The 56,453-nt window shown below is 63.1% G+C and carries 54 protein-coding genes, 5 tRNA genes and 1 riboswitch (1 of these 60 running past the window's edge); of the genes, 21 read left to right on the top strand and 38 right to left on the bottom strand.

All coding sequences use genetic code 11. The features are described 5' to 3' along the window. From rpoC to rsmD, 16 genes are all read right to left on the bottom strand, one after another. Window positions 1-944: the beginning of a DNA-directed RNA polymerase subunit beta' gene (rpoC, locus tag C2134_RS03340; protein ID WP_103317543.1), read on the bottom strand. Its footprint begins 3,247 nt before the window's first position; the window shows 944 of its 4,191 coding nt (coding positions 1-944); it begins with the start codon at window positions 942-944; its stop codon lies off the left edge, out of view. A 57-nt stretch (window positions 945-1,001) separates the two neighbouring features. Next, entirely contained in the window at window positions 1,002-5,177 is a 4,176-nt protein-coding gene (gene rpoB, locus C2134_RS03335; RefSeq protein WP_103317541.1) for a DNA-directed RNA polymerase subunit beta, read from the bottom strand. Window positions 5,178-5,331: 154 nt separating this feature from the next. After that, window positions 5,332-5,703 carry a 50S ribosomal protein L7/L12 gene (gene rplL / locus C2134_RS03330; RefSeq protein ID WP_043629984.1) on the bottom strand — a complete coding sequence of 124 codons (372 nt, stop codon included), beginning with the start codon at window positions 5,701-5,703 and terminating at the stop codon, window positions 5,332-5,334. A gap of 36 nt (window positions 5,704-5,739) precedes the next feature. Then, complete coding sequence (gene rplJ, locus C2134_RS03325) at window positions 5,740-6,234, bottom strand: 50S ribosomal protein L10 (RefSeq protein ID WP_043629983.1); 495 nt, start codon at window positions 6,232-6,234, stop codon at window positions 5,740-5,742. An 86-nt stretch (window positions 6,235-6,320) separates the two neighbouring features. After that, window positions 6,321-6,395 (bottom strand) — tRNA-Thr (locus C2134_RS03320). A gap of 181 nt (window positions 6,396-6,576) precedes the next feature. Continuing rightward, complete coding sequence (rplA, locus tag C2134_RS03315; protein WP_043629979.1) at window positions 6,577-7,272, bottom strand: 50S ribosomal protein L1; 696 nt, start codon at window positions 7,270-7,272, stop codon at window positions 6,577-6,579. A gap of 1 nt (window position 7,273) precedes the next feature. Beyond that, window positions 7,274-7,705, bottom strand: coding sequence for a 50S ribosomal protein L11 (gene rplK, locus C2134_RS03310; RefSeq protein WP_011137744.1), 432 nt, complete (start codon window positions 7,703-7,705; stop codon window positions 7,274-7,276). A gap of 100 nt (window positions 7,706-7,805) precedes the next feature. Continuing rightward, the gene (gene nusG, locus C2134_RS03305) at window positions 7,806-8,339 is read right to left on the bottom strand and encodes a transcription termination/antitermination protein NusG (RefSeq protein WP_021479133.1); all 534 of its coding nucleotides are present in this window, start codon (window positions 8,337-8,339) and stop codon (window positions 7,806-7,808) included. Next, entirely contained in the window at window positions 8,339-8,695 is a 357-nt protein-coding gene (gene secE, locus C2134_RS03300) for a preprotein translocase subunit SecE (protein WP_052247056.1), read from the bottom strand. Before secE ends, nusG begins: the two co-directional genes overlap by 1 nt. Window positions 8,696-8,759: 64 nt before the next feature. Beyond that, window positions 8,760-8,835: transfer RNA gene (locus tag C2134_RS03295), tRNA-Trp, on the bottom strand. 7 nt (window positions 8,836-8,842) lie between these two features. Next, window positions 8,843-10,033, bottom strand: coding sequence for an elongation factor Tu (tuf, locus tag C2134_RS03290; RefSeq protein WP_103317540.1), 1,191 nt, complete (start codon window positions 10,031-10,033; stop codon window positions 8,843-8,845). 40 nt (window positions 10,034-10,073) lie between these two features. Next, window positions 10,074-10,148: transfer RNA gene (locus tag C2134_RS03285), tRNA-Thr, on the bottom strand. Window positions 10,149-10,172: 24 nt separating this feature from the next. Further along, window positions 10,173-10,246, bottom strand: a tRNA-Gly gene (locus C2134_RS03280). 52 nt (window positions 10,247-10,298) lie between these two features. Next, window positions 10,299-10,383: transfer RNA gene (locus C2134_RS03275), tRNA-Tyr, on the bottom strand. 139 nt (window positions 10,384-10,522) lie between these two features. Beyond that, window positions 10,523-10,774 (bottom strand): YfhL family 4Fe-4S dicluster ferredoxin, encoded by a 252-nt coding sequence (locus C2134_RS03270; RefSeq protein ID WP_043627471.1) that lies wholly within the window; start codon window positions 10,772-10,774, stop codon window positions 10,523-10,525. A 103-nt stretch (window positions 10,775-10,877) separates the two neighbouring features. Beyond that, entirely contained in the window at window positions 10,878-11,432 is a 555-nt protein-coding gene (rsmD, locus tag C2134_RS03265; protein WP_103317537.1) for a 16S rRNA (guanine(966)-N(2))-methyltransferase RsmD, read from the bottom strand. A gap of 227 nt (window positions 11,433-11,659) precedes the next feature. Between rsmD and ftsY the strand changes: the two genes are divergently transcribed. The 4 genes from ftsY (at window position 11,660) to rpoH (ending at window position 15,395) form a co-directional block, all read left to right on the top strand. Next, window positions 11,660-12,802: a signal recognition particle-docking protein FtsY gene (ftsY, locus tag C2134_RS03260; protein WP_103317536.1), complete on the top strand. Its 1,143-nt coding sequence runs from the start codon at window positions 11,660-11,662 to the stop codon at window positions 12,800-12,802. Between the two features lie 56 nt (window positions 12,803-12,858). Beyond that, window positions 12,859-13,512, top strand: coding sequence for a cell division ATP-binding protein FtsE (gene ftsE, locus C2134_RS03255; protein WP_103317534.1), 654 nt, complete (start codon window positions 12,859-12,861; stop codon window positions 13,510-13,512). Further along, the gene (gene ftsX, locus C2134_RS03250) at window positions 13,509-14,417 is read left to right on the top strand and encodes a permease-like cell division protein FtsX (protein ID WP_103317532.1); all 909 of its coding nucleotides are present in this window, start codon (window positions 13,509-13,511) and stop codon (window positions 14,415-14,417) included. The genes ftsE and ftsX overlap by 4 nt, the downstream gene beginning before the upstream one ends. 114 nt (window positions 14,418-14,531) lie before the next feature. Beyond that, the gene (gene rpoH, locus C2134_RS03245) at window positions 14,532-15,395 is read left to right on the top strand and encodes an RNA polymerase sigma factor RpoH (protein WP_103317530.1); all 864 of its coding nucleotides are present in this window, start codon (window positions 14,532-14,534) and stop codon (window positions 15,393-15,395) included. A gap of 82 nt (window positions 15,396-15,477) precedes the next feature. Here the strand turns inward: rpoH and C2134_RS03240 are convergent, their stop codons facing one another. From C2134_RS03240 to C2134_RS21125, 4 genes are all read right to left on the bottom strand, one after another. Next, window positions 15,478-17,262: a PglL family O-oligosaccharyltransferase gene (locus C2134_RS03240; RefSeq protein ID WP_103317529.1), complete on the bottom strand. Its 1,785-nt coding sequence runs from the start codon at window positions 17,260-17,262 to the stop codon at window positions 15,478-15,480. Window positions 17,263-17,354: 92 nt separating this feature from the next. Next, window positions 17,355-18,986: a PglL family O-oligosaccharyltransferase gene (locus tag C2134_RS03235; RefSeq protein ID WP_158248685.1), complete on the bottom strand. Its 1,632-nt coding sequence runs from the start codon at window positions 18,984-18,986 to the stop codon at window positions 17,355-17,357. Between the two features lie 257 nt (window positions 18,987-19,243). Further along, window positions 19,244-19,747 carry a pilin gene (locus C2134_RS03230; RefSeq protein ID WP_103317638.1) on the bottom strand — a complete coding sequence of 168 codons (504 nt, stop codon included), beginning with the start codon at window positions 19,745-19,747 and terminating at the stop codon, window positions 19,244-19,246. A gap of 26 nt (window positions 19,748-19,773) precedes the next feature. After that, complete coding sequence (locus C2134_RS21125; protein ID WP_146042088.1) at window positions 19,774-19,977, bottom strand: hypothetical protein; 204 nt, start codon at window positions 19,975-19,977, stop codon at window positions 19,774-19,776. Window positions 19,978-20,024: 47 nt separating this feature from the next. Between C2134_RS21125 and C2134_RS03225 the strand changes: the two genes are divergently transcribed. The 4 genes from C2134_RS03225 to C2134_RS03210 all read left to right on the top strand — a co-directional run bounded on the left by C2134_RS03225 (window position 20,025) and on the right by C2134_RS03210 (window position 25,351). Next, window positions 20,025-21,374, top strand: a complete 1,350-nt coding sequence (locus tag C2134_RS03225; protein WP_103317525.1) for an adenosylmethionine--8-amino-7-oxononanoate transaminase — start codon at window positions 20,025-20,027, stop codon at window positions 21,372-21,374. A 94-nt stretch (window positions 21,375-21,468) separates the two neighbouring features. Further along, window positions 21,469-22,971, top strand: coding sequence for a cyclic-di-GMP receptor FimW-related protein (locus C2134_RS03220; RefSeq protein ID WP_103317524.1), 1,503 nt, complete (start codon window positions 21,469-21,471; stop codon window positions 22,969-22,971). A gap of 86 nt (window positions 22,972-23,057) precedes the next feature. Further along, on the top strand, window positions 23,058-24,176 hold the full coding sequence (gene proB / locus C2134_RS03215) for a glutamate 5-kinase (RefSeq protein WP_103317522.1): 1,119 nt from the start codon (window positions 23,058-23,060) through the stop codon (window positions 24,174-24,176). A 101-nt stretch (window positions 24,177-24,277) separates the two neighbouring features. Next, window positions 24,278-25,351 carry an ABC transporter substrate-binding protein gene (locus C2134_RS03210; protein WP_103317521.1) on the top strand — a complete coding sequence of 358 codons (1,074 nt, stop codon included), beginning with the start codon at window positions 24,278-24,280 and terminating at the stop codon, window positions 25,349-25,351. Between the two features lie 141 nt (window positions 25,352-25,492). On the opposite strand, the gene C2134_RS03205 is transcribed toward C2134_RS03210, so the two are convergent. Together C2134_RS03205 and ruvB are read right to left on the bottom strand one after the other, a co-directional pair. Beyond that, window positions 25,493-25,915: a hypothetical protein gene (locus tag C2134_RS03205; RefSeq protein WP_071109248.1), complete on the bottom strand. Its 423-nt coding sequence runs from the start codon at window positions 25,913-25,915 to the stop codon at window positions 25,493-25,495. 84 nt (window positions 25,916-25,999) lie between these two features. Beyond that, complete coding sequence (gene ruvB / locus C2134_RS03200; RefSeq protein WP_103317519.1) at window positions 26,000-27,037, bottom strand: Holliday junction branch migration DNA helicase RuvB; 1,038 nt, start codon at window positions 27,035-27,037, stop codon at window positions 26,000-26,002. A gap of 87 nt (window positions 27,038-27,124) precedes the next feature. Continuing rightward, a riboswitch (FMN riboswitch) is annotated at window positions 27,125-27,318 on the top strand. A 130-nt stretch (window positions 27,319-27,448) separates the two neighbouring features. Here ruvB and ribB point away from each other — a divergent pair. After that, window positions 27,449-28,081, top strand: a complete 633-nt coding sequence (gene ribB / locus C2134_RS03195; RefSeq protein ID WP_103317517.1) for a 3,4-dihydroxy-2-butanone-4-phosphate synthase — start codon at window positions 27,449-27,451, stop codon at window positions 28,079-28,081. After that, a complete protein-coding gene (locus C2134_RS03190; protein ID WP_233196342.1) occupies window positions 28,078-28,779 on the top strand; it encodes a riboflavin synthase subunit alpha in 702 nt (233 codons plus the stop codon). Before ribB ends, C2134_RS03190 begins: the two co-directional genes overlap by 4 nt. Window positions 28,780-28,831: 52 nt before the next feature. Here the strand turns inward: C2134_RS03190 and ruvA are convergent, their stop codons facing one another. From ruvA to amgK, 4 genes are all read right to left on the bottom strand, one after another. Further along, window positions 28,832-29,425 (bottom strand): Holliday junction branch migration protein RuvA, encoded by a 594-nt coding sequence (gene ruvA / locus C2134_RS03185; protein ID WP_043627498.1) that lies wholly within the window; start codon window positions 29,423-29,425, stop codon window positions 28,832-28,834. A 117-nt stretch (window positions 29,426-29,542) separates the two neighbouring features. Continuing rightward, window positions 29,543-30,073, bottom strand: a complete 531-nt coding sequence (gene ruvC, locus C2134_RS03180; protein ID WP_071109244.1) for a crossover junction endodeoxyribonuclease RuvC — start codon at window positions 30,071-30,073, stop codon at window positions 29,543-29,545. Continuing rightward, window positions 30,070-30,768 (bottom strand): N-acetylmuramate alpha-1-phosphate uridylyltransferase MurU, encoded by a 699-nt coding sequence (gene murU, locus C2134_RS03175; protein ID WP_103317514.1) that lies wholly within the window; start codon window positions 30,766-30,768, stop codon window positions 30,070-30,072. Before murU ends, ruvC begins: the two co-directional genes overlap by 4 nt. Further along, complete coding sequence (gene amgK, locus C2134_RS03170; protein ID WP_103317512.1) at window positions 30,768-31,802, bottom strand: N-acetylmuramate/N-acetylglucosamine kinase AmgK; 1,035 nt, start codon at window positions 31,800-31,802, stop codon at window positions 30,768-30,770. Before amgK ends, murU begins: the two co-directional genes overlap by 1 nt. A 266-nt stretch (window positions 31,803-32,068) precedes the next feature. Here amgK and C2134_RS03165 point away from each other — a divergent pair, with 266 nt between their 5' ends. The 3 genes from C2134_RS03165 to pdxA are packed head-to-tail and all read left to right on the top strand — an operon-like array spanning window position 32,069 to window position 36,657. Further along, entirely contained in the window at window positions 32,069-34,348 is a 2,280-nt protein-coding gene (locus C2134_RS03165; RefSeq protein ID WP_103317510.1) for an LPS-assembly protein LptD, read from the top strand. A gap of 9 nt (window positions 34,349-34,357) precedes the next feature. Next, the gene (locus C2134_RS03160) at window positions 34,358-35,674 is read left to right on the top strand and encodes a peptidylprolyl isomerase (protein ID WP_199179866.1); all 1,317 of its coding nucleotides are present in this window, start codon (window positions 34,358-34,360) and stop codon (window positions 35,672-35,674) included. Continuing rightward, window positions 35,674-36,657, top strand: a complete 984-nt coding sequence (gene pdxA, locus C2134_RS03155) for a 4-hydroxythreonine-4-phosphate dehydrogenase PdxA (protein WP_103317507.1) — start codon at window positions 35,674-35,676, stop codon at window positions 36,655-36,657. Before C2134_RS03160 ends, pdxA begins: the two co-directional genes overlap by 1 nt. 30 nt (window positions 36,658-36,687) lie before the next feature. Here the strand turns inward: pdxA and C2134_RS03150 are convergent, their stop codons facing one another. The 3 genes from C2134_RS03150 to C2134_RS03140 are packed head-to-tail and all read right to left on the bottom strand — an operon-like array spanning window position 36,688 to window position 38,651. Next, window positions 36,688-37,191: a TPM domain-containing protein gene (locus C2134_RS03150; RefSeq protein WP_103317505.1), complete on the bottom strand. Its 504-nt coding sequence runs from the start codon at window positions 37,189-37,191 to the stop codon at window positions 36,688-36,690. A 1-nt stretch (window position 37,192) separates the two neighbouring features. Continuing rightward, window positions 37,193-38,044: a TPM domain-containing protein gene (locus C2134_RS03145; RefSeq protein WP_233196341.1), complete on the bottom strand. Its 852-nt coding sequence runs from the start codon at window positions 38,042-38,044 to the stop codon at window positions 37,193-37,195. 1 nt (window position 38,045) lies between these two features. Continuing rightward, window positions 38,046-38,651, bottom strand: a complete 606-nt coding sequence (locus C2134_RS03140) for a LemA family protein (protein ID WP_103317504.1) — start codon at window positions 38,649-38,651, stop codon at window positions 38,046-38,048. Window positions 38,652-38,964: 313 nt separating this feature from the next. Between C2134_RS03140 and C2134_RS03135 the strand changes: the two genes are divergently transcribed. From C2134_RS03135 to C2134_RS03120, 4 genes are all read left to right on the top strand, one after another. Next, entirely contained in the window at window positions 38,965-42,819 is a 3,855-nt protein-coding gene (locus C2134_RS03135; RefSeq protein ID WP_103317502.1) for a DUF3683 domain-containing protein, read from the top strand. A 114-nt stretch (window positions 42,820-42,933) separates the two neighbouring features. Continuing rightward, on the top strand, window positions 42,934-44,034 hold the full coding sequence (gene dnaN / locus C2134_RS03130) for a DNA polymerase III subunit beta (RefSeq protein WP_103317501.1): 1,101 nt from the start codon (window positions 42,934-42,936) through the stop codon (window positions 44,032-44,034). Between the two features lie 23 nt (window positions 44,035-44,057). Next, window positions 44,058-45,029, top strand: coding sequence for a D-2-hydroxyacid dehydrogenase family protein (locus C2134_RS03125; RefSeq protein WP_103317499.1), 972 nt, complete (start codon window positions 44,058-44,060; stop codon window positions 45,027-45,029). Between the two features lie 52 nt (window positions 45,030-45,081). After that, entirely contained in the window at window positions 45,082-45,606 is a 525-nt protein-coding gene (locus C2134_RS03120) for a cysteine hydrolase family protein (RefSeq protein WP_103317497.1), read from the top strand. A gap of 60 nt (window positions 45,607-45,666) precedes the next feature. On the opposite strand, the gene C2134_RS03115 is transcribed toward C2134_RS03120, so the two are convergent. From C2134_RS03115 to paeA, 3 genes are all read right to left on the bottom strand, one after another. After that, complete coding sequence (locus C2134_RS03115) at window positions 45,667-47,274, bottom strand: glycosyl hydrolase family 18 protein (protein ID WP_103317495.1); 1,608 nt, start codon at window positions 47,272-47,274, stop codon at window positions 45,667-45,669. Between the two features lie 236 nt (window positions 47,275-47,510). Next, the gene (locus C2134_RS03110; RefSeq protein WP_103317494.1) at window positions 47,511-47,753 is read right to left on the bottom strand and encodes an acid-shock protein; all 243 of its coding nucleotides are present in this window, start codon (window positions 47,751-47,753) and stop codon (window positions 47,511-47,513) included. A gap of 131 nt (window positions 47,754-47,884) precedes the next feature. Continuing rightward, complete coding sequence (paeA, locus tag C2134_RS03105) at window positions 47,885-49,201, bottom strand: polyamine export protein PaeA (RefSeq protein WP_103317492.1); 1,317 nt, start codon at window positions 49,199-49,201, stop codon at window positions 47,885-47,887. Between the two features lie 247 nt (window positions 49,202-49,448). Between paeA and C2134_RS03100 the strand changes: the two genes are divergently transcribed. Then, the gene (locus C2134_RS03100) at window positions 49,449-49,847 is read left to right on the top strand and encodes an HIT family protein (RefSeq protein WP_103317490.1); all 399 of its coding nucleotides are present in this window, start codon (window positions 49,449-49,451) and stop codon (window positions 49,845-49,847) included. A 7-nt stretch (window positions 49,848-49,854) separates the two neighbouring features. On the opposite strand, the gene C2134_RS03095 is transcribed toward C2134_RS03100, so the two are convergent. Next, window positions 49,855-51,504, bottom strand: a complete 1,650-nt coding sequence (locus tag C2134_RS03095; RefSeq protein WP_158248684.1) for a methyl-accepting chemotaxis protein — start codon at window positions 51,502-51,504, stop codon at window positions 49,855-49,857. 179 nt (window positions 51,505-51,683) lie between these two features. On the opposite strand from C2134_RS03095, the gene C2134_RS03090 reads away from it, so the two are divergent. Further along, a complete protein-coding gene (locus tag C2134_RS03090; RefSeq protein WP_103317486.1) occupies window positions 51,684-52,523 on the top strand; it encodes a sulfurtransferase in 840 nt (279 codons plus the stop codon). Between the two features lie 20 nt (window positions 52,524-52,543). On the opposite strand, the gene C2134_RS03085 is transcribed toward C2134_RS03090, so the two are convergent. Both C2134_RS03085 and C2134_RS03080 read right to left on the bottom strand, forming a co-directional pair. Next, entirely contained in the window at window positions 52,544-53,140 is a 597-nt protein-coding gene (locus tag C2134_RS03085; protein WP_103317484.1) for an alpha/beta hydrolase, read from the bottom strand. Next, complete coding sequence (locus C2134_RS03080) at window positions 53,140-53,916, bottom strand: exodeoxyribonuclease III (RefSeq protein ID WP_103317483.1); 777 nt, start codon at window positions 53,914-53,916, stop codon at window positions 53,140-53,142. The genes C2134_RS03085 and C2134_RS03080 overlap by 1 nt, the downstream gene beginning before the upstream one ends. 65 nt (window positions 53,917-53,981) lie before the next feature. Here C2134_RS03080 and pyrE point away from each other — a divergent pair, with 65 nt between their 5' ends. After that, window positions 53,982-54,626 (top strand): orotate phosphoribosyltransferase, encoded by a 645-nt coding sequence (gene pyrE / locus C2134_RS03075; protein WP_071108630.1) that lies wholly within the window; start codon window positions 53,982-53,984, stop codon window positions 54,624-54,626. Continuing rightward, complete coding sequence (locus C2134_RS03070) at window positions 54,626-55,213, top strand: DUF4124 domain-containing protein (RefSeq protein ID WP_103317481.1); 588 nt, start codon at window positions 54,626-54,628, stop codon at window positions 55,211-55,213. The genes pyrE and C2134_RS03070 overlap by 1 nt, the downstream gene beginning before the upstream one ends. A 26-nt stretch (window positions 55,214-55,239) precedes the next feature. Here C2134_RS03070 and C2134_RS03065 read toward each other — a convergent pair whose 3' ends face one another. The 3 genes from C2134_RS03065 to C2134_RS21805 all read right to left on the bottom strand — a co-directional run. Then, window positions 55,240-55,569: a hypothetical protein gene (locus tag C2134_RS03065; RefSeq protein WP_103317479.1), complete on the bottom strand. Its 330-nt coding sequence runs from the start codon at window positions 55,567-55,569 to the stop codon at window positions 55,240-55,242. Window positions 55,570-55,734: 165 nt separating this feature from the next. Further along, window positions 55,735-56,115 (bottom strand): YbaN family protein, encoded by a 381-nt coding sequence (locus C2134_RS03060; RefSeq protein ID WP_071108633.1) that lies wholly within the window; start codon window positions 56,113-56,115, stop codon window positions 55,735-55,737. Beyond that, on the bottom strand, window positions 56,112-56,453 hold a 342-nt coding region (locus tag C2134_RS21805; RefSeq protein ID WP_199179865.1), incomplete at its 5' end, for a biliverdin-producing heme oxygenase. The genes C2134_RS21805 and C2134_RS03060, both read right to left, overlap by 4 nt.

The following is a 56,453-nucleotide window of genomic DNA, read 5'->3' as shown; positions in this document are numbered from 1 at the left end:
GCCTTGCCGCGACGACCGTTGTCCAGCAGCGAGTCAACCGATTCCTGCAACATGCGCTTTTCGTTGCGCACGATGATGTCCGGCGCGCGCAGTTCCAGCAGACGCTTCAGACGGTTGTTACGGTTGATGACGCGGCGGTACAGGTCGTTCAGGTCGGAGGTCGCGAAACGACCGCCGTCCAGCGGCACCAGCGGACGCAGCTCCGGCGGCAGCACCGGCAGCACTTCCAGGATCATCCATTCCGGCTTCATGCCGGAACGTTGGAAGGCCTCCAGCACTTTCAGGCGCTTGGCGATCTTCTTGATCTTGGTGTCGGAGTTGGTGGCTTCCAGCTCGCGGCGCAGGTTCTCGATCTCGCTGTCCAGGTCCAGCTTCTTCAGCAGTTCCTTCACCGCCTCGGCGCCCATCATGGCGACGAACTCTTCACCGTACTGGTCTTCCTTGTCCAGGAAGTCCTCTTCGGTCAACAGCTGGCGGTACTGCAGCGGAGTCATGCCCGGATCGGTCACGACGAACGCTTCGAAGTACAGCACGCGTTCGATGTCGCGCAGCGTCATGTCCAGCACCATGCCCAGACGCGACGGCAGCGACTTCAGGAACCAGATGTGCGCGGTCGGGCTGGCCAGCTCGATGTGGCCCATGCGCTCGCGGCGCACTTTGGACAGCGTGACTTCCACGCCGCACTTCTCGCAGATGACGCCGCGATGCTTCAGGCGCTTGTACTTGCCGCACAAGCATTCGTAGTCCTTCACCGGTCCGAAGATGCGGGCGCAGAACAGGCCGTCGCGTTCCGGCTTGAAGGTACGATAGTTGATGGTTTCCGGCTTTTTGACTTCGCCATAAGACCAGGAACGGATCTTGTCAGGCGAGGCGATGCCGATCTTAATCGCATCAAACTCTTCTTCTTGCGTGACTTGCTTAAAGAGGTCGAGCAGAGCTTTCATTGCGTCTCCAGTCAGGGGACAGGCGCGGCGTCAATCTTGCCGCGCCCATGGACCCAATCAATAACGTTCCAGGTCGATATCCAGGCCGAGCGAACGGATTTCCTTCACCAGCACGTTGAAGGATTCCGGCATGCCGGCATCGATCTTGTGCTCGCCCTTGACGATGTTTTCGTAGACCTTAGTACGACCGGTCACATCGTCAGACTTCACCGTCAGCATTTCCTGCAGGGTGTAGGCGGCGCCATAGGCTTCCAGCGCCCACACTTCCATCTCACCGAAACGCTGGCCGCCGAACTGGGCCTTACCGCCCAGCGGCTGCTGGGTCACCAGCGAGTACGGGCCGGTGGAACGGGCGTGCATCTTGTCGTCGACCAAGTGGTGCAGCTTCAGGTAGTGCATCACGCCTACGGTGACCTTGCGGTCGAAGGCTTCGCCGGAGCGGCCGTCGAACAGGGTCATCTGGGTCTTGGACTCGTTGAACTCCATCTTTTCGGTCAGTTCGTCGCCATCCGGGTAAGCCAGATCCAGCATGTGCTTGATCTCGGCCTCCTTGGCGCCGTCGAATACCGGCGTGGCGAAGGTCATGCCCTTGCGCAGGTTCTGCGCCAGTTGCAGCACTTCGTCGTCGCTCAGGCTGGCGATCTGCTCCGGCTTGCCGGTTTCGTTGTAGATGCGCTCCAGGTAGCCGCGGATTTCGGCAGCCGACTGCTGCTGCTTCAGCATGCGGTCGATGCGCTCGCCGATGCCCTTGGCGGCCCAACCCAGGTGCACTTCCAGAATCTGACCGATGTTCATACGCGACGGTACGCCCAGCGGGTTCAGCACGATGTCCACCGGACGGCCGTCGCCCATGTACGGCATGTCTTCCACCGGCAGAATGCGCGATACCACACCCTTGTTACCGTGGCGGCCGGCCATCTTGTCGCCGGCCTGCAGGCGGCGCTTCACGGCCAGGTAAACCTTGACCATCTTCTGCACGCCCGGCGGCAGCTCGTCGCCCTGGGTCAGCTTGCGCTTCTTGTCTTCGAACTTGAGGTCGAATTCTTCGCGCTTCTGCGCCAGGCTTTCCTTGATCAGTTCCAACTGCTTGGCGATGTCTTCATCGCTCATGCGGATGTCGAACCAATCATGCTTGGTCGGCAGACCGGCCAGGTATTCCTGGTCGATCACGGTGCCCTTGGCCAGACGCTTCGGACCGCCGTTGGCGACCTTGCCGACGATCAGACGCTCGATACGGCTGAAGGCGTCGTTGTCGAAAATCCGCAGCTGGTCGTTCAGGTCCAGACGATAGCGCTTCAGTTCCGCGTCGATGATGGACTGGGCGCGCTTGTCGCGCTCGATGCCTTCGCGGGTGAACACCTGCACGTCGATCACGGTGCCCACGGTGCCGGTCGGCACGCGCAAGCTCGTGTCCTTCACGTCGGAAGCCTTCTCGCCGAAGATCGCGCGCAGCAGTTTTTCTTCCGGGGTCAGCTGGGTTTCGCCCTTAGGCGTGACCTTGCCCACCAGCACGTCGCCCGCCTCAACTTCCGCACCGATATATACGATGCCGGACTCATCCAGACGGCCTGCCATGCGTTCGGACAGGTTCGGGATGTCGCGGGTGATTTCTTCCGGTCCCAGCTTGGTGTCGCGGGCAACCACGGACAGTTCTTCGATGTGGATCGAGGTGTAGCGGTCTTCTGCAACCAGCTTTTCCGAGATCAGGATCGAGTCTTCGTAGTTGTAGCCGTTCCACGGCATGAAGGCGATGGTCATGTTCTGACCCAGCGCCAGCTCGCCCAGGTCGGTGGAGGCGCCGTCGGCCACCACGTCGCCGCGCGCGATGTGGTCGCCCACCTTCACGATCGGACGCTGGTTGATGTTGGTGTTCTGGTTGGAACGGGTGAACTTGGTCAGGTTGTAGATGTCCACGCCCACTTCGCCAGCGGTCGCTTCTTCATCATTGACGCGGACCACCACGCGGCCGGCGTCGACGTAATCCACCACGCCGCCGCGACGGGCGACTACGGTGGTGCCGGAGTCAACCGCCACGGAACGCTCGATGCCGGTGCCGACATACGCTTTTTCCGGACGCAGGCACGGTACGGCCTGACGTTGCATGTTGGCGCCCATCAAGGCACGGTTCGCGTCGTCATGCTCCAGGAACGGAATCAGCGAGGCGGCAACGGACACCACCTGGCCGGTGGCCACGTCCATGTACTGCACGCGATCCGGCGTCGCCAGAATGGTTTCGCCCTTCTCGCGGCAGGTCACCAGCTCGTCGACCAGGCGGCCTTCGCCATCCAGCTCGGCGTTGGCCTGAGCAATGACGTAGCGGCCTTCCTCGATCGCGGACAGGTAATCGATCTCGTTGGTGACCTTGCCGTCCACGACCTTGCGGTACGGGGTTTCCAGGAAGCCGAACTCGTTGGTGCGGGCGTAGACCGACAGTGAGTTGATCAGACCGATGTTCGGACCTTCCGGCGTTTCGATCGGGCACACGCGACCATAGTGGGTCGGATGCACGTCGCGCACTTCAAAGCCTGCGCGTTCGCGGGTCAGACCGCCCGGACCCAGGGCCGATACGCGGCGCTTGTGGGTGATTTCCGACAGCGGGTTGGTCTGGTCCATGAACTGGGACAGCTGCGAGGAACCAAAGAATTCCTTGATCGCGGCCGACACCGGCTTGGCGTTGATCAGGTCGTGCGGCATCAGGTTGTCGGACTCGGCCTGATTCAGGCGTTCCTTCACCGCGCGCTCGACGCGCACCAGACCGGCGCGGAACTGGTTCTCGGCCAGTTCGCCCACGGAACGCACGCGACGGTTGCCCAGGTGATCGATGTCGTCCACTTCGCCGCGGCCGTTGCGCAGTTCGGTCAAGATGGCGATCACGGACACGATGTCTTCCGTCGACAGCGTGCCTTCGGTCACATCGCGGCGCGAAGCGAACTTCTCGCCGATCAGGGTCTTGAACCACTCCGGCGTCTTGTCGTCGAACTTGTACTGGTAGGTGCGCGAGCTGAACTTCATGCGGCCCACGCGCGACAGATCGTAGGTTTCGTCGCTGAAGAACAGGCGCTGGAACAGCGCTTCCACCGCGTCTTCGGTCGGCGGTTCGCCCGGACGCATCATGCGGTAGATCGCGACGCGAGCCTGGGTCTGGTCCTGGATGTCGTCGGTGCGCAGGGTTTGCGAGATGTACGCGCCCTGGTCCAGATCGTTGGTGAACAGCACCTCGACCTGATCCACTTCGGCCAGCGCCAGCTTGGCCAGCACTTCCTCGGTCACTTCTTCGTTGGCGCGGGCGATCACTTCGCCGGTGTTCTGGTTCACCACGTTGACGGCCAGCACTTTGCCCAGCAGCGCGTCGGCCGGCACTTCGATGCGGTCCAGCTCGGCGGTCTGGATGTCGCGGATGTGCTTGGCGGTGATGCGCTTATCCTTGGCGACGATCAGCTTGCCATCGGCGGCCACGATGTCGAACTTGGCCACTTCGCCCTTCAAACGTTCCGGCACCACGCGCATGAATACGCCGGTCTTGGTCAGGTAGAAGGTGTCGAAGCTGTAGAACTCGGACAGGATCTCTTCGTTGGTGTAGCCCAGCGCCTTCAGCAGGATGGTCACCGGCATCTTGCGGCGACGGTCGATACGGAAGTACAGCAGATCCTTCGGGTCAAACTCGAAGTCCAGCCAGGAGCCGCGGTAAGGGATCACGCGAGCCGAGAACAGCAGCTTGCCGGACGAGTGCGTCTTGCCGCGGTCGTGCTCGAAGAACACGCCCGGGGAGCGGTGCAGCTGGGAGACGATCACGCGCTCGGTGCCGTTGATGATGAAGGAGCCATTGGCGGTCATGAGCGGAATCTCGCCCATGTACACCTCGTTCTCACGCACTTCCTTCACGACCGGCTTGGACGATTCCTTGTCGAAAATCGTCAGGCGGATGCGCGCGCGCAGAGGCGCGGCGAACGTGATGCCGCGCAGTTGGCATTCCTGTACGTCAAACGGCGGCTCGCCCAGAATATAGTGGGCAAAGTCGAGACGCGCATAGCCGTTGTGGCTGACGATCGGAAAGATCGACTTGAACGCAGCCTGAAGACCCACATCCTTGCGCTCATCCAGCGACACACCCAGCTGGAGAAATTCGGTGTAGGAATCAATCTGGGTCGCCAACAGGAAGGGGACGTCGAGAACACTGGCACGTTTCGCAAAGCTCTTACGAATACGTTTCTTCTCAGTAAACGAATAACTCATAGAGTCTCCATCGAGGTGGGTGGCGCAAGAAACCAAAAGTCAGCAGCCACGCCAAGTATATTGCTGGCTTTTACCTTCTTCGTTTCCGCCAACTACAAGCGCAATAAGGCTGGCGGATTTCTCCGCCAGCCTCACCTTCTTTTTTCAAAGAAGATTATTTGATTTCAGCCTTGGCACCGGCTTCGGTCAGTTGCTTAACGATGTCTTCGGCTTCAGCCTTGGCAACGCCTTCCTTCACGGACTTCGGAGCGCCGTCAACCAGGTCCTTGGCTTCTTTCAGGCCCAGACCGGTGATTGCACGGACAACCTTGATCACGCCAACCTTGTTGTCGCCAGCGGCGGACAGGATAACGTCAAACTCGGTCTTCTCTTCAGCAGCAGCAGCGCCACCAGCGGCCGGGCCGGCAACGGCTACGGCAGCGGCGGAAACGCCGAACTTCTCTTCGAACGCCTTAACCAGGTCGTTCAGTTCCATCACGGTCAGACCAGCAACGGCCTCGAGGATGTCTTCTTTGGTGATTGCCATGTGAAAATCTCCTGAATTCTATAAGAATCAAATAAGTTAAGCGGCTTCGGCTTGCTTCTCGGCCAATGCAGCCAGCGCGCGGGCGAAGCCAGCGACCGGAGCCTGCATAACGTAGAGAAGCTTGGACAGCAGTTCTTCGCGGCTCGGGATGGACGCCAGCTCAGCAACCTGAGCAGCGTTCAGTACCTTGCCATCGTAGGAACCGGCCTTGACGATGATCTTGTCGTCAGCCTTGGCAAATTGATGCAGCACCTTGGCAGCAGCAACCGGGTCGGCAGAAACGGCGTAAACCAGCGGACCGACCATTTGGTCAGCCAGGCCAGCAAACGGAGTGCCTTCCACAGCGCGACGCACCAGCGTGTTCTTCAGAACGCGCAGGTAAACGCCGTTCTCGCGCGCCTGAGCGCGGAGTTTGGTCATGCTGCTAACCTCGATGCCCCGATATTCAGCGATAACGAGGGTCTGAGCTTCTGCCAGTTGGGCAGATACTTCAGCGACTACCGCCTTTTTATCTTCGATATTGAGACTCAAGGTCTACCTCCTAGACTGAAATGAGACGAAAGGATTTTCGCCTCGCTTTGCAGCGGCGACCTGTATCAGGAGACATCAAAAAGAACTGGTGCTCATGGGCGGAATTGAACCGCCGACCTCTCCCTTACCAAGGGAGTGCTCTACCCCTGAGCTACATGAGCCTTGAACTTAAGAAGCCTGTTTCGGGTACACCATCTGCGTAGGATGCGGATTTCCGTACCGGCCAATCTGCTATTAAGCCTTGCGGCACCTACGGTCTTTGACAATCTGGCAGGCAAGCCTGCCAGCCCAAAGCCTTTAACCAGGCGGCTTTCGCCGCCCGATCATGCTCCGGCAACGCGATTAGGCGCTGACGGTAGCGGTATCTACGCGAGCGCCGATGCCCATGGTGCTGGAAACGGCGATCTTTTTCAGATACACGCCCTTGGAAGCTGCCGGCTTGGCTTTCACCAGGGCATCAACCAGAGCGGAGAAGTTTTCACGCAGAGCTTCAGCTTCGAAGGAAGCGCGGCCGATGGTGGCGTGAATGATACCAGCCTTGTCGGTACGGTACTGCACCTGACCGGCCTTGGCGTTCTTCACAGCTTCGGCGACGTTCGGGGTAACCGTGCCAACCTTCGGGTTCGGCATCAGGCCACGCGGACCCAGGATCTGGCCCAGCTGACCCACAACGCGCATCGCGTCCGGGGAAGCGATCACCACGTCGAAGTCCAGGTTGCCGGCCTTCACTTGCTCGGCCAGGTCTTCAAAACCGACCACTTCAGCGCCGGCAGCCTTGGCGGCTTCGGCGTTGGCGCCTTGAGCAAATACGGCAACGCGTACGGACTTGCCAGTGCCGCGCGGCAGAACCACGGAACCACGAACCACTTGGTCGGATTTACGCGGATCCACGCCCAGATTCACGGAGATGTCGATCGACTCGTCGAACTTGGCGGTGGCGGCAGCCTTAACCAGGGCGATAGCTTCGTCAACAGCGTACAGCTTGTTGCGATCAACGGTAGCCTTCAGCGCTTGCATGCGCTTGGAGATCTTAGCCATGTTATACGCCCTCCACTTCCAGACCCATCGAACGGGCGGAGCCGGCGATGGTGCGAACAGCGGCGTCCAGATCAGCAGCGGTCAGATCCGCTTGCTTGGTCTTGGCGATTTCTTCCAGCTGAGCGCGGGTCACTTTACCAACCTTGTCCACATGCGCCTTGGCGGAGCCGGACTTGATGCCAGCAGCCTTCTTCAGCAGGAAGGTCGCCGGCGGCGTCTTCATGGTGAAGGTGAAGGACTTGTCTGCGTAAGCGGTGATCACAACCGGAATCGGCATGCCCGGCTCCATGCCCTGAGTTTGAGCATTGAACGCCTTGCAGAATTCCATGATGTTCAGACCGCGCTGACCCAGTGCCGGACCGATCGGAGGCGACGGGTTGGCCTTGCCAGCGGGCACTTGCAGCTTGATATAGCCGACAATTTTCTTTGCCACGATTAAAGCTCCTAAAATGGGTATAGCGCGAAGAGGACTTCGCTCCCCGGACGAAAGCGCAACATCTTACACGCTTTCAAAAATCTTGCCAAGCGAAATATTACAGCTTTTCGACCTGACCGAACTCCAGCTCAACCGGCGTGTCGCGGCCGAAGATCTGCACCGACACGCGCAACTTGTTGCGCTCGTAATTGACTTCATCCACCGAACCGTTGAAGTCATTGAACGGACCATCGATGACGCGCACGCGCTCACCGACTTCGAACAAGACTTTCGGCTTCGGCTTTTCCACGCCCTCTTGCATCTGCTGCATGATGGCTTCGACTTCCTTCTTGGAAATCGGCGCCGGGCGGTTGGCCGTGCCGCCGACAAAACCGGTCACCTTGGGCGTACTCTTGACCAAGTGCCAGGTATCGTCGGTCATTTCCATTTCCACCAGCACGTAGCCAGGGAAGAACTTGCGCTCGGTGATGGACTTGCGGCCGTTCTTGACGTCCACAACCTCTTCCACCGGCACCAAAATCTGACCAAATTGGTCTGCGATGTCGGAACGCTCGATACGTTCACGCAGCGCCTTTTGCACGCTTTTCTCAAAACCCGAATAAGCGTGTACCACATACCAGCGCTTTGCCATTATCTACCTCGACCGAGAATCACATCGTAAAACAGCCAGGACAGGCTGGAGTCCACCAGCCACATGAAGAGCGCCAGCACCGCGACGAATACAAACACCATCAGCGTTACCTGAGTCGCCTCCTTGCGCGTCGGCCATACCACCTTACGAGCCTCGACAATCGACTCGTTGGCATAGACCACCAGCCCCTTGCCAGGAGCAGACGTCCATACTACGCCAGCAGCCAGCAAAATAGATACGATGAACGCCAGCGCGCGCAGCAGCCCCTGCCCTTCCGGAATCAGGTAAAAGCCGACGATGCCGGCAACAACTACAAGACCAGCTACGTACAACTTGATCTTATCTTGCATTTCCATGTCGAATCTTCTCTCGCATATGCGACAAAAGACCAACCGGCGCAGAGCGCCGGCTGGTCTTAATTGGCAGGCCAGGAGGGTCTCGAACCCCCAACCCTCGGTTTTGGAGACCGATACTCTACCAATTGAGCTACTGGCCTATAAACCTTACTTCAGAATCTTGGCAACCACGCCGGCGCCGACGGTACGGCCGCCTTCGCGGATAGCGAAGCGCAGACCTTCTTCCATGGCGATCGGTGCGATCAGTTCAACGGAGATTTCCACGTTGTCGCCCGGCATTACCATTTCCACGCCTTCAGCCAGCTTGATCGCGCCGGTCACGTCGGTCGTACGGAAGTAGAACTGCGGACGGTAGTTCGCGAAGAACGGGGTGTGACGGCCACCTTCGTCCTTGGACAGCACGTACACGGAAGCTTGGAACTCGGTGTGCGGGGTGATGGAACCCGGCTTGGCCAGAACCTGGCCGCGCTCGACGTCTTCACGCTTGGTGCCGCGCAGCAGCACGCCCACGTTATCGCCGGCTTGACCTTGGTCCAGCAGCTTGCGGAACATTTCCACGCCGGTGCAGGTGGTCTTGGCGGTAGCCTTCAGACCCACGATTTCCAGCTCTTCGCCAACCTTCACGATACCGCGCTCAACGCGACCGGTCACCACGGTGCCGCGGCCGGAGATCGAGAACACGTCTTCGATCGGCAGCAGGAACGGCTTGTCGATGGCGCGTTCCGGAGTCGGGATGTAGGAGTCCAGAGCAGCAGCCAGACGGAAGATGGACGGTTCGCCCATTTCGGATTGGTCGCCTTCCAGCGCCAGACGCGCGGAACCGATCACGATCGGAGTGTCGTCGCCCGGGAAGTCGTAGGAAGACAGCAGATCGCGCACTTCCATTTCCACCAGTTCCAGCAGCTCGGCATCGTCAACCAGGTCAGCCTTGTTCAGGTAAACGATGATGTACGGCACGCCAACCTGACGGGACAGCAGGATGTGTTCACGGGTTTGCGGCATCGGACCATCAGCGGCCGAGCAAACCAGGATCGCGCCGTCCATCTGGGCAGCACCGGTAATCATGTTCTTAACGTAGTCAGCGTGACCCGGGCAGTCTACGTGAGCGTAGTGGCGCGCTTCGGTTTCGTATTCAACGTGCGCGGTATTGATGGTAATACCACGAGCCTTCTCTTCCGGCGCACTGTCGATCTGGGAGTAATCCTTAGCTTCGCCACCGAACTTCTTGGACAGAATGGTGGTGATAGCGGCGGTCAGAGTGGTTTTACCATGGTCAACGTGACCGATGGTGCCGACGTTTACGTGCGGTTTGGTCCGCTCGAACTTTTCCTTAGCCATGGCAAATTTCCTGAATACGAAACAAGCTAAATTTAAACGGTGGTGCCCATGGGCAGAATTGAACTGCCGACCTCTCCCTTACCAAGGGAGTGCTCTACCCCTGAGCTACATGGGCCCTAAACAGGCTATATCAAACGCTTGGAGCGGGTGAAGGGAATCGAACCCTCGTCGTAAGCTTGGAAGGCTTCTGCTCTACCATTGAGCTACACCCGCCTGGCTTCACAACTAGACAGCGATGCTTCACTGCCAAGCGCTTTTCTAAATCTGGTGGAGGGAGAAGGATTCGAACCTTCGAAGGCAGAGCCGTCAGATTTACAGTCTGATCCCTTTGACCGCTCGGGAATCCCTCCTGAAAGAGACCCGAATATTATAGATGGCCTTGCAGGCCGTCAACACCTTTTGCGAAAAAAATTACAGTTTCCGGCCTGAAAATAAAAAACGCCCCATCCAGGATGGGGCATCTTCTTTTTAATCAATCACTTGCCAAAATCAAGCCTGGCCGGAAATTTTCAGATACTTCTGGTACAGCTCATCCTTGGTCTCCGGATGCGACGGATCCAGCGGGATGCAATCGACCGGACAGACCTGCTGGCACTGCGGCTCATCGTAGTGGCCGACGCACTGGGTGCACAGATTGGGGTCGATCTGGTAGATCTCCTCGCCTTGCGAGATCGCGTTATTGGGGCACTCCGGCTCACAGACGTCGCAGTTGATGCATTCGTCGGTAATGATCAAAGACATAGTAATTTCCTCAAGTATTCCACATCGTGAATTCTGTCACCCACCGCCGCCAGTCGCAAGGGCGCGCTGGTTATATCGTTAGACGGGCGCGGGACTGAAGGCGCTAGGCCGAGGCCAGCCCCAGCAGGCCGTACTGCACCATGCCGGCCTTGTCGCGCTTGAGCAGCGTCAGCCCTTCCGGCAGCGCGTCCGGCCATTGACGGGCCTCGACGTACGCCACGCCGTCTTCGGACAGGCACTGCGCCAAGAGCGGCAGCACCTGCTGCAATAAATCGGAGTCGTACGGCGGATCGACGAAAATCACGTCGAAGCGCTCGCGACAGTTCTTCAAATACAGCAGCGCGTCGCCGCTCATCACTTCCAACGCGCCAGCCTGCAGCAACTGCCGGTTCGCCTGCAGCGATTCGCACACTTGCCGCGACTTTTCCACCATCACCACGCGCCGCGCCGCGCGCGATGCGGCTTCAAAGCCCAGCGCGCCGCTGCCGGCGAACAAGTCCAGGCAGTTTTTTCCATACAAATCCTGGCCCAACCAGTTGAACAGCGTCTCGCGGACGCGATCCGGCGTCGGCCGCAGTCCGGCCGCATCGGGAAAAGGCAACATGCGGCGTCGGTACTCGCCGCCAATGATTCGGACCTTGTTACGTGACTGACTCATGACTCTCGTCTTTTTGAAACAAGGGCAGGAGTTTAACCCGATCAGCACTTTAGCGCCTCTTTCACGCTGCTTTGCCGGCAAATCTGTCGCGTGTCCGACGAAATTCCAGCCTATTCCTTATATATGTTTTGCGTGAATCGCTTCGATCCCGTGCGTGCAAGCCTGTACGAGAAGCCGTTTGAGGATACAATTTAGCCATTTATCGCTTTTCCCTGGTTCATTTACGCATGTTCAGCTTCTTCAAGAAAAAGCCCAAGCCGGCGGAAACGCCGCAAATCGAGACCCCGGCCCAGCCAACGGCCGCTATCGAAGACGTAGCGCCCGCCATCCCGCAGCCCGCGGCGGAAACGCCGGCGCCGGCCGTCGCAGCGCCCGCCCCCGTCGAGACTGCCGCCCCGGCAGCCGAAGAGGTAGCAGTCAGCGCCCCGTCCCAGCCGGCGGAGGAAGCCGTGCCGCTGAAGAAAATGAGCTGGACCGAACGCCTGAAAGCCGGCCTGTCCAAAACCCGCGACAAGCTGGGCAAGCAGCTGGCCGGCCTGTTCGGCGGCGGCAAGATCGACGAGGAGCTGTACGAAGACCTGGAAACGGTGCTGCTGACTGCCGACATGGGCATGGATGCCACCGTCCATCTACTGAAGGATGTGCGCGCGCGCGTGTCGCTGAAGGGCCTGAAGGACGCATCGGAACTGAAGGGCGCGCTGAAGGATTCGCTGCAGGACCTGATCGGCCCGCTGCAGGTGCCACTGAACGTGGAAGGCAAGAAGCCGTTCGTGATCATGATGACCGGCGTCAACGGCGCCGGCAAGACCACTTCCATCGGCAAGCTGGCCAAGTATTATCAAAGCCAAGGCAAGAGCGTGCTGCTGGCCGCAGGCGACACCTTCCGCGCCGCCGCGCGGGAACAGCTGATCGCCTGGGGCGAGCGCAACAACGTGACGGTGATCGCGCAACAGGGCGGCGACTCGGCCGCGGTATGCTACGACGCGATTCAAGCCGCCATGGCACGCGGCATCGACATCGTGCTGGCCGACACCGCCGGCCGCCTGCCGACGCAGCTGCACCTGATGGAAGAGATCAAGAAGGTGAAGCGCGTGATCCAGAAAGCGCTGCCGGACGCGCCCCATGAGGTGGTGCTGGTGCTGGACGCCAATATCGGCCAGAACACGGTCAACCAGGTCAAGGCCTTCGACGATGCGCTGGGCCTGACCGGCCTGATCCTGACCAAGCTGGACGGCACGGCCAAGGGCGGCGTGATCGCCGCCATCGCCAAGCAGCGGCCGATTCCGCTGCGCTTCATCGGCGTGGGCGAGAGCATAGACGACCTGCGGCCGTTCAATAGCCGCGACTACATTGACGCGCTGTTCGAATAACATAAATGCGGCCGCGGATGCAGCCGCCTTTCTCAGCCAACAAGCGGGAAACCTCAATGATACAGTTCGACCAGGTCACCAAGCGTTACCCTGGTGGCAACGAAGCCCTGAAGAACCTGTCGTTCACCATCGAAACCGGCGAAATGGTGTTTCTGGCCGGCCACTCTGGCGCCGGCAAATCCACCCTGCTCAAGCTGATCGCCGGCATCGAGCGCGCCACCAGCGGCGGCGTGCTGGTCAATGGCCAGAACCTGTCCAAGCTGCGCGGCAGCCAGCTGCCGTATGTGCGCCAGCATCTGGGCATGGTTTTCCAGGACCACAAAATCCTGTTCGACCGCAGTGTGTTCGACAATGTGATGCTGCCGCTGGACATCATAGGCTTTGACCGCCGCGACGCCGCCAAGCGCGTGCGCGCCGCGCTGGACAAGGTGGGCCTGCTGAGCAAGGAAAAATCCATGCCGATCCGCCTGTCCGGCGGCGAGCAGCAACGGCTGTGCATCGCCCGCGCCGTGGTGCACCGCCCCAGCATCCTGCTGGCGGACGAGCCCTCCGCCAACCTGGACCGCGCCTACGCGCTGGACATCATGGAATTGTTCAAATCCTTCCACCAGGTGGGCGTGACGGTATTGATCTCCGCCCACGATGAAACGCTGATGGAAGACTACGGCCGCCGCATCATCCGCCTGAGGGAAGGACAGTTCGCCGCATGAAACACTTTCTCTATCTGAACTGGCAAAGCGCCAAGCTGGCGCTGATCAAAATCCTGCGCCAGCCGTTCGGCAGCATGCTGACGCTGTTGATGCTGGCCTTGGCGCTGGCCCTGCCCTTGTCGCTGTACCTGGCCGTCAGCAGCGTGCAGGATTGGGTGGGCCGCCTGACTGCCACGCCGCAGATCACCCTGTTCATGGAGCTGTCGGCCGAGGAGGCGGACATCGCCGCCGTGCAAACCACGCTGGCTCACCACCCCAAGGTGAAAAGCTTCACTTTCGTCAGCAAGGGCAAGGCATTGCAAGATCTGGAGCAGCGCAACGGCCTGTCCGGCCTGTCCGATGGACTGGAAGGCAACCCGCTGCCCGACGCCTTCGTGGTGACGCCCAAGACGCTGGAGCCGCGCGAAATGGAAATGCTGCAGAAGGAGCTGTCCGGCCTGCCGATGGTGGAAACGGCGCAGTTCGACGCCCATTGGGCCAAACGGCTGTACGGCATGGTGGAGATGGGCCAGAAGCTGACCGCCTTCCTCGCCGCGGCGCTGGGCCTGGCGCTGGTGCTGGTGACGCATAACGCGATCCGCATGCAGATTCTGGCGCGGCAGGATGAAATCGAAGTGTCCAAGCTGATTGGCGCCACGGATAGCTTTATCCGGCGTCCCTTCATGTACCATGCGCTGTGGCAAGGGGTGCTGGCCGCCCTGCTGGCCTGGGGCCTGTCGTGCTGGCTGTCGTCGATGGCCAATCCGTCGATCCGCGAATTCGCCATGCTGTACGGCGAACGGGTGGAACTGCGCGTCCTGACGCCGCTGGAGCTGGCGGCCCTGATCGGCATCTCCGCGCTGCTGGCGATGCTGGGCGCGCGGCTGGCCGCGGACCACCATCTGCGCAAGGTCGAACCCAAATAAACAAAATGGCTATCGAGCCGATTGTTAAAAATCATTGACTCGGGAACCTTTCCTTGCTAGCACTCTCAATACTCGAGTGCTAACATAGCACTACCCAAGGAGGTAGCCATCGCAATGAACACAACATTTGCCCTTCCCGTCCCGTCGACCAGCGGCAGCCTGGAACAATACATCCAGGCGGTCAACAGCGTGCCGATGCTGACGCAGGAGCAGGAAACCGAGCTCGCAACCCGTTTCCAGCAGGAAAACGATCTGGAAGCGGCGCGGCAAATGGTGCTGTCGCACCTGCGCGTGGTGGTGTCCGTCGCTCGCGGCTATGCCGGCTACGGCCTGCCGCAAGCCGATCTGATCCAGGAAGGCAATATCGGCCTGATGAAGGCGGTCAAGCGCTTTGAACCGGGCCGCGGCGTGCGCCTGTTCTCGTTCGCCATCCACTGGATCAAGGCCGAGATCCACGAATTCATCCTGCGCAACTGGCGTCTGGTGCGCATCGCCACCACCAAGCCGCAGCGCAAGCTGTTCTTCAACCTGCGCAGCATGAAGAGCGGTTTCTCCGCCCTGTCCGAACAGGAAGCGAAATCCATTGCCGCCGATCTCGGCGTCAAGCCCGAGGAAGTGCGCGAGATGGAAATCCGCATGAACGGCCAGGACGTCTCGCTGATCGGCGATTCCGACGACGACGACAGCTACGCGCCGATCGACTGGCTGGCGGACAGCCACAGCGAGCCGACGCGCGCGCTGGAACGCCGCGCCTTCGATCATCTGCAGTCCGAAGGCCTGGAATACGCGCTGTCCACGCTGGACGCGCGCAGCCGCCGCATCGTCGAAGCGCGCTGGTTGACCGACGACAGCGGCTCCACGCTGCACGAGCTGGCGGCGGAATTCGGCGTATCCGCCGAACGCATCCGCCAGATCGAAGCCAAGGCGCTGACCAAAATGAAAACCGCGCTGAGTGAAGGCGTGGTGCTGGACAACTAAGCCGCGCTCACCGCCCGAAAAAAAGCCGCTCGAACCATCGAGCGGCTTTTTATTTGCCCGCCATCCGGCGGGCGCATGCCTATCACTCCTGCAAGGTGCGGAACTTGGCCGGCAACTTGTCGTAGGCTTCGCGGCTGATCTTGCGCAGCGGCTCCCATTCTGGGTTGGCGTCGCCCAGCGTCTCGATGAACTGGCCGGCGTAAGTGGGGAAGGACGCCAGCGTGGTGCGCAGCGTCTGCTCCGCCTTGGCCCTCTGGCCCGCCAGAATCTCCATCTGCGCGCGCTTTAGCATCACGTCCGGATACGGGCGGAAGGCGGTCAGCCTGTCCTCCAGCGCCAGCTTCTGCTTCAGATTGTCGCGGGTGATCGGCAAATAATCGTCCAGCGTGTACAGGGCGTGATAGGCGAACAGGGGTTTGGTTTCGATAATCTCGATCAGCCGCTCGCTGCGCTTGGCATCCTTTTGCGCGTTGCCGGTGGGCGTATACAGATTGACCAGCTCCCAGAACATCGGCGTGGTGCTGATGGACAACCAACCCACCCACACCAGCGCGCCCAAGAGCGGCAAGCGCAACCAGGGCGACGGCAGCTTCTCGTCGCGCGGCGCCATGGCGACGAAGATCACCAGCATCGCCAGGAAGTAGAAGTACCACAGCGGGTACTCCAGCATGCTATGGGTCAAGGTCACCGCCACGCAGCCCAAGGCCAGCACGCCCTCCGGCGTCGCCGCGCGGCGGAAGAACGGCAGCACCACCCACAGGAAGCCGCCCACCACCAGCGCCGTGGCCGGGCCGCCCATTTCCGCCAACAGCTGCATCACCAGATTATGCGCGTTGGTGAACAAGCCGCTGTTGTAGCCGGCCGCGGCGAACTGCGGCAGCGGCTGCAAGCGCACGCTCTCCGCAGCGTATTGCGACCAACCCACGCCCCACAGCGGATGCGCCTGGAAAGTCAGCCAGGCCTTGTGCATCTCGGCGAAGCGGCGCGCGCCCATATCGTCGCCATTGGCCGCCAGCCGCGCCACGCCGGAAGCGTTTTCCACGTCGGTGTGGGTCAGCAGGGAGATCAAATGATTGAACAGCGGCAAGGCGAACTGCGCGGCGACGATCACCACGCTGGTCAGCCACATCGCCGTCATCAGCCGGCCCAGCGCTTCATCGCGGTTGCGCCAGTACCACAGGCCCGCCAGCGCCGACATCGCCACCAGATACAGCAGGATGGAACGCGAGCCGGCCCAAGCCAGCATCAGCGACATCCACAGCACCAGCGCGATCAGCCAGTTGCGGCCCAGACGGCCCACGGCAAACAGATAGACGCCGGACACCACCGACCACATCAGGTAATGGGCATACTGGTTGCGCTGGCCGATATGGCCGAAGATATTGCTGGTGGGGTGGGAGCTGTCATAGAACAGGCCCAGCACCGGGGCCAGCCCGCTCACCTGTGCCGTCCCGATCAGCGACTGCACCAGCCCACCCACGATGATGGCGCGGGCCAGCCATATCGCAAATTCCCGCTCGCCGAACGCGCCGCGCAGCGACGCCGTCACCGAGGCCAGCAAGGCCAGCGACAACCAACCCAGCGCAGTGACGTAGCTCATGCCGGGGAACAATAGATGGACGAATTGCGGCTGCAGCGCCCACACCGCCGCCAGCAGCAGACACCACCAGCTGGCGCGCGGCACCGCGTCGAACAAGCGGCCGGATGGCATGAGCAACACGCCGGCAGCCAGCAGCAGCCAGATCACATTGATTTCGCCGAACCATTGCGGCAGCGGCACAAAGTGCACGCGCGAGGCGAACGGCACGATGGCGATCAAGCCCAGCGCCAGCAGCGCCAGGCGCTCGGATAGTTTCTGAAAAGTCATGGCAGACCAGAGGTTGGAAACAGCGGAGCCGGCAGCATACCGCATGCGCCGGCTCCATTGAACACGCCATATGTTTCGGGCTGTTACAAGGCTCAGAAGATAGGCTGGCGCGTCACCGGGGAGGCGACAGTCATCACGGCGGCGAGGCGGCCGGCGTCAGTGGCGCCGCCCTGCGCCGCGCCGGCTTTCACCGCCTTGGAGGCCAGCGCCTGCAATGGCTGCAATTCCGGCTGGCGGTAACGCGCCAGCTCATGCTGGAACACCGGCGTGTAATCCGGGTAATTGGCAATCGCCATCGTCAGCGCCTGCTTGGCCGGCTCGGCCTGGCCATTCAAGGCGCGCAGGATGGACAGCTTGATCAGCACGGTCGGAAACGGCTGGTAGCGCGCCACGCGCTCCGCGAGTTCCAGTTGCAAATCGCGCATGATGCCGTCCGGCTGCAAATAGTTGACCATGCCCAAATCCGCTTCCCAGCTCCACAACGGATTGCGCGACAACTCGGACAGTTTCAGCGAGCGCTTGGCATTGTCCAAACTGGCCTGCAAGGTATTCTCGTTGCGCGGCGTGAAATTCTGGATCAGCTGCCAATAAGGCTGGATGCCAGTCGCCACGTAGGCCAGTGCCAGCACACCGGCGCTCACGCCAAGAACCTGTCGGAAGCGCCCGCTCAATTGCACCGTCCACCCCTTGGCAGGGCTCAGCGTACAAATGATCACCAGCATCAGCAGGAAGGGCAGATACCACAACGGGTATTCAAACATCGAATGCCCCAGCAACATCATGGCGATGCTGATCAGCAGCAGATTGTCCGCCGTCTGCTCGCCGCGCCGGAAATACGGCAGCAAGCAATACAGCAAACCACCCACCACAAGCAAAGTCCCAACCAGACCGGTTTCCGCCAGCAGCTGGAAAATCAGATTATGGCAATGGGTAAACAGCCAGCTCTCCGGCACCTTGGGCCAACCGCCGTACGCCTCCAGCCAAGCGGAATGCCAGGCATAGCCGCCCAGCCCCACGCCAAGCCACGGATGCTGCGTGAACACCTCCCAGGCCTTGCTCCATTCGATGCGGCGGCGCGCGCCGAAACCAGCGTCCAGCAAGCGGTCGGAACCGCTCTGCACATGGATGGGCAAGCCGATGGCGTGCAAAACGCTATCAATCTGCTGGTTGAATATCTGGATCACGGCGAGGGCCAGCACCGACCAAGCCAAGGCGCGGGCCATGCGCGCCACCGTCTCGTCCTGCGGCACGCGTCGATGCCAGAACCAGGCCAGCAAGGCCAGGCCCAAGCCGTACGCCAGCGGCAGCCGCGCGCCGGTCCAGCTCATCAGCAGCGCCAGCACCAGCACCGCGCTGCCCGTCGCCACTCGCCCCATGCGGCCCGTAGCGTACAGGTAGGCGGCGGAAACGGCTCCCCAACCCAAAAACTGCGCCAGCTGGTTGCGCTGGCCGAAGTTCCCCATCACATCGCTAGCGCCTGGGTTGAACAACACCCAGCCATGGGTCTGCGGCGCCAGCCCCAACGCTTGAACAAAGCCCAGCATGGCCTGCAGCAAGGCCGTTGCCAGAATCAGCGACGCCAAGCAGGCTATCAGCCTATCGCGCTGCGCCTTATCGTTCTGCCCCAGACTTAGACTGAACACGCCACACAGGAACAGCGCCAGCGCAGAAAAAGGCAGGCTGTACTGGAGGCGAGGCAGTTGCAACAGACTGAAAAGCAGCAAAAAAACAAATGCCGGCGGACAATTCGAGGTTTTGCCACTTTCGGACTGAAACGACATCACCAGCGCACTCATGCCAGCAAGGCCCAAACAAACTGCTGTAGTCACCCAATCGCCCGCTGGTTGGAAATGCCAAGGACTGAAAAACGGCAATACGACTAATGCCGCAAGCAACCAGTAAGGCAACGCTTTAAACATAGGAAGCCTTAAATTAAAACGGTCAGCAAAGCTGACCGTTTTCCAATTATATTAAATTAATCTTAGCGACACTCAGCAGGAACCAGGCTGGAATCCAAGGTACCGACGACAGAGCCAACCTTTGCGGTGGTACTCTTAGAAGCACACTGCCAAACAATGTTACTAGACGGCGGAGTGAAAGAAGTTGTGCTATCAGGCAATGCCGTAGCAGCACCGCCACTCGCGACAGTATACGGAATCAGAACCAGCGTATTGGCATTCGACGCCGCAACGTTGGCCTGATACGTAATGGTAATAACCCCAGTTGTATCCGTAATACCAACGGTGGAAACATTCTTAGTTGCCGTCGGAGCATTCCAACCATTGGAATATTTTGCCCCACTCGCCGCATTCTCAGCCACAGCAAGTTTAGCAGTGTCTGCCAGCGTCAAACCTTCTGTTACGCGTGCGCGCACGGTGTAGTTCTGATAAGCGGGGATGGCTACCGCCGCCAGAATACCGATAATCGCCACCACAATCATCAGCTCGATCAGGGTGAAACCCTGCTGGATTTGTCTTCTCTTCATGTTGAACTCCATGGTCTAGTCAAGCTTTAGCCTGGCAAGGCGCCACGCAATCCGCGCGGCTTGCCCGCCTCTTCTTCAAAAAAACGGACGCGTGCTGCGCGTCTTCTTTCTCTGTCAAACAATACAGCAGGAAGCATGCCACCCTGCTTCGCCGTGATTTTACGCTGCGCGCATGACAGTTGATCGGCCGCCAGACGGCATAAACTGACGTTTTTCGTCACATCGGCCATTGTGCCGCCCTGTGTTAGGATCGACCATCACCCCACAGGAGGCCCCCATGAGCAACCAAGCCTGGCTGGAACGCAGCCGCGCCGCCGTATGGCACCCGTGCACGCAGATGAAGCGCCACGAAAGCCTGCCCATCGTCCCCATCGCCAGCGCGGAGGGCGCGTGGCTGACCGATTTTGACGGCAAGCGCTATCTGGACGGCGTCAGCTCGTGGTGGGTCAATCTGTTCGGCCACGGCCATCCGCGCATCAAGCAGGCGATACGCGAGCAATTGGACAGCCTGGAGCACGTGATGCTGGCCGGCTTCACCCACCGCCCGGTGGTGGAGTTGTCGGAGCGGCTGGCCGCGCTGTCCGGCCTAGGCCATGCTTTTTATGGCTCCGACGGCGCCAGCGCGACGGAAATCGCGCTGAAGATGAGCTTCCATTATTGGAAAAACAGCGGCCAGCCGCAAAAAACGCGCTTCGTCAGCCTGGAAAACAGCTACCACGGCGAAACCGTCGGCGCGCTGGCGGTGACCGATGTGCCGATTTTCTCGTCCACCTACGCCGATCTGCTGAAACCCAGCCTGCGCGCGCCCTCTCCGGATGCCCGTCAAGCCGCGCCCGGCGAGTCGGCTGCCGACATGGCTCGCCGCGCCGCCCAATCGCTGGGCAATCTGCTGGCCAAACGCAGCCATGAGATCGCCGCCGTCATTGTGGAGCCGCTGGTGCAAGGCGCGGCCGGGATGGCGATGTACGATCCGGTCTATCTGACGGAACTGCGCCAGCTGTGCGATCAATACCAGGTGCACCTGATCGCCGACGAGATCGCCGTCGGCTTCGGCCGCACCGGCAGCTTCTTCGCCTGCCAGCAGGCCGGCATCACGCCGGACTTCCTGTGCCTGTCCAAGGGCATCACCGGCGGCTTTTTGCCGCTGTCCTGCGTGCTGACGCGGGACGATATCTACCAAGCCTTTTACCACGACGACGTGGCGCGCGGCTTTTTGCACTCGCACAGCTATACCGGCAACGCGCTGGCCTGCGCGGCGGCGCTGGCGGTGCTGGATATTTTCGAGGACGAAAATGTCCTGGAAACCAACCGCATCCAGGCGGAGGACTTTACCCGCCGCATGCGGCCGCTGCGCCAGCGGCCGGATGTTCGCCATTTCCGCCAGCGCGGCATGATCTGGGCCTTCGACGTGGATACTTCGCGCGCGGACTTTGCATTAGCCTATTTTTCGGCCATGCTGAAACGCGGATGCCTGTTGCGGCCCATCGGCAAGACGGTCTACTTCATGCCGCCGTACACGCTGCGCAGCGAAGAAATGCAGTGGCTGGTCAATGCCAGCCTGGAGGCGCTGGACGAGGTGCAGGCCGGCGATGCCCGCACGGAGGGCGATGCCACCGCTCTGCCATGAAATCCTTGCCGCGGCCATGCAATACCAATAGCATACCGCATCCCGATACCGGAGCCTGGTTTGGATGCTGTGGCTTGCCTTGCCAAAGAGGAATATGGACCCGCAACTCGTCGACACCCAGCCAGCCAGCGTGGAAGCCTGGCTGGAGCGGCTGCCTTACACCGACTTGCTGGAATGCGGCCGTCTGTTGGCGCAGGCGCTATACCACCTGGGCCGCACGCCGCTGGAGCCGATGCTGCGCTACAAGCTGCTGATGCTGTACCTGAAGGCGCTGGACCGTTATTACCCGCTGCTGGAAGGCGAAACCCAGCACAGCGACATCTTGTCCTCGCCCAAGAGCCGCCAGTTGGCGGTGGTGGGCGTCAAGCTGTTTTCCAATCTGTTCATCGGCTTCAAACAGGCGCTGCAGGACAAGCTGGCCCGCCCCAGCCTGCTGGAGCGCGAACAGCCCAAAGTGGAACTGCTGCTGTATACCATGATGGCGGGGCGGCAGTGCCTGAACATCTATCAGCAATACTATTGCCCGCTGCCGGACGGCTTCTGGCTGGAGTGCCATCAGCTGTATGCGATCGCGCGGGAAAAGGGCTGGCAAGACCGCTCGCTGGCCAACGACGACACCCTGGGCGACATCTACCGACAGATCCTGCTGCTGGGGCTGACCGCCACCAATCGCTTGTCGCCTGCCGAAATGCAGCTGGCCCGGCAACTGGTTTACAGCCTGGCCAAGCAGGTGACGCTGCTGCCGGTGGGCGAACTGGACGAAAACCGTCACGGCTACCTGTTGGACCCGCAGGAAGACGCGCCGCCGCGCTACCTGCTGGCCAGCGCCGCCGCGCTGCCGCACGCCTGCTACTTGTTGGAAATGGCGGGCGCCTTGGCCAGCATGCGCCGCAGCCTGGAGCAGTTGCAGAAAGCCGGCGCTACGGCCTCCGGCGGGCAGGTCAACGAAGAAATCCACGTACTGACCCAACTCAGCGAAGCCTGGCAACGTCCGCGGCGGCGCAAACACAGCCGCGAATCCTCACAGGGCGTGGTGGAAGTCATCGCCGGCACCGCCCAGATCTGGCACCGCGTCAATGGCGGCAGCTGGCAATTGCCCGGCGCCGGCGCGACCGAAGAAACCTCGCGCTTGCGCCCCCCGCCGCTACCTTGCCTGATGACCATCGTCAACCACAGCGACAGCGGCTATCTGCTGCGCGGCGTGCCGCGCGAACAACCGCTGCGCGCCGGCGAAATCCTGCTGATCAACCCGCCGGACCAGCCAGAGGCCGCTCGCTTATGCGCCGTGCGCTGGGTGCTGATGCAGCCGACCGGCAAGGAAATCGAATGCGGCGTGGAGATTCTCTGCCCCGCGCCTGCGCCTGCCCTGGTCATGCCCAGCATCACCTACCACGGCGACACGTATCAGCGCTGCCTGCTGCTGCCGCCGCACGGCAACCATCCAGAGCTGCTGGAAATGGTGGGGCGGCCGTTCAGCCAGTTGCGCGAGTTCCGGCTGCGCGCCGCCGACGGCGAGCGTTTGATCCGCGCAAGCAAGCTGCATCAGCAATCGCCGTATTTCCAGCTGATGGAATATCGCCCCAGCGAGCTGTTTTGACTTGGCTCAAGCCTCGCTCAAGCCCAGCCCTTTTTCGGGTACACTGAGCTCTCTATAATCATTTGCTTTAATAGAGAGGTCTGTCGATGCATTCGGTGATTCACGCTTCCGACCGTATCGTGGTCAAGGTCGGCTCCAGCCTGGTGACCAACGACGGCAAGGGCCTGGACCTGTCCGCTCTGGCGCGCTGGGCCGCCGAAATCGCCGAACTGAAACGCCGCGGCAAGCAGGTGGTGCTGGTTTCCAGCGGCGCCATAGCCGAAGGCTGCCAGCGGCTGGGCTGGACCGTGCGGCCCAAGGGCGTGCACGAACTGCAGGCCGCCGCCGCCGTCGGCCAGATGGGCCTGTGCCAGGCCTACGAGAGCGCCTTCCGCGCCTTTGGCCTGCAGACGGCGCAGATTCTGCTGACCCACGAAGACCTGGCGGACCGCACCCGCTATCTGAACGCCCGCTCCACGCTGGTGAGCCTGCTGAATCTCAATGTGGTGCCCATCATCAATGAGAACGACACCGTGGTCACCAGCGAAATCCGCTTTGGCGACAACGACACGCTGGGCGCGCTGGTGACCAACCTGATCGAGGCCGATGCGCTGGTGATCCTGACCGACCAGCAGGGCCTGTTCAGCGCCGATCCGCGCAAGCACCCGGACGCCGAGTTCATCCACGAGGCCGAGGCCGGCGATCCCCGGCTGGAAGAAATGGCCGGCGGCACCGGCTCCAGCGTCGGCACCGGCGGCATGATCACCAAGATCCTGGCCGCCAAGCGCGCCGCGCGCAGCGGCGCAGCCACCGTGATCGCCTGCGGCCGCGAGCCGCATGTGCTGTCGCGGCTGGCCGACGGCGAAGCCATCGGCACCCAGCTGGTCGCCGCCACCAACCGCATGGCGGCGCGCAAGCAATGGCTGGCCGATCACCTGAAACTGGCCGGCCGCCTGCTGCTGGACGACGGCGCCGCCCGCGCCATCCGCGAACGCGGCACCAGCCTGCTGCCGGTGGGCGTCAGCGCGGTGGAGGGCGACTTCCTGCGCGGCGAGGCGGTGGCGTGCGTCGATGCGGAAGGAAACGAAGTGGCGCGCGGCCTGGTCAACTACAGTTCGGACGAGGCGCGCCAGATCATGCGCAAGGGCACCCGCGAGATCGAAGCCGCGCTCGGCTACATCGTCGAGCCGGAATTGATACACCGCGACAATATGGTGGCCTTGTAAGCACACCGCGCCCTCCCCGCCGCGGGAGGCGCTAGGTTTTCCCGACCCCTGCCAGTGTCTGGCCGGGGTTTCATTTTTCGCTATCACAAGGATGACATGGTATGAACAAGCTGGCTCTTTCGGCGCTGATGACACTAGCCTGGGGTTCGGCATCCGCCGCGGATGTGCTGCACATCTACAACTGGAACAACGCGTTGTCAGCGGACACCGCCAAGCGTTTCGAGCAATCCTGCAACTGCAAGCTGGTGCAGGACTACTACGGCGACAATGAGGAAATGCTGGCCAAGCTGGCCGCCGGCGCCAAGGGCTACGATATGGTGTTCCCCACCGCCTTCGCCGTAAACACGCTGCTCAAGCAGGGCAAATTGCAGCCCCTGGACAAGAGCAAACTGCCCAACTGGAAAAACCTGAACAGCGGCTATCTGGCCCTGAACCAGCCATTTGACCCAGGCAACCGCTACGCCGCGCCCACGGTGGTGTCGCTGACGCTGCTGGGCTATAACGCCACCCAGCTGAAGAAGGCCGGCGTGGCCGACAAGGCGAACAGCTGGGCGCTGGTCTTCGATCCGGCCGTGCTGGCCAAGATCAAGGGCAAGGTGACGGTGCTGGACAGCCAGCGCGAGCTGATGGCCGCCGCGCTGATGTATCTGGGTAAGGACGCCAACTCCACCAATCCGGCGGACTGGAAGGCCGCGGCGGAAGTGATCCGCCAGGCCAAGCCGTACTGGGCTGCGTTCAACAACCAGAGCTACATCAAAGAGCTGACGGTCGGCAATATCTGGGTGGCGCTGGGCTATTCCAACGACCTGTTCCAGGCGCAGCAGGACGCGAAGAACGCCAAGCGGCCGTTCGAGCTGGCCTACCAGCCGCAGAAGGAAGGCAATGTGCTGGCCATCGACAATATGACCATCCTGAAGGACGCGCCGCGTCCGGACCTGGCGCACAAGTTCATCAACTTCATGCTGGATGGCAAGAACGCCTCGGAAATCTCCAACCAGATCGGCGCCACCAATCCGGTCAAGGCGGCCGAAGCCTTCTTCAAGCCGCAGATCAAGGCCAATCGGGTGATCATGCTGGAGCCGGCCAAGGGCAAGTACGTGGCGCTGAAAGATCTGGACGTGAAGTCCCGCCGCGAGCTGAACCGCTTGTGGTCGCAGATCAAGATCGGCCGCTAAGCCCGCGCTTATGAAACAACCCCGTCCATGGACGGGGTTGTTTTTCCAGCGCCTTATCGCCCATGAAGGCTGCGGGCTTCCGACGTCACAACCAAACACGCCTGACGGGAACGCAGCGTTCCCTGACAGGCTTGCGGCAGCTCACTCCATCTCGTGGGGACGACGGCCTTCCGCTTCCTGGCGGCGGAACTCGACCGCCCGCATGATCACATAGGCCAGCATCGCGAACAGGAAGAACAACAGCACCACCCAGGCGATGGAGCGCAGCGTTTCAATGCCGGCGGTGTACAGTTCCAGCATCCAGCGCTGGCCGCTCAGCTCCAACTGAGTGCTGCCCTTGCCCGGCGCCGGTGCCAGGTAGCGCTCCAGCGACCACGGCCGCACGCCGCCGGAAATACCGCTGACGACAATGGCGAAGAACACATACTTGCGCCAGGCATCGGCCAGCTCCTGGCCCAAGGTGCGGCCCAGAATCTTGGCCACGGCCGGGTCGAAGAAGCGGGCGGCGGCGACAGCGGCCACAACCACCACGATCAGGATGGTGGCGAACAACACGTAGAACATGATCTCTCGCTTACGGTGCAAATAAATTCATTGTACGCGATTCGCATGCCCGCCACCGGCATCCGCGTTTGCCGTGGCGCAAACTCAGGCGTCCTTGACCGGCAGACCAAAGTGCAGATAGGCCTGGGCCGTCGCCATGCGGCCGCGCGGCGTGCGCTGCAGGTAACCCTGCTGGATCAGGAATGGTTCGATCACGTCTTCTATGGTGTCGGTGGATTCGCCTATCGCCGCGGCGACATTGTCCAGCCCCACCGGCCCGCCGCCAAACTTTTCCAGGATGGCCGACAGCAGCTTGCGGTCCATCACGTCCAGGCCGGCCGGGTCCACGTCCAGCATGGCCAGCGCGGCGTCCGCCACGGCCGCCGTCACCACGCCGTCGGCCTTCACCTCGGCGTAGTCGCGCACGCGGCGCAGCAGGCGGTTGGCGATGCGCGGCGTGCCGCGCGAGCGCTTGGCCACTTCGAACGCGCCGTCGTCGGACAGGGTGACGTTGAGCAGACCGGCCGAACGGCTGACGATGCGCGTCAGCTCGTCAGCGGTGTAAAACTCCAGCCGGGCGACAATGCCGAAACGGTCGCGCAGCGGATTGGTCAGCATGCCGGCGCGGGTGGTCGCCCCAACCAGCGTGAACGGCGGCAGGTCCAGCTTCACCGAGCGCGCCGCCGGCCCCTCGCCTATCATGATGTCGATCTGGTAATCCTCCAGCGCCGGGTAGAGGATTTCCTCCACCACCGGCGACAGGCGGTGGATTTCGTCGATGAACAGCACATCGTGCGGCTCAAGGTTAGTCAGCAATGCCGCCAGATCGCCGGCGCGCTCCAGCACCGGGCCGGACGTCTGGCGCAGGTTGACGCCCATCTCCCGCGCCACGATGTGCGCCAGCGTGGTCTTGCCGAGGCCAGGCGGGCCGAACAACAGCACGTGGTCCAGCGCCTCGCCGCGCTTCTTCGCCGCCTCGATGAAGATTTCCAGTTGCTCGCGGGCCTTCTTCTGGCCGACGTACTCGTCCAGCAGCTTGGGCCGCAGCGCGCGCTCCAGCGCCTCTTCCTGATCGGAGGCGCGTTGCGGGGTAACGATGCGGCGCTCCGGCGCGGCGCCGAACAGCTTGTCGGTTTCTATCATCGGGGACTCTTGGTGGCGGATTCTTGCTGCCGACATTCTAACACCGCGCTATACTCGCCGCTGGCCGCGCGACACGCGGCCAAAAGCTAACGTCTTCGGGGCGGGGTGCAATTCCCCACCGGCGGTATGGCGCACGATGCGCCGAGCCCGCGAGCGCCTTTGCCTCACGGCAAAGGGTCAGCAGATCTGGTAAGGCCTATTGGCGATCTTTCCCCAGGAAAGCCCGGCAATAGGCGCAACTCCAGAGCCGACGGTCATAGTCCGGATGAAAGAAGACGACGCCAGCCCCACCCGCGCCCGCGGGCGGAGCCCTGTGTCGTATCCGCGCGTTTATCGCGCCGGATAGCCATGCGCTATCCGCTTCACGCCCAAGAGACGTGTTTCTCAATCTTGTTTTTGAGGACCGTTTCCATGAACGCCAACACCGATATCCTGTCCCTGCGCGTCCAAACCGCGCTGTCCGCCCTGCGCCAAGGCCTGCCGGTCATCGTCGCCGACGACGCCGACCGCGAGAACGAGGCCGACTTGATCCTGGCCGCCGATGCCCTCACCGTGCCGGAAATGGCCAGGCTGATCCGCGACTGCAGCGGCATCGTCTGCCTGTGCCTCACCCCGGAGCATGCCGAGCGTCTGCAACTGCCGCCGATGGCGGCGCAGAACGGCAGCCGTTACGGCACCAACTTCACCGTCGCCATCGAGGCGGCCGAGGGCGTGACCACCGGCGTCTCCGCCGCCGACCGCGTCACCACGATACGCGCCGCCATCGCGCCGGACGCCAAGCCCAGCGATCTGGTGCGCCCAGGCCACGTCTATCCCATCGTCGCCCGCGCCGGCGGCGTGCGCGAGCGGCGCGGCCATACCGAGGCCTCGGTGGAGCTGGCGCGGCTGGCTGGTTTCAGCCCGGCCGGCGTGCTGTGCGAGTTGATGAACCCGGACGGCAGCATGATGCGCGGCCAGCAAGTGCAGGACTACGCCGAACGCCACGGCCTGCCGCAGCTGTCCGTCGCCGAACTGGCCGAATGGCTGCAACGCAATCAGGCATGAAAGGACGGACCATGTTCAGCGGCATCACCCAAAGCATCGCCCGCGTCATCGCCATCCAGGACGGCGACGGCAGCCGGCGGCTCACGCTGGCCTTCGCGCCTGGTTTCTGCCAGGGGCTGCGGCAGGGCGCCAGCATCGCCGTCAATGGCGCCTGCCTCACTGTGGCCGCGCCGCCCCGCCAAGACAACGCCGAGTTCGACCTGATCTTGCCGACGCTGATCACCAGCACGCTGGCCAGTTGCCGGGTGGGCGACGCGGTGAACGTCGAGCGGGCGCTGGCCGATGGCGCGGAAAACGGCGGCCACGCGCTGTCCGGCCATGTCGATTACCAGGCCAAGGTCGAGCAGACGCGCCGCCACGGCGACAACCTGTGCCTGCGGCTGACGGTGCCGGCGGGCGCCTTGCGCTACCTGTTCGCCAAGGGCTATGCGGCGCTGGACGGCATCAGCCTGACCATCGCCGCCATCGACAAGCGCGAGGGCTGGTTCGAAGTGTGGCTGATTCCGGAAACCCGCCGCGCCACCACGCTGGGCGAGAAAAAGCCGGGAGACCGGCTCAATCTGGAAATCGAGCGGCACACGCAGGTGCTGGTGGATTCGACGCGCGAAGCACTGGAGGAAAAACTGAGCGCGCTGATGGAGCTGCTGGGGCCGCAGTCGGCTCACGCCGGCCGGCCCGTCCTGGCGCTGCCGGCCTAAACGACGGCAACAAAAAGGGCGGCCTGAGCCGCCCTTTTTTGATTCGTCCGCCTCAACCCTTCATCAAACTCTTCAGCGCCAGCCGCACGCCTTCGCTGACGGTGACGTCGGCAGGCAGGCTCTTGGTCGCGGCCGACGCTTCCTTGTCGTTGTAGCCCAAGGCCAGCAGCGCGTTGACGATGTCGCTTTTCTCATCCGGGGTGGCGGCGAACGGCAGGCCGCCCGGCACCGTCAGGTTGCCGCCGGTGGCCAGCTTGCCGCGCAGCTCCAGCACCAGCCGCTCAGCCGTTTTCTTGCCGATGCCCGGCACCGACGACAAACGCTTGATGTCTTCGCTGGCCACCGCGATGGCCAGCTCGTCGGCGGTCATGCCGGAAAGGATGGCCAGCGCGATCTTGGCGCCGATGCCGCTCACCTTGATCAACTGGCGAAAAGTCTGCCGCTCTTCCTTGCTGGCGAAGCCGAACAGCAAGTGGGCGTCCTCGCGCACCACCAGATGGGTGAACAGCGTGGTGTTCTGCCCCAAGGCGGGCAGTTGGTAGAAAGTGGTCATCGGCACATCGACTTCGTAGCCGACGCCGCCCACATCCACCACCACCTGCGGCGGCTGTTTCTCTATCAATTTGCCCGTCAGGCGTCCGATCATGATGATTCTTTCTTGTGTATTCGTTGTGATTCAACGGTAGAGAGGATGCCCCAAAGGGGCGATCCGCCATTCTGGGCAGAGACTCGGCGAAACGCCCGGCACGGACGGGCTTCCGCCCTACACCAGCCGCCCGCCTCGCACTTTGAGGCCGCGCCGCGCCAGCTGGCCGATGGCGCCGCCGCTATGGTTGGCGTGGGTCAGCGCCACCGCCAGCGCATCAGCCGCGTCGGCCTGCGGCGTGCCGGACAGGTTCAGCATGCGCACCACCATATACTGCACCTGCTCCTTAGGCGCCTTGCCCTGGCCGACGACGGATTGCTTGACCTGCAACGCGGTGTATTCCGCCACCGGCAGATCCTTCAACACCAGCGCCGTCATGCAGGCGCCGCGCGCCTGGCCCAGCATCAGCGTGGCGGCTGGGTTGACGTTGACGAACACCTGCTCCAGCGCCGCCTCGGTCGGCTGATAAGTGGCGATCACCTGATGGATGCCATCGACGATCACTTTGACCCGCTCGGCCAGGCTGGCGCCTTGCGGCGTGCGGATGGCGCCGGAAGCGACGTAATGGCGCTGATTGCCGACCACGTCTATCACGCCGAAGCCGCAAATACGGCTGCCGGGATCGATGCCGAGGATGCGCCGGCTCATGCCGTCCAGCCGGCGGCGATGCGGTCGGCCTCGGCCAGCCGCTCCGGCGTGCCGACATCCAGCCACAGGCCCTGCTGCACTTGGCCGCTGACTTTGCCCTGCTCCATCGCCGCCAGCAACCACGGCAGCAAGGGGCTGGAGACGCGCGGCGGCACCTCGCGGAAGAAAGCCGGATGGTAGGCGGCCAGGCCGCAGAAGGTATACGGCGTGTCGCCGTCTCCGCAAGCCGCGACGCTGCCGTCGCTGCGCAACGTCAAGTCGCGCCCGGTCTTGTAGCCGGCCTTCGGCGTCAATACCAAATGCGCCAGGGCAGACTCTCCATCCAGACTGGCGGAGGCCGTCAGCAATCGCGCGAGCGGGAAGTCGCACAACACATCGCCATTCAGCACCAGGAAAGGCTTATCGCCCAGCAAGGGCAAGGCGGTGGCAATGCCGCCGGCGGTTTCCAAGGCCTGGTCTTCCGGCGAATAGGCAATCGACACGCCAAAGCGCGAACCATCGCCGAGCGCTTCTTCTATCTGCTCGCCCAGCCAGGCATGGTTGATCACCAGCTCGCTCACGCCGGCGCGGGCCAGCCGTTCGATATGCCACTGGATCAGCGGCTTGCCGCCAGCCATCAGCAGCGGCTTGGGCGTATGGTCGGTCAAGGGCCGCATCCGTTCGCCGCGGCCGGCCGCCAGTATCATCGCCCGCATCAGTTGCCTTTCACGCCCAGCACCGGGTAGCTGGACTGCAGCTCCTCGTCCGTGGCGTCGCGGCCCACCAGTTCCACCAGCAAATGGTAGAACGGCGCCAGTTCGGCGTAGCGGCGCGTGGTCCGCTTCAGATACTTGATGAAGCGCGGGATTTCGGCGCGGTATTTGTCCTTGCCGTCGCGGTGATAGAGGCGGGAGAAGATGCCGGCGACTTTCAGATGGCGCTGCACGCCCATCCACTCGAAAGCGCGGTAGAAATCATCAAAGGCATCCGGCACCGGCAGGCCGGCGGCGCGCGCCCTCTCCCAGTAGCGGATGGCCAGATCGAGCACGAATTCCTCTTCCCACTCGATGAAAGCGTCGCGTAATAGCGACACTGCGTCGTAACTGATCGGGCCGTACACCGCATCCTGGAAATCCAGCACGCCGGGGGCGCCGGCAGTCAGCATCAGATTGCGCACGATGAAGTCGCGGTGGACATAGACCTTAGCTTGCGCCAGCAACGCCGGCAGCAAAGCCTTGACGCCGGCGTCCCACAATTGGCGCTGCTTGAAGTTCAGCGGCTTGCCGAGCTCCTTGGCGCAGAACCACTCCGGGAACAGATTCAGTTCGCGCGTCAGCAGCGCCTCGTCGTATTCCGGCAACACACCCGGCTGGCTGGCTTTCTGAATCTCCACCAGCGTATCCAGCGCCTCCTCCAGCAGATGGCGGTGCACCAGCGGGCGCTCGTCATGCTGCAGCGCGGCGAGATAAGTCACCTTGCCCAGATCCTCCATCACGATGAAGCCCTGCTCGCGGTCGCGCAGGTCTATCCTGGGCACCTTGACCATGGAGAAGATGTCCCGAACCTGAACGTAGGCGTCGGTGCCGATATGCTCCGGCGGCGCGTCCATCACGATGCGGGTGGCGCCGTCCGGCCAGATCGCGCGGAAATAGCGGCGAAAGTCGGCGTCGGCGGCGGCGAATTCAACTTGGATGACGTCGCCAGGATATTGCTGCGCCAGCCATTTCTTGAGCTGTTCCAGTCTTTGCATGTCGCTTTGTCGTGGTGCTGATAGAATTGAGCGATTTTATACTGCCCATGGGGGCCTGTTAACGCTAATTTAGACCCAGCGCAACGCTGAAAAGCCGCGCAATGCAAGGCGGAGGATGCGGCGCTTGGTGATTCCAAGCGCGAATCCGACAACGCGACAGCGGGCGGCTTAGCAGAGTTGCCCTTCGCGCGCTGCATCCGGCAATGTCCGGCCGCTGTGTCAAAATTAGCGTCAACAGGCCCCGGCCCCACGATATGGCTTTGTGCATGCCCATACAAAAACCGACTCCGCTGGCGCTGGCCCTGGCCGCCGCCTTTGCCCTGAACACCCAAGCGGCGCGCGCCGAAGACGATGCGCCCATTGCCGTACCGAACCCGCCCGCGCAACAAGGCCAGACCAAGGTCGTCGCAGACAATATCGATGGCGAAACCGATGTGGTGCTGCACGCCAAAGGCAATGTCGTGGCGACGCGCGACGACCAGAAACTGGAGTCCGACTGGCTGGACTACTACCAGGCCAAGAGCCTCGCCAAGGCGGGCGACCGTTTCCGGCTGACCCGCAGCGGGGACGTGATCACCGGCACCACGCTGGACTACAACGTCAACGACTATACCGGCACGGGCATGAATCCGGTGTTCACGATGTCGAAGCAAAGCCCTGCGGCGGCGAAGCCGCAGGCCACGACGCCGCCAGTGTCGACTGTCTCAAGCGGCCCCAAACCGGTCACCATGCGCGGCGACGGCAGCCAGATCGACTTCCAGGGGCAGAACCAATACCGCGTCTACGGCAGCCGCATGACTACCTGCGATCCAGGCGACGACGCCTGGTATCTGCACGCGGCCAGCACTGACCTCGACTACAACAGCGGCGTCGGCGTGGCGCGCAACGCCTGGATGCAGTTCTACGGCGTGCCGATTCTGTATTCACCGTGGATAGACTTCCCGCTCAACAGCAACCGCAAGTCCGGCTTCCTGACGCCCACCTTCAAAACCGGCACCGCCGGCACCGAGTTCTCGCTGCCGTACTATTGGAATATCGCGCCTAATTACGACGCGACCATCACGCCGCACATCAACACCAAGCACGGCAATATGCTGGCCGGCGAGTTCCGCTATCTGGAGCCTAACTACAGCGGCACCATCTATACCGAGCAATTGCCCAATGACAAGGTCACCAATACAGCCCGCAACGCCTGGAGCGTCAACCACTCGCAGAACCTGGGTCATGGGCTGACATTTGGCCTCAGTTACAACTCAGTATCTGACCGCACTTACTTCAGCGACTTCGGCGACCAGGTGGCCATCGCCTCCAACGTCAACCTGAACCAGGAGGCGACGCTGAGCTATGGCATGGGATGGACCGGCGGCTCCGGCAATGCCACCTTGCGCGTGCAGCATTACCAGAACCTGACGCTCAATCCGGTTCCGACCGACATCCCCTATGCGCGGATGCCGCAGTTAACGTTCAACGCCAGCCAAAGCCTGCCTGCCGGCTTCAGCGCCAATCTGATGACCGATCTGACGCGTTTCGATCATCCCAGCCTGCAGACCGGCGACCGCTTCGTCGCCTACCCCAGCGTCAGCTGGAGCTTCGACCGCAGCTGGGGCTTCATCCGTCCCAAGCTGGGCGTCAATTTCACCGAGTACAACCTCAACGCGTTCCCGAACCAGCAACAAGGCACGCGGACGCGGACGCTGCCGATCTTCAGCACCGACGCCGGCCTGTACTTCGACCGCGATACCGAATTCATGGGCAAGGACCACTTGATGACGCTGGAACCCCGGCTGTTCTACGTCAACATCCCAAACAAGTATCAGGATGACCTGCCTAATTTCGACACCACGGTTAACGACCTGAACTTCGCCCAGCTGTTCACGGAAAACCGTTTCTCCGGCTACGACCGCATCAATGGCGCCAACCAGGTCACCACCGCGCTGACCAGCCGCTTCATCGACCAGACCAACGGCCTGGAACGCCTGCGCCTCGCCATCGGCAAGCGCTTCTACCTGTCGGACGACATCACGCAAAACGTCAACCAACCCAGCTCCGACCTCTTGCTCAGCGCCGCCGGCGATCTGACCCGTTCCTGGCGTTTCGACAGCAGCTACCAATACAATCAGCAGCTCGGCACAACCGAGCGCTACAATGTCCAGCTGCGCTATAGCCCGGAAGCCGGCAAGGTAGCCAGCGTGCGCTGGCGCTATGGCCGCTACGAGCAGCTGGACAACTCCGCCACCTACGGTCCGCTGCGTCAGGTGGACGTTGCCGCGCAATGGCCGATCGCCCGCCGCTGGTACGCCATCGGCCGCTACAATTACTCGCTGATCACACGCAAGCCTATTGAGCAGCTGGCCGGCTTCGAGTACAACGATGGCTGCTGGTCGGCGAGATTGTTCAGCCAACGCTTCGTCACCGATCCACAGACCACCAAGAATTCGCTGTTCTTCCAATTGGAACTGAGGGGACTGGGCGCCTTGGGCAGCGGCGGCGTGCAGGACACGCTGCGCCTGGCCATCCCCGGTTACACCAAGACTAACGAGCAATAAAGCCTGACCATGAAAAAGACTCTGCTTGCCCTGTTGATCGCCTGCGCCGCGCAAACCGCGCCGGCCGCCCCCGCCGCCTCCGCTTCGGCGCCCGTCGCGCCGCTGCCGGTCCGCGAAGTCGACCGCATCGTCGCCGTGGTCAACAAGAATGTGATTACCTGGCAGGAACTGCAGGCCCGCGTCAACGAGGCGATCAAACAGCTGGAGGCGCAAAAAGTGACGCCGCCGGCTCGCGATGTGCTGCAGCACCAGTTGCTGGAGCAGATGATCACCGAGGAAGTGCAACTGCAGTACGCCGCCAGCGGCGGCCTGCGCATCGAAGAATCCGCCATCGACCAGGCGATCGCCAACCTGGCCAAACAAAACAAGCTGACCGAAGCCGGCCTGAAGGCCCAACTGGCCCGCGACGGCATCACCATGGACCGGCTGCGCAGCGATATCCGCCGCGAGCTGACCATTTCCCGCTTGCGCGACAGCGAAGTCGCTTCCCGCGTTTCCGTCAGCGACAGCGAAGTGGAACAGGTACTGAAGAGCGCGCAGAGCGCCAACCGCACCGAATACCATCTGGCCAGCCTCCTGGTCAGCGTGCCGGAACGCGCCGACGCCAAGCAGATCGACCAGTTGTCGCAGAAAGTGCATAAAGCCCAGGCCGAGCTGAATGCCGGCCAGCCTTTCGCCAAGGTTTCTGCCGCCTATTCCGACGCCCCCAATGCGCTGAAGGGCGGCGATATGGGTTGGCGTCCCGCCACCTCGCTGCCGCTGGAGTTCGTGCAAATGCTGGAGCAACTGAAGCCGGGCGGCTACACCGACGTGATCCGCACCCAGCAAGGCTTCTTCATCTTCCAATTGCAGGACAAGCGCAGCGGCGGCACGCCGATGCTGGTCGAGCAATACCATGCGCGCCACATCCTGATCCGCACCAACGAGGCCGTGTCCGAATCCGACGCCAAGGCCCGCATCGACCAAGTGCGCGACCGCATCCTGCGCGGCGCCAAGTTCGCCGACATGGCCAAGCTGTACTCCGAAGACGGCAGCAACGCCAAGGGCGGCGACCTGGGTTGGGTCAATCTGGGCGATTTGGTGCCGGAATTCGAGAAGGCGATGGTGGCCCTGCCGATCGGCCAAGTATCCGAACCGGTCCGTTCGCCGTTCGGCTGGCACTTGATCCTGGTCGAAGGCAAGCGCAATCAGGACGTGTCCAGCGACCACGAAAAGATGGCGGTCAAACAGCAAATCCGCGCCCGCAAGATGGAACAGGCCTACGCCGACTGGGTGCGCCAGCTGCGCGACTCCGCCTTCGTCGAAGAACACCTGGACGACAAGTGATGAACCGCCCCGTGCTGGCCATCACCGCCGGAGAACCGGCCGGCATCGGGCCGGACCTGACGCTGCGGCTGCCTGAACTGGCGCCGCGCAGCCGCTGCGTGGTGGTGGCGGACCGGGGCCTGCTGGCCGAACGCGCGGCGCAGCTGGGGCTAGCGATCACGCTGGTCGACTACCGCCGCGATCAGCCGGCTCCGGCCGGCGCGCTGGAAGTCTTGCATGTGCCGCTGGCTGCGCCGTCGACGCCCGGCCAGCTGGATCCGACCAATGGCCGCTATGTGCTGGATACGCTGGATGCGGCGATAGACGGCTGCATGACTGGCGAGTTCGCCGCCATGGTCACCGCGCCGGTGCATAAGGGCGTGATCAACGATGCCGGCGTGCCATTCACCGGGCATACCGAATACCTGGCCGAACGCACCGGCGCCAAAAAAGTGGTGATGATGCTGGCCGGCGGCGGCATGCGCGTGGCGCTGGCCACCACGCACCTGCCCTTGCGCGACGTCGCCGACGCCATCACCGCGCTGTTGCTGGACGAAGTCATCCGCATCCTGCATGCCGATCTGGTGGGCAAATTCGGCATCGCCGCGCCGCGCATCCTGGTCGCGGGCCTGAACCCGCACGCCGGAGAAGGCGGGCATATGGGGCGAGAGGAAATCGACATCATCGAACCGGCCCTGGCCAAGCTGCGCGCCGAAGGCATGCATCTGATCGGCCCGCTGCCGGCCGACACGCTGTTCAACCCGGACAAGCTCGCCAATGCTGACGCGGTGCTGGCCATGTACCACGACCAGGGCCTGCCGGTGCTGAAGCACGCCAGCTTCGGCGCCGGTATCAATATCACGCTGGGCCTGCCCATCATCCGCACCTCGGTCGATCACGGCACGGCGCTGGACCTGGCCGGCAGCGGCCGCGCCCATCCGGGCAGCCTGGTCGAGGCGGTGCAGCTGGCGGAACAGCTGGCCATACACTCCCGCCGCGGCTAGGTACTCGTAGCCAGCGAAGATCGCCAGGGATCAGCGCACAATCACCTGATCCGGCAGCTCATTGACGAAGGGTTCGCCGCGGCGCGGCGCATGCTGGGTCAGCAGCGCGTGTATGCGCTTCAGCCCCAGCTCCAGCCCCGCCACATGATCGCGCGCCGCAAACGCTTGCTGCATCGCCGCGCAGATGTCGGCCCAATCCTGCGCCGGCACCCGGCGATTGATGCCGCGGTCGGCGATGATCTCGATCCGCCGCTCCGCCAGCAGAAGATAGACCAGCACGCCGGTGTTCTCCTCGGTATCCCACACCCGCAGCTCGCCGAACCACTGCAGCGCCCGCTGCCGCGCGCTCATGCCGCGCCAGGCGGCCCGCCAGTCCAGCGCAGACTCCACCACGAAGCGCAGCTGCCCGCAGTGCGCCTGCTCGGATTCGGCGATATGCCGCTCCAGCCTGGCCAGCTGCCGGGCCGGAAACTGCCGGCGCGCCTGCCAGCCGGTGCTGCTCAGGTGGCGCCAAACGCGTTGCCATCGATTCATTTCACCAGTCTCCCGAAGCCCCGCCGCCACCAAAATCGCCGCCGCCGCCGGACCAGCCGCTGCCGCCATCGCCGGAACGTCCGCCGCCTCCGCCGCCGCCCCAATTGCCCCAACTAGCCAGGGACAGGCCATGTTCGCCCAGCACCAGGCACAAGCCTGCCGCCACCACGCCGATCAACAAGGCGGTCACGGTGGCGGCGCCCAGCAATAGGGAAGCGGCCACGCTGAGGCAGCCCATGATGAAGCTGCCGATCAAGCGGCCAAACAGCCGGCCGGCCACGCCGGAACCGACCAGCAGGAAAAACGCCAGCAGCGGCCAGCTGTCCGCCCAGCCGTCGCCTTGCGCGGCCTGCCGCTTGGGTTCCGGCAGTTTTTCGCCGTCGATCAGGCCCTCGATCTGCGTCGCAGCAGCCTGGATGCCCTGCAAGCGCAGGCCTTGCTTGAACAAAGGCCGCAAGGTGTCCTGCAGGATGCGCTTGGCGTAGATGTCCGGAATCGCGCCCTCCAGCCCGCGCCCCACCAAAAGCTGAGTCTTGTGAGTATCGGCCACGATCAGCAGCAGCACGCCGTCGTCCACGCCCTTGCGCCCCAGCTTCCAGCTCTCCATCACTCGCGTGCCGTAATCAAACGGCGTTTCCGGCTCGACCGACGGCACGATCAGCACCGCCAGCTGGCTGCCCTTGCGCTGGTGAAAGTCCAGCAGCTGCTTTTCCAGCTGGCCGCGCTCGTCATCCGTCAGAAAAGCCGCCTGGTCGATCACCGGCGAGGTGGGCGGCGGCACCGCCAGCTCGGCGCGGGCCGCGCCCGCCATTAGGCACAACGCGAGCCACAGCCAGGCCCATGCGCGGCTCATCTCACTTGCCTTGCTGGTCGAAGTTCACCTGCGGCGGCGCGGAGATCGCCTTCTCGTTCTCCACGGTGAAGTTGGGGCGGGTCTTCAGGCTGAACATCATCGCCGTCAGATTGTTGGGGAAGCTGCGCACGGTGACGTTATAAACCTGCACCGCGTCGATATAGCGCTTGCGGGCCAGCGCGATGCGGTTTTCCGTGCCTTCCAGTTGCGCCTGCAGATCGCGGAACGACTGGTCCGCCTTCAGCTGCGGGTAGTTCTCCGACACCACCAACAGGCGTGACAGCGCCGAGCCCAGCTGATTCTGCGCGGCGGTGAACTGCTTCAGCTTGTTTTCGTCCGTGGCGGATGCCGCGTCCATCTGGATGCTGCCGACACGGGCGCGCGCCTCGGTCACCTGAGTCAGCACATCCTTCTCGTGCGTGGCGTAACCCTGTACCGTCTTCACCAGATTGGGAATCAGGTCGGCGCGGCGCTGGTACTGGTTCAGCACCTCGGACCAGGCGGCGTTGGCCGCCTCATCCTGAGACTGCATCGCGTTATAGCCGCAACCGCTCAGCGAAGCCGCCAGGGTAAACACCAGCAACAGTTTCTTCCACATCCTCGCCATCCTTTCCATATCGCAATTATCCACAAGGGCAAACATCCCAAAGCCATAGCTTACCGAAAAACAGAGCCATGCCGGTAATCGGAAAAACTCATAGACATGCCAGAGCGCAGCATAAAATGACGTCAAGCCAATCCATGCTCCATCATTTAGACGCCGTGACTTTTTGGGCGCTCCAGCCATGCACCCGCCTCATGGGTGCCGGCAATCTCTTGATCTAAAGAGGAAAAATCCCTATTCAACTCATGTTTTTCGCATCGCAGCAATTAGGCTAAACTGGCAGGCATTCCTCTAATAAAATCCAGCTTGCGGACAAATGACAGCCATCACCAGCGAACAGCGATTGCGGGAAATCCCGTATAACTATACTTCCTACTCCGACCGCGAAATCGTGATTCGCCTCTTGGGCGAACCAATGTGGAAACTGCTGGACGATCTGCGCGGCCAGCGCAAGACCGGCCGCTCCGCGCGGATGCTGTTCGAAGTGCTGGGCGATATCTGGGTGGTGGACCGCAATCCGTATCTGGTGGACGACCTGCTGGACAATCCCAAGCGGCTGTCCGCGCTGGTGGAGGCGATGCGCCATCGGCTGACGGAGATCGAGAAACGCCGCGACGGCAATGATAAAGTCCAGCTGATGATCGCCGCCGCGCGCGAGGCGGTGGATGACTTCGAACGCCAGTTCGAGCAAACCCGCGAGCTGCGCGCCCGCGTGCTGAAGAAGCTGACCCGGCTGACCCGCCGCGACAACATTCTGTTCGACGGCCTGTCGCGTGTCGCCCACGTCACCGACGCCACCGACTGGCGCGTCGAATACCCGTTCGTGGTGCTGAGCCCAGACAGCGAAGCGGAAATGGCGCCGCTGGTGCGCGCCTGCATCGAGCTGGGCCTGACCATCATTCCGCGCGGCGGCGGCACCGGCTATACCGGCGGCGCGGTGCCGCTGGACCGCATGAGCGCGGTGATCAATACCGAAAAACTGGACCGCCACTTGGGCGTCGAGCACATCGAACTGCCCGGCCTCTCGGGCAAGCGCGCCACCATTTCCTGCGGCGCCGGCGTGGTCACCGCCCGCGTGTCCGAAGCGGCCTCCGCCGCCGGACTGGTGTTCGCGGTAGACCCGACCTCGGCCGAAGCCTCCTGTATCGGCGGCAATATCGCCATGAACGCCGGCGGCAAGAAGGCCGTGCTGTGGGGCACCACGCTGGACAATCTGGCCAGCTGGAAAATGGTGGACCCGGACGGCCGCTGGCAGCTGGTGGAGCGCATCGGCCACAACTACGGCAAAATCCACGATGTAGAAGAAGCGCGCTTCCGCGTCTCGCGCCTGGCCGACGATGGCCAGACCGTGGAAAGCAGCCGCGAGCTGATCATTCCCGGCAGCGCCTTCCGCAAGGTGGGCCTGGGCAAGGACGTCACCGACAAATTCCTGGCCGGCCTGCCCGGCGTGCAGAAGGAAGGCTGCGACGGCATCATCACCAGCGCGCGCTTCGTGCTGCACAAAATGCCCAAGCACACGCGCACCGTGTGCCTGGAGTTCTTCGGCACCGTGGCAGAGGCCACGCCGGCCATCGTCGAGATCACCGACCTGTTCAAGCCCGGCGGCGCCTGTCTGGCCGCCGGCGTGCAGCTGGCAGGCCTGGAGCACCTGGACTGGCGCTATGTGCGCGCGGTCGGCTACGCCACCAAGGCCAAGAGCAAGGGCCGGCCCAAGATGGTGCTGATCGCCGACATCGTCTCCGACGACGAGAACGCCGCCGCCGAGGCCGCCAGCCAGGTGGTGCGCATCGCCAACGCCCGCCACGGCGAGGGCTTCATCGCGGTGACGCCGGAGGCGCGCAAGACCTTCTGGCTGGACCGCAGCCGCACCGCCGCCATCGCCAAGCACACCAACGCCTTCAAGATCAACGAAGACGTGGTGATCCCGCTGCCGCGCCTCGGCGATTACAGCGACGGCATCGAACGCATCAACATCGAGCTGTCCATCGCCAACAAGATCGAACTGTTGGACACCCTGACCGAGTACTTCCACGGCCGGCTGCCGGTGGACAAGATGGACACCAACCTGCCGTCGGAAGAGCTGATCGGCGACCGGCGCGCCGCCGCGCTGTCGCTGTTGGCCGTCAACCGAGACCGCTGGCAATGGCTGCTGGACCACATGGACGCGCCGTTCCATGAATACGCCAGCCGCTGGCCCGACGCGCCGCGGGAAGACGCCGCCGAGCAGCCGGACACGGTATTCCACGCGCTGCGCGACTTCATCCTGCGCGTCAGCTGGAAGCGCGAGGTGCTGGCCGAACTGGAACAGATCTTCTCCGGCACTGCCGCCGCCGGCATCCGCGCCGCCATCCGCGAGCTGCAGCAGCACGTGTTGCGCGGCCGGGTGTTCGTGGCGCTGCACATGCACGCCGGCGACGGCAATGTGCACACCAACCTGCCGGTCAACTCCGACAACTACCGCATGCTGCAAACGGCCCACCACGCGGTGGAACGCATCATGGCGCTGGCGCGCCGGCTGGGCGGCGTGATCTCCGGCGAACACGGCATCGGCATCACCAAGCTGGAATTCCTGACCGAGGACGAAATCTCCCCGTTCCGTACCTACAAACAGCAAGTGGACCCGAACGGCCACTTCAACCGCGACAAGCTGCTGCCGGGCGCGGACCTGCGTCTGGCCTACACGCCGTCGTTCTCCCTGCTCGGCGCCGAATCGCTGATCCTGGAGCAGTCCGACATCGGCGACATCAACAACTCGATCAAGGACTGCCTGCGCTGCGGCAAGTGCAAGCCGGTGTGCTCCACCCATGTGCCGCGCGCCAACCTCTTGTACAGCCCGCGCAACAAGATCCTCGGCGTCGGCCTGCTGACCGAGGCCTTCCTGTACGAGGAGCAGACCCGCCGCGGCGTGTCGCTAAAGCATTTCGAGGAATTGTCCGACGTGGCCGACCACTGCACGGTGTGCCACCGCTGCGTCAAGCCCTGTCCGGTCAAGATCGACTTCGGCGACGTGTCGGTGGCGATGCGCAACTTCCTGCGCAAGTCCGGCAAGAAGAAGTTCAATCCCGGCACCGCGCTGGGCATGGCCTTCCTCACCGCCAAGGACCCGGCCACGGTCAAGACCATACGCGCCGGCCTGGTCGGCGTCGGCTACCTGGCGCAGCGGCTGGGCAACCAGCTCGGCAAGCGGCTGGGGTTGATCGGCGGCCAAAAGAAGCAGCCGCCGTCCACCGTCGGCCCGGCGCCGATCAAGCAGCAAGTCATCCACTTCATCAACCGGCCGATGCCGGGCGGCCTGCCCAAGAAAACCGCCCGCGCGCTGCTGGACGTGGAAGATCCGCACATCGTGCCGGTCATCCGCAACCCCAAGGCCGCGGAAGACGCCGAGGCGGTGTTCTACTTCCCCGGCTGCGGCTCGGAGCGGCTGTTCAGCCAGGTGGGCCTCGCCACCCAGGCCATGCTGTGGCACGTCGGCGCGCAGACGGTGCTGCCGCCGGGCTATCTGTGCTGCGGCTACCCGCAAACCAGCGCCGGCTACCAGGACAAGGGCGACGCCATCACCACCGAAAACCGCGTGCTGTTCCACCGCGTGGCCAACACGCTTAACTACCTGGACATCAAGACCGTGGTGGTCAGTTGCGGCACCTGCTTCGACCAGCTGGCGCACTATCGCTTCGAGGACATCTTCCCCGGCTGCCGCGTTATCGACATCCACGAATACCTGATGGAGAAAGGCGTGAAGCTGGACGGCATCGAAGGCCAGCAATATCTGTATCACGACCCGTGCCACACCCCGATGAAGACCCACCAGCCGCTGAAGGTGGTCAATGAGCTGATGGGCGGCGGCGTGCCGCTGTCCGACCGCTGCTGCGGCGAGGCCGGCACCTTCGCCGCCAGCCGGCCGGACATCGCCACCCAGGTGCGCGCGCGCAAGGAAGAAGAAATACGCGGCAATCTGCAGGCGCTGACGGGCGGCGACGCGCCGGCCAAACCGGTGAAAATCCTGACTTCCTGCCCATCCTGCCTGCAGGGTCTGTCGCGCTACAACGACGATACCGGCACCGAAGCCGACTACATCGTGGTGGAAATCGCCCGTCACATCCTGGGCGAAAACTGGCTGCCGGAATACGTCGCGCGCGCGCGCGACGGCGGCATCGAGCGGGTGCTTTTATAAGCGCCAGCCCCGGCCGATCCATGCCCAGTTCTGGCCGGGGCCCGCTCAACGCCAGCACATCAGCATAGTACGTCGTGATAAAATGGCGGATTGAACTGCCGTGGAAATCCGACCATGCTGCTGCGCACCGACCGCGATACCCTGCTCTCGCCGCTGGCCACTGTCTGCGGCGTGGTGGAGCGCCGCCACACCCTGCCCATCCTGTCCCACGCCCTGCTGCAAGCCGACGGCGAAGCGCTCGCCTTCACCGCCAGCGATCTGGACATCCAGGTGGAAAGCCGGCGCGAAGCGCCTGCCGAACAAACCTTCCGGCTATGCGTGCCGGCGCGCAAGCTGTTGGACATCCTGCGCGCGCTGCCCGCCGGGTGCGAGCTGCAGCTGAAACAGCAGGGCAGCCAATTGCTGCTGCAGGCCGCCGGCAGCCGCTTCCAGCTGCAAACCCTGCCGGCCGAAGACTTCCCCTTGCTGGCGGCCGACGACGACGCCACAAGCGACCTGGCGCTGAGCCAAGGCGAGCTGAAGCGCAAGCTTGGCCAAATCCTCTATGCCATGGCCGACCACGACATCCGGCCCTACCTGAACGCGCTATTGCTGCAACTCGATGGCGAGGCGCTGCGGCTGATCGCCTCCGACGGCATCCGCTTGGCCTTGCAGCGCTACCCGCTGCCGCACGCCCAGGCGCCGCGGCAAATGCTGCTGCCGCGCAAGGCCGCGCTGGAGCTGGCCAAACTGCTGACGGACCAGGACGAGGCGATCACGCTGGCACTGGGCGCGCGCCAGCTCGACTGCCGGCTGGGCGACACGCGGCTGCGCTGCAAGCTGGTGGATGCCCGCGCGCCGGATTACCTGCGCCTATTGCCGGACAACCATGACTGCGAACTGACGCTGCCGCGCCTGAGCCTGCTGCAAGCCGTGCAGCGGGTGGCGGTGCTGGCGCACGCCAAGATCCGCCAACTGGAGCTGGCGGTCCGCCCCGGACAGCTGGCGCTGCGCTGCCGCAACGCGGAGCGCGAAGAGGCGGAAGAGATTCTGCCCGCCGACTGGCAGGGCGAGCCGCTGGACGCCAGCTTCAATCTGCAATACCTGCTGGACGTGCTGAGCCATCTTCCCGCCGAGCATCTGCGCTTCGGCCTCGGCGCCGGCCAGCGCGGCTTGCTCGTCACCAACCCAGATGATCCGCACTTCCTGTATCTGGCGATGCCGCTGCGCGGTTGAACGACTATCTTACGGAGAACCCCATGCCCGCCATCCAACTGCTGATTCCCGACGACTACCAGCACATCGGCCCGCAACTGGCCGAACTGCAGCAAGACCCCGCCTATGCCTGCCGCAGCCTGGGCGACCTGTCCCGCGCGCCCGACGCCGGCGAAGCCCTGGCGCAGGCCGAGGCGCTGCTGCTGATCCGCGAGCGTACGGTAGTCGACGAGGCCCTGCTGGCGCGCATGCCGCGGCTGCGCCTGGTCAGCCAGACCGGCAAGCTGGCGCGCAATATCGATGTGGAAGCCTGCAGCCGCGCCGGGGTGGCCGTGGTGGAAGGCAGCGGTTCGCCGTATGCGCCGGCCGAACTGGCCTGGCTGCTGATCATGGCTGCCCGCCGCCGGCTCTCGGAAAATATCGACAGCTTGCGCCAAGGCCAGTGGCAAGGCCCGGTTGGCCAGTCGGTGCGCGGCCAGACCCTGGGCATCCTGGGCTTGGGCAAGATAGGCAAACTGGTGGCCGGCTACGGCCAGGCCTTCGGCATGCGGATCCTGGTCTGGGGCAGCGAGCGCGCCCGCGAAGAAGCGCAGGCGCTGGGTTATCAGGCCGCGGCCAGCCGCGAAGCCTTCTTCGCCGAGGCCGATGTGATCAGCCTGCACCAGCGCCTAGTGGCGGCGACAAGCGGCAATATCACGCTGGACGACCTGATGCGGATGAAAACCGACGCGCTGCTGGTCAATATCAGCCGCGCCGAGTTGATCGCGCAGGGGGCGCTGGAGACGGCGCTGGACGCCGGCCGGCCCGGCTTCGCCGCGCTGGACGTCTTCGAGCAGGAACCGGTTTATGACACGGCCCACCCGCTGCTGCGCCGGCCCAATGTGCTGTGCACGCCGCACCTCGGTTACGCCGAAGCGGCCAGCTACCGTCAGTATCTGGAGATCGCCTATCGCAACGCGGTGCGTTTTTTCCAGGGCGATACCAGCCATGTGCTGAACCCGGAAGCTTTGATCTGACAATCCATCGGCTGGCCGCTGTCAGCCGGCCGCATTCCACCAGGAGAAACCTGTGTCCGATACCGCCCTGCTGATCATCGATGTCCAAGTCGGCGTCGTCGAAGGCGAGTTGCGCGCCGCCCGTCTCGATTCGGTGCTAGACCATCTCAACCTCGCCCTCGCCAAGGCCCGCCAGCGCGGCATGCCGGTGATCTTCGTCCAGCATGAGGAAGACGATCTGCCGCATGGCTCGGCCGCTTGGCAGCTGCATCCCAAGCTGGCGCGGCAAGACGGCGACCTGCTCGTATTCAAGCGTTACGGCGACAGCTTCTGCGAAACCGATCTGGCGCAGCTGCTGCAAGCTCATGGCGTCAGCAAGCTGTGGATAAGCGGCGCCGCCACCGATTTCTGCGTAGACAGCACGCTGCGCAACGCGGTGTCGCGCGGCTACCAGGTCACCGTCATCGGCGACGCCCACACCACGGTCAGCGCCTTCGCGCTCAGCGGCGAGCAGGTGATAGACCACTTCAACGCCGCATGGAGTGCCACCAGCGCCACGCCGCAACCGCTGCGGGTACTGCCGGCGGCCGAGCTGTGAATCCGGGCAGGCCATGAAAAACGGCGGAGCAAGCCCCGCCGTTTTCTCATCCGCGCCCGCTTACTTCTTCACCGCCTTGGCTTTCGCCGCGGCAGCGGCCGCCGCGCGGCGCTTGGCGGCGGTGGCGGCGTCCTGCCGCACCTCGGCGCTGGTCTTCAGCAACGTCGCCTGCGCGTCGTCGCCGTCCAGCGACCAGCTGAACACGCCGCCCAGCTGTTGCGAGCGCACGTAGTCGAGCTTGCCGCGGATGGTGGCCGGATCGTCATAGCTCCAGAACTCGTTGCCGTCGTAAGTCCACAGCTGCTTGGCCACCGGGCTGACAAATTGCTTGGCGCTGCGGTTCACCAGTACGCGGTAGTCCTCGATGCCCTGTTCATACGTGCCCTTGGCCGGACCGGTGGCCACCTGATACAGGCCATCGCCCTTAGCTCCCGCCGCCACGCCAGCCCAGCCGCGGCCGTAGAACGGCAGGCCGACGTTGATCTTGGCGCGCGGCACGCCGGCCGTGACCAGCGTTTGCACCGCGTCGTCGACGGTGTAATAGACCTGATCGCCAGTCACCGGCGCGGCCGGATCGCGGTACAGATTGGACTGGAAGTTGGTTGGACCCTTGGCTTCCCAGCCGCCGTGGAAGTCGTAGGTCATCACGTTGAGCCAGTCCAGATAGGCGCTGTACTTGGCCGGTTCGGTATTGCGGATCTTGTCGACGCCGGAGCCGATGGCCGCGGTCAGGTAGTAGCGGCGTTTGTTCTGGGTGGACAGCGCATTCAGCTGGTTGCGGAATTCAGCCAGCAGCAAGGTGAAGTTCTGCCTGTCGTTCGGGTCCACGCTATTAGTCGGCAAGCCGCCGCCGCCCGGATATTCCCAGTCGATGTCGAATCCGTCGAACACGCCCAGCGCCGCGCCGGCGCCGCCGGCATCCTGGTCCTTGGGCAGGTTGCCCTTGATGTAGAGGTCGATGCACGAGCTGACCAAGGTCTTGCGGGCGGCGTCGGTGGCGGCGAATTGGCCGAAGTTCTTCGACCACGTCCAACCGCCCAGCGAGATCAGCACCTTCAATTGCGGATTGGCCAGCTTCAGCTTGCGCAGCTGGTTGAAGTTGCCGCGCAGCGGATCGTTCCAGTTGTCGCCCTTGCCGTCCACCGACTCGTTGGCGGCGAAGGCGCGCTGATAGTCGGCCCAGGCATCGCCGCCATCGCCATTGCCGTTCTCGGCGCGGGTCACCATGCCGCACTGGCCGTTGGCGTAGACGTTGCCGAAGGCGTAGTTCAGGAAGGTCAACTGCTTGTCGCCGCCGGCCTTCACCAGATTGAACACCTTGTAGTTTCGATCGTAGATGCCCCATTGGGTGAAGTAGGAGCCGACATTGCGGCCCACGGTCGGCGTGGGTTCCGGCGGCACGCCGCTGCTGGGCTGGCCTGGATCTGCCGGCGAACACTCGCTGGCCGGGCGCTCCTGCCAGGCGCCCCATTGGCTGCTGCCCGGCTGCTCGCCCTGGGTCCACCAGCTGGCGCGCCAGGTCTTGCCGCTGAAAGTAGCGTAATCGCCGGCGTTGTAAACCTGGGAACTGCTCCACGGCGAGCAGCTGGGCGCGGCCCAAACCGCCTGGGTCAGCGCGAAGGCGGCGCCGATGGCCAGCAGCGTGCGCGACAAGGGGAAATGCAGCATGGTGGTTCTCCTCGATTCGATGATGATGCGGCGCATGCGGCGCCCTGACCCTGCAAACCCGATGATGAATGCATCATGTGGTATTACATTGGTATCAGAATCGAAAGTTCCACTGCAGAATACAAGGAGAAAATTAACTACCTGTCATTTAGGTCAGCTGGTCTGGAGTAGAAGCCAGGCAACAAAAAAGGAGGCTTGCGCCTCCTTTTTGCTGTTATCGAGATGGACCCGACCGTTTAGCCCGCCTTTTTAGCGTGGTGCGGCTTCTTGTGATGCTTGTGGTGGTGGTGCTTTTTCGCCGCTTGGGCCTTTTGCGCGGCCGGAGCGGAGCTGGCCTTCTTGGCATGCTTCTTGTGATGATGCTTGTGGTGCGCAGGCGCGGCAGCCTTGGCGGCCGGAGCGGAAGCGTCCGCGGCGTAGGTGGCGACGGAGGTCAGGCCCAGGGTAGCGGCCAACAGGAGGGCGGTCAGTTTTTTCATGGTCAGTCTCCCGAATCCAGGTAGGGGATTGTTGTCTGGAGCGCCACTCGGCGCATCCTTGAACTCATCTTAGGCAGGCCGCCCTATTCCGTCTGTGAGTCCCATGTAAGCGGGTGTAACCAATCGTAATATCAGCGCGCGGATTCGATCTCGGCCACCGCCGGCGGTATCCGCGTCACCAGCAGCTGGTCGATGCGGTAATTGTCGATGTCCACCACTTCAAACTTGTAGCCTTCAAACTCCACGTTGTCGGTGCGTTTGGGAATCTTGCGCAGCATGTACATCATGAAGCCGGCGATGGTTTCGTAATTCTCATCATCCGGAAACGCCTCGATATCCAGCGCCCGCAGCACGTCCTCCACCGGCGTGGCGCCGTCCACCAGCCAGGAGCGCTCATCGCGCTTGACGATCTGCTCCTCCTGGAACTGGCTGACCAGGTCGCCCATCACCGTGCTCATCACATCGTTGAGGGTGATCACCCCCACCACCAGAGCGTATTCATTCATCACCACCGCGAAGTCCTCGCGCGAGGCCTTGAAGCGCTCCAGCAGCTCAGACAGGGTCAGCGAATCCGGAATGATCAGCACATTGCGTATCGTCAGCTCGCGCTTCATCGACAGGCTTTGCTGGTTGATCAGCCGCATCAGGATGTCCTTGGAATCGACATAGCCGATCACCGAGTCGATCACGCCGTCGCACACCAGAAACTTGGTATGCGGATGTTCGGCGATCTTCTGTTTGATGCTGGCTTCATCTTCATGCAGCGTGAAGTAGATGATGCTTTCGCGCGCGGTCATCGATGACGGCACGGTGCGGCTTTCCAGCTCGAACACGTTTTCGATCAAGTGGTGCTCGCGCTGTTGCAGCACGCCCGCCTCGGCGCCGGCATCCATCATCGCCACGATATCGGCCGAGGTGAGATCATCCGGCCGGCCGGTGGGCACGCCGAACAGGCGGAAAAACACATTGGCCAGGCCGTTGAACAGCCACACCAGCGGGCTGCACACCCGCACACAGAACAGCATGGGCCGCACTACCAACAGCGCGATGCGCTCCGGCGCCACCATGCCCAGGCGCTTGGGCATCAGGTCGGCAAACAGCACGAACAAGGAAGTGACGGTGACGAAGGACAGGATGAAGCTCAGATGCTCCACCCACGGCGCCGGCGACACCAGATGCAGCATGGCGGAGAAATACGGCGTGAAGGCCGCCTCGCCTAGGATACCGGCCAGGATGGCCACGGCGTTCAGGCCGATCTGCACCACGGTGAAAAAGTGCCCCGGCTGTTCCTGCAGCTCCAGCACCCGCTCGGCGCTGGCATTGCCCTCTTCCGCCAGCTGGCGCAGCTTGATCTTGCGCGCGGCGGCCAGAGAGATTTCCGACACCGAGAAAAAGGCACTGGCCGCAATCAGCAGGCCGATGACAAAAAGACTATTGGCAAAACTCACATTGATTCCCGACTGTTTATGATTCTGGAACGCCTGTCGGCGCTTGGCGCCGTCGACCCAACCCGATCCCTCGCCGCCCAGCCATCATGATGGTACGGCTGGCGCGGACGCGCCTTGACGCAGATGCGCTGCCGGGCCGGATTGAGCGCTGCAACGCCGACGCTGTCAGTATAACAGACCGCCATGACTGCCCCATTGCGCATAGCGGGGGTAGAATCGACGCCACGATAGCAACAGGAAACGCATCATGGATTGTGAATTGTGTCAGGCTCCCGCCGGAGAGCTGCTGTTCGAAGACGCCTGGCTACGGGTGCTGCTGGTCGACGAACCCGGCTATCCAGGCTTCTGCCGCGTGATCTGGCGCGGCCATGTCGCCGAAATGACCGACCTCCCGCCCGATCAGCGCCAGCATCTGATGGATTGGGTCTACCGCACCGAGACGGCGCTGCGCCAGGTGATGCGGCCGGCCAAGATCAACCTGGCCAGCCTGGGCAATATGGTGCCGCATCTGCACTGGCATGTGATTCCGCGCTTTGCCGACGACGCCCACTTCCCCAGCCCGATCTGGGCCGCGCCGCGCCGTGCCGGCGCCGATCACGGCCTGCCGCAGCTGGCCGCGCAGTTGCGCGCCGCCCTGGCCGGCTGATGCCCGCTCAGGCGGTGCGGAAGCGGCTGATCGCCTGATCCAGGCCATGCGCCAGCTGCGACAGTTGCTGCGCCATTTCGGACGAGGACTCGACTGACTGGCCGTTTTCCACGCCCATGCTGGCGATGCGCTCCACGTTCTTGGCCGCATCGTTGCTGGCGGTGCTCTGCTCGCGCATCGCGCCGGCGATCTCGCTGGTTTTTTCCAGCAGCCCCGACGACAGCTCGCGTATCTGCGCCAATTTCTCGCTGACCTGCTCGCTCAGCGTCACGCCGCTCCCCACCCGCTTGGCGGCCTCGCGCATGCTGGTGACGGCGGTGGTGGTGTCGCCCTGCACCGCCTGGATCTTGGACGAAATCTCGCCGGTGGCCTGAGCGGTGCGCTCGGCCAGCTTGCGCACTTCGTCCGCCACCACCGCGAAGCCGCGGCCCATTTCGCCGGCGCGCGCGGCCTCAATCGCAGCGTTCAGCGCCAGGAGATTGGTCTGTTCGGCGATGTCGTGGATCACCTCTACGATATTGCCGATCTCGTCGGAACGCTGGTTCAGCGAGTTGATCACCGTCTCCGACTCGCCTATCACCCGGGCGATTTCCTGCATTTCCCTGGCGGCATCGCCCGCCACCTGGCTGCCGCTGACCGCTTCCTGCATGCTGCTGCGCGCCTCGCTGGCCATTTCCACCGCGTGCTCAGCCACCAGATTGATGCTGACCGTCATCTGCTCCACCGCGGCGGCGGTAGACGATGAGGCGTCGGTCTGCTGCCGCGACGCCTCGGCGATGCGCTGCGATACCTGCGACAGCGAGGCCGCCGTCGAATTGACTTGGTTGGAATCTTGCCGGGTGCGGTCGATGAAGGCGCGCAGATTGCCCAGCAGTTGCGCCAGCGCGCGGCCGGTTTCGCTGACCTCGTCGCGGCCATGCTGCTCTATCTTCACCGTCAGATCGTTGTGTTCGGCCGCAAAGCGCATCCGCTCCTGCATGGAGTCCAGCGGTTTGGTGATGGAGCGGGCGATCACCCAAGCCAATGCCGCGCCGCCCAGCAGCACCGCCAGCAGCAGCGTCAACAGGAAAGCGGCGGCGCGCTCCATCGCCGCCACCATGGCGTCTTCGGATTCTTTCGCGGTGTTGTCCGCCAGCTCCCGCAGCTTGATCAGCGTGTCCCGCGCCGCGTAGAGCTTGGGCTTGAAGGGAATGATATTGGCGTCGGCGACATTGGCCGCGGTGATTTCACCCTTTTCTATCTTCTGGTACAGCCCAGCCATGCCCTGGGCGTAGCCATCCAGACCGGACAGCACGCCATCGAACTCCGCCTGATGATCGCCGGCCATCGCCATGGCCTTGGCTTCGCCCACCTGATCGCGCAGCTTGGCGATGCTCTTGTCCAGGGCTTGCTTATTGGTCTGGATGCTCTGATCGGTGTTCGCCGGGTTGCCTATGCTGATGAAGATATTCTTCTCATCCTGGCGAATCTGCATCATGGTGCGCTGCATGCGGTCCAACTGGTGGCGGAAGGCGATCTTTTCGTTGACCAGCACCTTCAGCTCCGCCTCTAGATTATTCATCGTCCACCAGGTGCCGCCGCCCAGCACAAACATGGCGAGCAGCAAGCTGCACGCCAACAGCAGAATGCGCTGGCCAATAGTCAAAGTATTAAACATGTCCATCCCCAATACTGGATTGTTTTGATTGGCCGTCCCTAAACATGGCGACAGCCTGTCATCTCAGCTTACTCTGCCAATTAAACAATCGAAATGAAGAATGTTAATGTTTTAGCACACTTGCCAGGATTCACATCCTGCCATTAGCCTGAACGTCCAACGATTACGCTGAAGACGCCATGTACACCACGCTGATCACGCCGGAACAACTGTCTAGCCTGCCGCCTGCCGAGGTGGTCGTGCTGGATTGCCGCTTCCAGCTGGACAATCCCGACTACGGCCCCGCCGCCTACGAACAAGGGCATCTGCCCGGCGCCCACTACCTGCATCTGGACTACCATCTGTCCTCCAGCAAGAACGGCCGCAACGGCCGCCATCCCTTGCCGGATGGCCAGCGGCTGGCGGTGGATCTGGGCGCGATAGGGGTGGATGCGGCTACGCAAGTGGTAGCCTACGACGACGGTTCCAGCCAATACGCCGCGCGCGCCTGGTGGCTGCTGCGCTGGCTGGGCCATGACAAGGCGGCGGTGCTGGATGGGGGCCTGAAAGCTTGGCTAGCCGCCGGCCTGCCGCTGGATCAAGCGCCGCCGGCCCGCCGCTCGCGCCGCTTCGCCATCCGGCCGTCGCTGGCGGCAACCGTCGATGTCGACGCCGTGCTGGCCAATCTGCAAACACAGGCCTTCACCGTGGTGGACGCTCGCAGCAATGAGCGCTTCCACGGCATAGGCGAGACGATAGACCCGGTGGCCGGCCACATACCGGGCGCGGCCAACCGCTTCTTCATGAATAATCTGGACGCCGAACAGCGCTACAAGCCGGCCGCGCAATTGCGCGCGGAATGGGAGGCGCTGCTGGGCCAAGGTTTCGACCCCGCCGCCATCGTCCACCAATGCGGTTCCGGCGTCACCGCCTGCCAGAACCTGCTGTCGATGGAGATCGCCGGTTTTTCCGGCAGCCGGCTCTATCCCGGATCGTGGAGCGAATGGTGCAGCGACCCGGCGCGGCCGGTGGCGCGCTGACAAGCGGCGCGCCCGTCGCGTCAAGCCAGAATCAAGCGCTGCAGCAGGCGCTGTCCGGCCGCCCAGCTGCCCAGGCCGGCGTGGCTGCCCATATGGCCGGCCATGCCGCCGTCGATGAACTCCGCGCCCCACAGCGCGGCCATCCGCCGCGCTTCTTCAAACTCGCAGAACGGATCGTCGCGGCTGGCCACCAGCAACGCCGGCACCGGCAGCTTGCGCTCCGGCAGCGTCTCGAAGCCGGCGAAAGTCGGCAGCGGCGCGCCTGCCGGCAGTTCGCCGCTGGCGCGGGCCCGCTCGTCGGTCAAAGGAATCGCCGGCGGCGCCACCAGCAGCGCGCCCTTGACCTTGCTCTGCTGCTGCAGCGAAGCCTGCAGCAGCCACGCGACGGCGGTATGGCAACCCAGGCTGTGCGCGGCGATGACCAGTTTGCCGGGAATCGCGGCAATAGCCGCATCCAGACCGGCCACCCATTCGTCGCGGGTCGGGTATAGCCAGTCGCGCTGCTCCGCGCGGCGCGCCAGCGGATAGGTCTTCTCCCAATAGCCGTGCCAGTGCGTGTCGCCGGAATTGCCCCAGCCCGGCACCGTCAGCAGCGTGACGTCATCGTCGTCCCACATCACAGGCTCCGGCGGTAGTCGACGATCAAGGGCGCGTGGTCGGAGAACTTCTCATCCTTGTACACGCTGGCGGATTGGGCCAGCTCCAGCAGCGACGGCGTGACGATGTGGTAATCGATGCGCCAGCCCACGTCCTTGGCGTAGGCCTGGCCGCGATTGCTCCACCAGGTATAGCCTGGCGCCTCCGGATACAGATTGCGCCACACGTCGCGCCAGCCGACGCGGCCCAGCAGGTCGGTCATCCAGGCGCGCTCCTCCGGCAGGAAGCCGGAATTCTTCAGATTGCCCTTCCAGTTTTTCAGGTCGATCTCATTGTGGGCGATGTTCCAGTCGCCGCAGATCACGATGTCGCGGCCGGCCGCCTTCAGCTTCTCCAGATGCGGCATGAACACATCGAGAAAATCGAACTTCACCTGCTGCCGTTCATCGCTGCTGGAGCCGGACGGCAAGTACAGCGAGATGACGGACAGATTGCCGAAATCCAGCTGCAGGAAACGGCCTTCGGCATCGATCCAGTCCACGCCCAACCCCTCCACCACCGCGTCCGGCTGGCGGCGGGTATACAGGCCGACGCCGCTATAGCCTTTCTTCTCGGCATAATGGAAATAGCCGGTCAGGCCGTCCGGATTGCGCATCCGATCCGACAGATCGCCGGCCTGCGCCTTCAGTTCCTGCACGCAGACGAAGTCGGCGTGGATGGTGGCCAGCCAGTCGAAAAAGCCTTTCTTGTCCGCCGAGCGGATGCCATTCAGGTTGGCGGAAACGATTCGAAGCAAGGGTATCTCCCGTGTTATGCTTGCGGCAATTTAGGGTCTGTTAACGATTTCATCAAGGAGTGAAGATGAGCGATTTCCGTCAAGAGTTTATTCGTTTTGCGCTCGACAAGCAGGTTTTGAAGTTTGGCGAGTTCATCACCAAGGCGGGACGCAAATCGCCGTACTTCTTCAACGCCGGCCTGTTCAACGATGGCGAATCCACGCTGAAGCTGTCCCGCTTCTACGCCCAGTCCATCCTGAACAGCCAGGTTCAGTTCGACATGCTGTTCGGCCCGGCCTACAAGGGCATCATCCTGGCCGCCGCCGCCGGCATGGCGCTGGCGGAACAGGGCCGCAACGTGCCGTTTGCCTACAACCGCAAGGAAGCCAAGGACCACGGCGAAGGCGGCACCCTGGTCGGCGCGCCGCTGCAGGGCAAGGTGCTGATCATAGACGACGTGATTTCCGCCGGCACCTCGGTGCGCGAATCGGTGGAGCTGATCCGCGCCGCCGGCGCCACCCCAGCCGGCGTGGCCATCGCGCTGGACCGGATGGAGCGCGGCCAGGGCGAATTGTCCGCGGTGCAGGAAGTGGCGCAGCAACACGGCCTGCCGGTCGTGGCCATCGCCACGCTGAAAGACGTGCTGGGCTTCCTGGAAAACAGCCCGGAGCTGGCCGCCCACCTCGACGCGGTGCGCGCCTATCGCGCCCAGTACGGAGTCGACTACTGATGAAAGCGCTTGCCGGATTGCTGCTGCTGTTGTGTTCGCTGGCTCACGCCGACGTGTACAAATGGGTGGACGAGTCCGGCAAGACGCATTACAGCGACGCGCCGCCGCTGCAAGGTCAAAGCCGCGGCGTGGCGCAGCTGAGCAAGCAGGGCATGGTGAAAAAGCCGGCCGAAACCGAGGCGCAGCGCCAAAGCCGCGAAGCCTCGGCCGCCGCCGCCAGGCAGCTGCTGCAAAAGCAGCAGGATGCCGCGCGCCATGACCAGGCGCTGGTGCAGAGCTACTCCACGCTGGCGGAGCTGCAGGCCGACCGCGAAAAGCAGCTCTCCGTTCTGCAGTCGGCCTATCGCGCGCTGGAGCTGCGCGCCCAGGGCCTGGCCATCCAGCAGCGCGACTTGCAACAAGACCTCGAACAGCACAACAAGCAGCATCAAAAACCGCCCGCCGCCACGCTGCACAATCTGCAAGTGCTGCAACGCGAACAGAAAGACCTACAGGCCCTGATGGCGTCCAAGCGCGCCGAAATCAACAACTACCAGCAGAAAATGCAGCAGGACCTGCAGCGCTACCGCCAGCTCAGCGGCAAATAGCGCGGCTCGTCAGGCTTGCGCGGCTATTATTGCCCGCCTTCCTTGCGCTGCCAGGCCTGTTGCAGCGCCTGGGTAGCCTGCTGCAAGGTCTGCTGCGCGTTGCCCTGGGCCGTGGTGGCCTCGTTCAGATCGGCGCTGGCCTTGTCCAAGGCCGCCTGGGCGCCGGCGAGTTTTTGTTCGGCCAACGCCTTGGCGTCCTGCGCGTCCTTCAATCGCTTGTCGGCCGTTCGCTGCTGGCTCTCCGCCTGCTGAAACGCCATCTGCGCCGCCAGCAATTGCTCATCGACGGTTTGCGCCAGCGCAGCGCCAGACCACAGGGCCGCCAGCAACAGCCCGCTCTTCGTCAGCATCTTCATGGTTCCCCCTTCTTCGGCCAAGCGGCCGCCAAGCCCACATTATGCGGCAAGCCCGCTTCTGACGACATGCTTGCATCTTCGCCGCGCATTCTTAGGGGCTGTTGAAGTGTGCTGGGTGGATTGCGTTTGCGCCCGGCGCGACCGCTCACCAAACGTCAACAGCCCCTATGGCTTCGACGGCCGGCTCAGCAGATACAGCAGCACCGACAGCTCGATCGCCGCCACCAGCCATGGCACCCAATGCGGCGGCCTGGCCAGCAACAGGGCAACGAATCCGGCCCCCATGCCCAGCGCGGCGAAGCATTTGGCGCGCGCGGGCACGATGCGCTGTTCGCGCCAACGGCGCAGGCCGGGGCCGAAGCGCGGATGGTCCAGCAGCCGCTGCTCCAGCCGCGGCGATGATTTGCTGAAACAAGCCAGCGCCAGGATCAGGAAAATGGTGGTGGGCATCACTGGCAACAGCGCGCCGATCACGCCCAGTCCGACCATCAAGACGCCGCTTAGCAGGTAAAACCAGCGCACCGCCGGATACTGCCCAGGGCTCAAGCGTACACCTGGTCCAGATGGCCATTCATGCAAGCGAAGGCCGCCACCGCGCCGGCGGTGACGCGGGCCTCCGCCGCCTCATCCAGCTGCAGGCCGTCCAGCACGGCGGTGAAAGCGCGCCAGTGGCGGGCGCGGCCATCCGGATGACCGGCCAGGTGGCGGGCGCCGCAGTGCTCGTCCAATCCGAGTTTGCCGGCCAGCTTATACAGGATGGCGGCGCCCAGCTTGGAGCCTTCCACCACATACAGCCAGCCCATCGCGGTGGCGACGTCCAGGGTTTCGCTGATCGGCGCATCCTGCAGCTGCGGCAGCGGCCGGCCCAGATCGGCCAGGTCGGC

Source organism: Chromobacterium sinusclupearum (assembly GCF_002902845.1).
Classification (GTDB): domain Bacteria; phylum Pseudomonadota; class Gammaproteobacteria; order Burkholderiales; family Chromobacteriaceae; genus Chromobacterium; species Chromobacterium sinusclupearum.
Note: the sequence above shows the minus strand (reverse complement) of the source record. Positions and strands in the feature narration are given on the sequence as shown.

Coding starts and splice junctions, on each gene's coding strand:
- murU (WP_103317514.1), bottom strand. CDS start 30,768: ATGCGGGCGATGATACTGGCGGCCGGCCGCGGCGAACGGATGCGGCCC.
- C2134_RS03070 (WP_103317481.1), top strand. CDS start 54,626: ATGAAAGCGCTTGCCGGATTGCTGCTGCTGTTGTGTTCGCTGGCTCAC.
- C2134_RS03270 (WP_043627471.1), bottom strand. CDS start 10,774: ATGTCTTTGATCATTACCGACGAATGCATCAACTGCGACGTCTGTGAG.
- secE (WP_052247056.1), bottom strand. CDS start 8,695: ATGGAAATGCAAGATAAGATCAAGTTGTACGTAGCTGGTCTTGTAGTT.
- rpoH (WP_103317530.1), top strand. CDS start 14,532: ATGAACACAACATTTGCCCTTCCCGTCCCGTCGACCAGCGGCAGCCTG.
- C2134_RS03230 (WP_103317638.1), bottom strand. CDS start 19,747: ATGAAGAGAAGACAAATCCAGCAGGGTTTCACCCTGATCGAGCTGATG.
- C2134_RS03110 (WP_103317494.1), bottom strand. CDS start 47,753: ATGAAAAAACTGACCGCCCTCCTGTTGGCCGCTACCCTGGGCCTGACC.
- rplA (WP_043629979.1), bottom strand. CDS start 7,272: ATGGCTAAGATCTCCAAGCGCATGCAAGCGCTGAAGGCTACCGTTGAT.
- nusG (WP_021479133.1), bottom strand. CDS start 8,339: ATGGCAAAGCGCTGGTATGTGGTACACGCTTATTCGGGTTTTGAGAAA.
- rpoB (WP_103317541.1), bottom strand. CDS start 5,177: ATGAGTTATTCGTTTACTGAGAAGAAACGTATTCGTAAGAGCTTTGCG.
- C2134_RS21125 (WP_146042088.1), bottom strand. CDS start 19,977: ATGGCCGATGTGACGAAAAACGTCAGTTTATGCCGTCTGGCGGCCGAT.
- amgK (WP_103317512.1), bottom strand. CDS start 31,802: ATGCAAAGACTGGAACAGCTCAAGAAATGGCTGGCGCAGCAATATCCT.
- rplL (WP_043629984.1), bottom strand. CDS start 5,703: ATGGCAATCACCAAAGAAGACATCCTCGAGGCCGTTGCTGGTCTGACC.
- pyrE (WP_071108630.1), top strand. CDS start 53,982: ATGAGCGATTTCCGTCAAGAGTTTATTCGTTTTGCGCTCGACAAGCAG.
- C2134_RS03125 (WP_103317499.1), top strand. CDS start 44,058: ATGCCCGCCATCCAACTGCTGATTCCCGACGACTACCAGCACATCGGC.
- C2134_RS03065 (WP_103317479.1), bottom strand. CDS start 55,569: ATGAAGATGCTGACGAAGAGCGGGCTGTTGCTGGCGGCCCTGTGGTCT.
- C2134_RS03085 (WP_103317484.1), bottom strand. CDS start 53,140: ATGTGGGACGACGATGACGTCACGCTGCTGACGGTGCCGGGCTGGGGC.
- proB (WP_103317522.1), top strand. CDS start 23,058: ATGCATTCGGTGATTCACGCTTCCGACCGTATCGTGGTCAAGGTCGGC.
- rsmD (WP_103317537.1), bottom strand. CDS start 11,432: ATGAGTCAGTCACGTAACAAGGTCCGAATCATTGGCGGCGAGTACCGA.
- C2134_RS03145 (WP_233196341.1), bottom strand. CDS start 38,044: ATGAGCCGCGCATGGGCCTGGCTGTGGCTCGCGTTGTGCCTAATGGCG.
- C2134_RS03165 (WP_103317510.1), top strand. CDS start 32,069: ATGCCCATACAAAAACCGACTCCGCTGGCGCTGGCCCTGGCCGCCGCC.
- ftsY (WP_103317536.1), top strand. CDS start 11,660: ATGTTCAGCTTCTTCAAGAAAAAGCCCAAGCCGGCGGAAACGCCGCAA.
- C2134_RS03190 (WP_233196342.1), top strand. CDS start 28,078: ATGAAAGGACGGACCATGTTCAGCGGCATCACCCAAAGCATCGCCCGC.
- C2134_RS03240 (WP_103317529.1), bottom strand. CDS start 17,262: ATGACTTTTCAGAAACTATCCGAGCGCCTGGCGCTGCTGGCGCTGGGC.
- ftsE (WP_103317534.1), top strand. CDS start 12,859: ATGATACAGTTCGACCAGGTCACCAAGCGTTACCCTGGTGGCAACGAA.
- C2134_RS03150 (WP_103317505.1), bottom strand. CDS start 37,191: ATGAATCGATGGCAACGCGTTTGGCGCCACCTGAGCAGCACCGGCTGG.
- C2134_RS03115 (WP_103317495.1), bottom strand. CDS start 47,274: ATGCTGCATTTCCCCTTGTCGCGCACGCTGCTGGCCATCGGCGCCGCC.
- dnaN (WP_103317501.1), top strand. CDS start 42,934: ATGCTGCTGCGCACCGACCGCGATACCCTGCTCTCGCCGCTGGCCACT.
- ruvC (WP_071109244.1), bottom strand. CDS start 30,073: ATGAGCCGGCGCATCCTCGGCATCGATCCCGGCAGCCGTATTTGCGGC.
- C2134_RS03205 (WP_071109248.1), bottom strand. CDS start 25,915: ATGTTCTACGTGTTGTTCGCCACCATCCTGATCGTGGTGGTTGTGGCC.
- C2134_RS03210 (WP_103317521.1), top strand. CDS start 24,278: ATGAACAAGCTGGCTCTTTCGGCGCTGATGACACTAGCCTGGGGTTCG.
- C2134_RS03095 (WP_158248684.1), bottom strand. CDS start 51,504: ATGTTTAATACTTTGACTATTGGCCAGCGCATTCTGCTGTTGGCGTGC.
- C2134_RS03220 (WP_103317524.1), top strand. CDS start 21,469: ATGGACCCGCAACTCGTCGACACCCAGCCAGCCAGCGTGGAAGCCTGG.
- tuf (WP_103317540.1), bottom strand. CDS start 10,033: ATGGCTAAGGAAAAGTTCGAGCGGACCAAACCGCACGTAAACGTCGGC.
- ruvA (WP_043627498.1), bottom strand. CDS start 29,425: ATGATCGGACGCCTGACGGGCAAATTGATAGAGAAACAGCCGCCGCAG.
- C2134_RS03135 (WP_103317502.1), top strand. CDS start 38,965: ATGACAGCCATCACCAGCGAACAGCGATTGCGGGAAATCCCGTATAAC.
- C2134_RS03090 (WP_103317486.1), top strand. CDS start 51,684: ATGTACACCACGCTGATCACGCCGGAACAACTGTCTAGCCTGCCGCCT.
- ruvB (WP_103317519.1), bottom strand. CDS start 27,037: ATGATAGAAACCGACAAGCTGTTCGGCGCCGCGCCGGAGCGCCGCATC.
- C2134_RS03140 (WP_103317504.1), bottom strand. CDS start 38,651: ATGGCGAGGATGTGGAAGAAACTGTTGCTGGTGTTTACCCTGGCGGCT.
- ribB (WP_103317517.1), top strand. CDS start 27,449: ATGAACGCCAACACCGATATCCTGTCCCTGCGCGTCCAAACCGCGCTG.
- ftsX (WP_103317532.1), top strand. CDS start 13,509: ATGAAACACTTTCTCTATCTGAACTGGCAAAGCGCCAAGCTGGCGCTG.
- pdxA (WP_103317507.1), top strand. CDS start 35,674: ATGAACCGCCCCGTGCTGGCCATCACCGCCGGAGAACCGGCCGGCATC.
- C2134_RS03160 (WP_199179866.1), top strand. CDS start 34,358: ATGAAAAAGACTCTGCTTGCCCTGTTGATCGCCTGCGCCGCGCAAACC.
- C2134_RS03225 (WP_103317525.1), top strand. CDS start 20,025: ATGAGCAACCAAGCCTGGCTGGAACGCAGCCGCGCCGCCGTATGGCAC.
- C2134_RS03100 (WP_103317490.1), top strand. CDS start 49,449: ATGGATTGTGAATTGTGTCAGGCTCCCGCCGGAGAGCTGCTGTTCGAA.